We start from the raw sequence: 41094 nt of genomic DNA on the forward strand, positions 1-41094 counted from the left end.
AGCTGCCCATTCCTGAAAAACCGAATCCGGTAGTAATCGGGCGCACCGGGAAAGTCTTTGACGTAAAACTCCGCCTGAAAACCCCGCTCCTCCGAAATCGGGTTGACCTTTTCCTCCCGAAACACAATTGAATCGACAGCAGGCACCCGGTTCATGCGGGATACCGACACATACTGCTGCCCGCCATACTCGATACCAAGCGTGTAGGTTTCGCCAATACGCCCGAGAGTGTCGGTTGGGCTGGTGGGCCTCCAGCTGTAAAACCCGTCGTTGTCAGGATCAGTAAAGAGGTACGTACGCCCTTTACCGTCGCGGATACCTACCCGTGCCCCAGTGGCCGGTGTGGCCGCCCCGTTTTGCAGATACGGAGCCGTTTGCGTGAGCCGAATGCGTTGCTCGCCCAGGGCATCAGTCAGCCAGGCATCCACTGAAAGTTGGGTGGGCCCCTGGTCGAGTTTGGCGTCAATAACGGTTTCGCAGCCCGCGAGGGTCAGCGTGCTCAACAGGGCCAGCAGGTACGCACTTCGGCGTTTTTGAGGCCAACCGATTTGGGTCATCAGGCGGCCGAGTATGTTTTGGGTGTTTGATTGCATCAGTGTGGCGGGTTAGAATTTAAAGTTGTACGTGACCGACGGAATGGCCGTGGCAAACACAGAGTACCGCACGGCCTGCGTGTTGTTGGTTACCTGCAACCGGCGGGTGTCGCCCAACTCAGGCGAGCGCGGCACATCGATGGTTGTAGCGGGTTCCTGCTGGAAAAACACCGAGAATGGGTTTTTGCGGGCATACACGTTGTACACCGAGAACACCCAGTTATCGTCTTTCCGCTTACCCGTCCGCTGCCTTCCTTTGAGCGTAGCCGCCAGATCGAGCCGGTGATAGACCGGAATTCGGTAGTTATTGCGCAGGTTATCAGCATTGTGCGGCACCACATACCCCTGATACTCGAACCGGGTGGTTGGGAACGTAGCCGGTGTACCGCTGCTCAGAGCAAACGTAGCCGAGAAATTCCAGCGCTTGAGCCGCCCCGTACTGCCCGGATCAATCAGGGCCACGGTATTGAGCGTGTGCCGCCGGTCGAAGCGCGACGCAAACCAATTGCCGCCATTGATACCATCGACCAGCCGGTCGGTTTTGCCGAGGGTATAGCTCACCCAACCGTTGATCAGACCCGTGTTTTTCTTCACGTAGAACTCAGCCCCATACGCCCGGCCCCGGCCCGACAGCAAATCACCTTCCAGATATTTGTTGAGCAGCAAATCAGCCCCGTCAATGTAGTCCAGCTGGTTTTGCAGCCATTTGTAATACACTTCTACCGACACCTCATAGGTGTTGTTGCGGCCATCTTTGAGGTTGCGGAAATACCCACCAGCCACCTGATCGGCCACCTGCGGCCGGATATTGTTGGTAGAAGGCGTCCAAACATCGAGCGGGGTCGAAGCGGTTGTGTTCGACACAAGGTGGATGTACTGCGCCAGCCGGTTGTAGCTGAGCTTGAGCGAACTGTTTTCGTTTAGTTCGTATTTGGCCGAGAAACGAGGCTCCCAGTTGCCGTAGTTTTTAATCACATCGCCCCGCTTGTAGGTGCGCGTTTGGCTCAGGATCGGAAACCGACGCTCGCCCGGCGGCACATCAGTCTGAAACGAGTACGCTTCACCCGGCCCGAGGTAGCTAAATAATGAGTACCGGAGGCCGTACTGCAACTGCAACCGGGCCGATACCTGCTGTTCATTGCCAACGTACAGCGCGTTTTCGATGGCATACTTGTTTTCCAGACTAAACGTCCGAATACTGCCCAAACTTGCCCCGGTAGCCGTGCCGGGCTCAAAATCATACACAATACTTTGCCCGCCAAACGTAAGGGTGTTGTTGCGGAGAAAGAGCGTAAAATCCGGCTTGATGCTGTAGTTGATGATCCGCGATTTCCAGCGGAAATAATCGTTTTTGTTCTCCTCCTTCCGCTTTAGGTCGGAGTCGAGCATGTAGTCGTAATTGCTGTAAAAAGCCGTTGTGTTCAGAAACAGTTTCTGGTTGAACACGTGGTTCCAGCGCAGCGAGGTAGTGGCATTACCCCAGTTAAAGCCAAAATCGGAGCCAAATACATCGCGGCCCAGATACCCCGACAGGTAAACCGTATTTTTGTCGTTAATCCGGTAATTGGCTTTGGCCGTCAGGTCGTAAAAGTAAAACGAAGACCCTTTGAGGTCGCCCGTCAGAAAAGGTTGGGCCAATACGTCGGCGTACGATCGCCGACCCGCCACAATAAACGAGCCACGAGCCGTACCATCCGCCTTTTTGAACAGGGGCCGCTCGTACGACAGCCGACTGAAAATCAACCCAATACCCCCGTTTACTTCGGGCTTTTTGGCGTTTCCTTCTTTCAGACGCACATCCAGAATCGACGAAATACGCCCCCCGTACAGCGACGGAATACCGCCCTTGATGAGCTTGACGTCTTTGACGGCATCGGGGTTGAAGACCGAGAAAAAGCCGAACAAGTGCGACGAGTTGTAGACCGGCGCTTCGTCGAGCAGCACCAGATTCTGGTCGATATTCCCGCCCCGCACGTTGAAGCCCGTCGCTCCCTCGCCCACGGTGGTTACGCCCGGCAAGAGCTGAATAGCCCGTACCACGTCGACCTCTCCCAGCAGGGCAGGCACCCGCTGAATGGTCCGCACATCAATTTTATTGACCGACATTTCGATGGCCCGCACGTTATCTTCTTCACGCTCGGCCTTTACCGTTACCTCCTGTAATTCACGGCCTTCTTCGCTCAGTTCAACGTCTTTGCGCAGGTTTTCAGTCGTGAGCGTAATCGGAATCGTCTGTTTCTGGAAACCAACAAAGGAGACAACGAGGTTATACGAACCGGGGGGCAACGAAATGGCGTAATACCCATAATTGTTCGTGACGGCTCCGGTACCGGCTTCTTTCACGAAAACAGATACGCCAATAAGGCCTTCGCCGTTTTTGGCGTCTTTTACGTAGCCACTTACCGTAAATTGGGCCGCCCCCGCCGGTGGTCGGGAAAGGCCGTTTTGACCCGTCGACTGCGCCAGGACGACCGATTGAGTCAGGCAGGCAAGCCCCAGAATCAGTACCCACGCAGTACGAAAAATAGAAATCATAAATTGGATAGGTTGTAGACTCGTCAATGGATGGTTTTTTAAACAACTCGAAAAGTAAGTCAGATGATTTGGTGTTAGACCCAAAAATTGGACGAAGTGGAGAAAAACGACCGCGAACGGTCTTATGAGTAAGACAAAACCAATACTTTTACGGGTCTGTAAAGGGCTCGCACCACCCTACTAGGCAGGTTGCTTTGCTTAAGGGACCGTTACGGAGCCGTTTACCCCTACCTATCCAGCCACCAATTCTGACCGACGATCGACGCTTTATGATCCAGATAAAAAATATTTCAAAGACATTCGGCGACCGCAAGGTCCTCGACGACATCAGTGCCACTTTCAAACCGGGGAACACCAGCCTGATTATCGGGGGGAGCGGCACCGGCAAAAGTGTGCTGCTGAAATGCATGATTGGCCTCGTGACACCCGAACAGGGTGAGGTGCTTTACGATGGCCGCGATTTTTTGAAGGGCGACGAAGAAACCGTTAAGGCGATTCGGCGCGAAATGGGCGTTCTATTTCAGGGGTCGGCTTTGTTCGACTCCAAAAACGTAATCGACAACGTGCGGTTTCCGCTCGAAATGCTCACCGACATGAGCGAGTCGGAAAAAGAAGACCGGGCGCAGTTTTGCCTGCAACGCGTTGGGCTCGAACAAGCCGCTACCCGAATGCCGTCGGAAATTTCGGGCGGGATGAAAAAACGGGTCGGTATTGCGCGGGCCATCGTGATGAACCCCAAATACCTTTTTTGCGACGAGCCCAACTCGGGTCTTGACCCGCTGACGTCGATCAAAATCGATCAGCTCATCAAAGAAATTACCGACGAGTTCAATATCACGACCATCGTGATTACCCACGACATGAACTCGATGATGGAAATTGGTGAACAGATTTCGTTTCTCTACCAGGGCCACAAAATCTGGGAAGGCGACAGTAATACCATTGTCAACACCAACGTAGCGGAGCTGAACGAGTTTATTTACGCCAACAAGTTGCTTCGGGATATGAGCCGCTAAGAAGCTGTTCAGGGCAGGGCGAAGGCCACGTATTTATCGCCCGACCGGGTGTTGAGCTTCCCACCTCCGCAGGCAATCACAACGTACTGACGTCCACCCACCGAGTAGGTGCTGGGGGAGGCATAGCCAGCCGCCGGGAGTCCGGTTTGCCAGAGGGTTTTGCCGGTTCGGGTGTCGATAGCCCGCAACTGCTCGTCTTTACTGGCCGCCACAAACAGCAGACCGCTACCCGTTACGAGCGGGCCGCCGTAATTGTCGGTACCCGTGGGCGGAATCCCTTTGGCTGTCAGCTCTTTGTACTCGCCCAGAGGCACCTGCCAGCGGTGCTCGCCCGTGTTTAGGTCAATGGCCGTGAGCGTGCCCCAGGGCGGAGCACTCACCGGGTAGCCATTACTATCGTACCAGCGATTGTAGCCCGTATGCCGATACGGTAATTTTGGTTGGGGAGCTTTCGCTTGAGTAACCGCCGATGCCCCCCCCGCCGTTGGGTTGAACAGAAAGTCGACAATCGCCTTATGCTCGGCTTCGGGCAAGTGCGAAAACGACGGCATCAGTCCCCGGCCCGTTTTCAGCACCTGATGCACAGCCTCGGCCGACAACCGGGCTTCGAGCCCCACCAGACCTGGGTACGAGCCGTCATGATTCCCCCGCCGGTCGGAGCCGTGGCAACTGGCGCACCGCAGCGTGTAGAGCTGTGCGCCCAGCGACATACCTTTATCAGCGGGTACCTCATTCGGAACCAGCGACGAATACACCGGATTTTGCTTGGCCGGAATGTACATAACCCCGCCCGGATCAACCGCCGCCCCCCCCCATTGTGCCCCCCCGTCGGTGCCGGGGTAAAATACGGTCATCTGGCCCGTAAGCGGCAGGTACGGGCTACCGGTGCGGGCCGTTCGGAGCCGGGCCACAATCTCATTGCGGTTAGCGGCCCAGGGGTTTATATCGACCTCGGTGAACGTCTGTCGGGTAAACGGAGCCGGTTTGAGCGGTACTGGCTGGGTTGGGCTGGGATACTCACCCGGCATGGCATCGGTCGCGTACGGGCGCTCCTCAACCGGAAACAGGGGTTTTCCCATCACCCGGTCGAACACAAATACGTGGCCCTGCTTGGTCGTCTGCGCTACCGCGTCAATACGTTTACCCCCGTGTACAACCGTCAGCAGATTGGGCGGAGAAGGCGGGTCGCGGTCCCATATGTCGTGATGCACCAGCTGAAAATGCCAGATTCGTTTACCCGTCCGGGCGTCGAGCGCCAGCAGGCAATTGGCAAAAAGGTTGTCGCCCCGCCGGTTGCCACCGTAAAAATCGTAAGCCGCCGAGCCCGTCGGCACGTACACAATACCCCGTTGGCGGTCAATCGCCATACCCGCCCAGGCATTGGCCCCACCGAGCCGGTCGCGCGGATTAGCGGGTTGCCAGGTGTCGTATCCAAACTCACCCGGCTTCGGAATGGTGTGAAACGTCCAGACGAGTTTACCCGTGCGTACGTCGTAGGCCCGAATGTCGCCCAGCAAAGCGGTTTCGCCTTCGGCTACGCGAGCCCCCACAATAATCAGATTTTCGAAAATGGTATTGGGCGTATTGGCCTGCACGTAGGTATCGCCCCCCGGCCGTTCGATACCCTCTTTCAGGTCGATTCGCCCCCCCTGCCCAAACCCGTCGATTGGCTTACCCGTGCGGGCATCGAGGGCGTAAAGCCACGGCCCGTACCCGAAAAAAATGCGTTGGTCGGCACCGGAGGCCCAGTATGTAACACCCCGGCTGGTTGTTCCACCTCCTCCGGTCAGGCGGGTGCGCCAACGTTCCCGGCCGGTAGCAGCATCGAGGGCAAAGGCCTGCGTGCCAGCCGATACACCATACAGCACCCCATCGATCACAATGGGGTTACATTGCATTTGGGTACGGTTGTTCACGGTATCGGCCCCACCGGATGCATACGTCCAGGCAACGCGCAGCCCCCCCACGTTGGCGGGAGTAATTTGGCTCAGGGGTGAATAGTGATTTCGGGTACCGTCGCCGTTGTATTCGGTCCAGTTTACATCGGGCTGCTGAGGCCGAAACGCCAGTTGAGTGGCACCGAGCAGCACTACCGCCCCGACTAAATACCTGAGCATACGCATGGTGGAAAGAATGGTGGTTCGGTGGTAGAAGCTCCCCTACCACCGGGTTTACCCATCAGACCGGGAGGGTGCGGGTTGCTGCGCGGGCCGTCGCCGAATCCGTTGCAGGGCCAGCCGCACGGTATCGCGCTCGACAATGGCAATAATGCCCAGATACAGCACAAACAACGTCATGTGGTAAGGCACCGAAATCCAGAGATTCGGTATCTGAACCAGACTTGACCCGTAAATGAGCAGTCCGGCACTGACAATGTAGAAAAATGCCGAGCGTAGGTGATAAGGCACCGGGTAATATTTCTCACCCAGAACATAACACAGCACCATCATGACGAAGCTCGAGGCCAGAAACGCCCACGCACAGCCCATATAGCCCATTTTGGGGATAAGCAGCACGTTGAACAGGGCCGTAACCGCTGTACCCACCACGGTGATGATTGTACCGAAACTTGTTTTGTCGCTCAGCTTAAACCAGAACGAAATGTTGTAGTACACACCCAGCAGCAGATTGGCCAATAGCAGAATAGGGACAACGCCCAACCCTACCCGGTACTCCGCCGATAGGGTCAGCTTACCAATGATGTCCAGATTCAGACTCACCCCTACCCACAACACCACGCATACGATAATGAACCACTTGGTAACGTCGGCCAGCAGTTTGGGTGAGTTTTTGTCTTCGGCCCGGCTGAAAAAGAACGGATCGGCTGCAAACTTGAACGAATTGATAGCCAGGGCCATGAAAATCGACAGCTTAAGGCAGTTACCGTAGATACCGAGGGCATCTTTGGCGGTAAGGCCGGGGTAAAACCCGTCGGGCAGAAACTGCCGGAGCAGCAGCCGGTCGGTGAGTTGGTTGAGCACCCCCGAGAGGCCCGTGAGCATAATCGGGAACGAATACGCCAACAGCGTTTGGGTAGCCGCCCGGTCGAGCGTAAACCGAAACCCGCTGAAGGCGTTGCGGAGCAGCACGAGATATAAGCCGTTGGCAATCAGGTTGGCCAGCAAAATATAGGCTGGGCCAATTTCGGGGCGGTAAATAAACGCAGCCACCGGGCGCAAGGCGGGCAGGTAGTCACCCTCGGCAATGTCTTTGCACAAAACAATAAAGAAAACGTTGAGCGCCACATTGATCAGAATGTTGAGCACCTTGGCCAACACAAACTGTTTGGCCTTGTTCTCGACCCGTAACCGCGCAAACGGCACCGCCATAATGGTGTCAATAGCCAGAATAACTCCGCCCCACATAACGGCGATTCCCTCGCCGGGGTAGCCCATCTGTACGGCAATCTGATCGGCAAACAGGGTCGTCAGCAAAGCAGGTATCAGGCCCGACAAGATCAGTAGACTCGTGCTCCGGTTAAATACCAGCTGACGTTCGTCGGCACGCTCATCGCCTTTGGCACGGGCCGCAAACCGAAAATAAGCCGTTTCGAGACCGAGGGTGTAAATAGCCAGCAAGACCCCTATCCAGGCATAGATGGTCACGTTGGACGACAAATCAGCGGGTTGACGGAAGGCGTACGTTTGAATAGGAGCCAGCGCGAAGTTGATCGACCGCGCCAGAATGGTGCTGATGCCGTACAACGCGGTATCACTGGCTAATTTCTTGAAGGTACTCATGTACGGATACGATTAGGCGGGCAAAGATACAGCCTCCGTTGGGTTGTCGGTGCCGGGGGCGTATCTTTGCGGCTCCGTGTCAATGTATAACGAACCCTGTGTACGGAATAACGTGTAGCGGATACTCCCGCGATAGGTTAGGCGCGACCTGCCGTTATACATTTTCCATTATTCATTCTCCATTATATGAAAAAAATAGCTTCCGCTCTGCTGTCAGTTTACTACAAGGATGGTCTCGAACCCATTGTCCGCCTGTTGCACGAGCAGGGTGTTACGCTCTATTCAACGGGTGGCACGCAGACCTTCATTGAACAACTGGGGATTCCCGTTATCCCGGTTGAAGACCTGACCGGCTACCCGTCTATTTTCGGCGGCCGCGTAAAAACCCTGCACCCGGCGGTGTTTGGGGGTATTTTGTACCGGCGCGACCTGCCCGAAGACGTTGCCCAGGCCGAGCGGCATCAGATTCCGGCCATCGACATGGTGGTGGTCGATCTGTATCCTTTTGAGGAGACGGTAGCCTCTGGCGCATCGGCGGAAGATATTATCGAGAAAATCGACATTGGCGGTATCTCGCTCATCCGGGCCGGGGCCAAAAATTTTGCCGACACCCTCATCGTCTCGTCGCGCAACCAGTACGCTGATGTTTTGTCAATTCTGACGGCCAAAAGCGGAGCCACCGATCTGGACGACCGCCGTCGGTACGCGCAGGAGGCTTTTGCCACCACCTCGCACTACGATACAGCCATCAACAAGTACTTTGTGGGGCAGTCGGCAACCGAACTTTCGGACACGAAAGCGGGCCACGCTACGGTACTTCGGTATGGCGAAAACCCGCATCAGTCGGCTACGTTCTACGGCGATCTGGATGCTATGTTCGACAAGCTGCATGGTAAAGAGCTGTCGTTCAACAACCTGGTCGATGTGGACGCCTGCATTCAGCTGATTGATGAGTTCGCCGACGAGTCGGCCGCGTTTGCCATTATCAAACACACCAACGCCTGCGGGGTAGCTACAGCCCCCACGGCCAAAGAAGCGTACCTCAACGCGCTGGCCTGCGACCCGGTTTCGGCCTTCGGCGGTGTGGTGGTCACTAACCGCCCGGTTGATCTCGAAACGGCCGAGGAGCTGAACAAGCTCTTCATGGAAATTCTGATTGCACCGGAGTTCGCGCCGGAGGCCCTGACGTTGCTGCAATCGAAGAAGAACCGGATTTTGCTGCGCCGGAAACCCGTTGAGCTGCCCACCAAACTGGTGAAGACTATCCTGAACGGCGTGCTGGAACAGGACAAAGACAACCGCACCGAAACCGGAGCCGACTTTACGGTAGTGACCGACAAAGCCCCCACCGACAGCGAAGTGAAGGCGCTCGAATTTGCCCTGAAGGTGTGTAAGCACACTAAATCGAACACGATTGTGCTGGCCAAGGAAGGTCAATTACTGGCCAGTGGCGTAGGCCAAACGTCACGGGTCGATGCGCTGCGGCAGGCCATTGAGAAAGCCCACGCGTTTGGGTTCGACCTGAACGGTTCGGTGATGGCGTCGGATGCGTTTTTCCCTTTCCCCGATTGCGTCGAAATCGCGCATCAGGCGGGAATTACGGCCGTGGTGCAGCCAGGTGGCTCCATCCGCGACAAAGACTCAGTCGACTACTGCAACGCCAACGGATTGGCGATGGTAACTACCGGCGTGCGGCATTTCAAGCATTAATTTTATACATTTCGCTACGGTAATCTATAAAATTGGCTCTCAGTACTGGACATTAGATGTTGGACACTGGACGTTAGACTTCTCTACAGAATGGTAACAGGTCTAACGTCTGGTGTCTGAAGTCAGAATGTCCAGCACTGAAAAATTGGCTAACGGCTAACCGATTAACGACAAGCCTGTACTGGGAACTCGACCTTTCACCTTGCAGGTTTGTCGTTTGTCTTTTCTAACCCTATGCGACTGCTTTACACGATCTGGTGCGCCCTGCTGTTTGCTATCCTGTTCACGCTGTTTTTCCCGTTTATTTTTCTGTGTATTCAATGGGATAGTACTCGGCGGTACGCGCAGGAGGCCGTGCGGCTTATGGGTCAATGCTTTTTCTTCCTGATTGGCATGCCCATTCGGGTCGATTGGCGGTTTCGGCCCGACGCTAAGCAGGCGTATGTTTACTGTGCCAACCATTTTTCGTACTTCGACATTGCCGTGACGGGTGTGGTTGTACCCGGATTCTACGCGTTTATCGGCAAAAAAGGCGTTAAGAAAATCCCTCTGTTCGGGTACATGTTTGCCCGGCTGCATATCATGGTCGACCGGGAAGCCGCCCGTAGCCGTGCCTATTCGCTGGCCAAATCGATTCGGGTACTTAAGGAAGGGCGGAGCATCATTATTTTTCCGGAGGGCGGTATTCTGACCAAAGAGCCCCCCAAAATGGCGTATCCGTTTAAGGATGGTGCGTTTATCATGGCCATTCAGCAGCAGGTACCCATTGTGCCTATGACGCTGGTGAATAACCACTACATTTTGCCCGACGAATCGCCCATTCGGATGCGCTGGTCCCCGGTCAAGGTCGTATTTCACGAACCTATTCCGACCACCGGCCTTACCCCTAACGACCTCGACCAGCTGAAGGAGCAAACCTTCCGCATCATTGATAATGAACTACATAGCCAGTGGGCTAAAACGATACCCTATGAAAGTCGATAAAGAGACCTTACAGAAGATTGCCCACCTCGCCCGTCTGGAGGTTCGGCCTGAAGAAGAAGCCGAGCTGCTCAACAGCCTTAATGGCGTACTGAACTGGATGGAGCAACTCAATGAAGTTGACACTACGGGCGTGGAGCCGCTGATGCACATTTCGCCCGATCTGAACGTACTGCGTGACGATGCGGTGGCCAATCATCTCCCCCGCGCACAAGCCCTCGCCAACGCACCGCAGCACGACGAGACCTTTTTCCAGGTGCCGAAGGTGATGGAATAATGGGTAGTAAATAATGGATAATTCGTAATGGATAATGTGGTTTGGTTGAGCACAAGCCCATGCCTCATTATCCATTACTCACTGAACATTATCCATTATTTATTACAAACTCATCAGCATCGAGATGGGCGGGGAATTTGGCCCGAAACTCGTTCAACTCGTCGAACGAGAGGGTTTGCTGATGCGCCGTTGGGGTTTCGTACTGCCGAAACAGCACCTCGCCCTTTGGGTTGATGATGGCCGAACCACCAGCATAATGGTGCCCGTTGACATCGTCGCCAACCCGATTGACACCAATCACATAACTCAGATTTTCAATAGCGCGGGCTTGTAGCAGCGTATCCCAGGGTTGCTGCCGCACGGCGGGCCAGTTGGCTACGTATAGCAGTAGGTCGTAGGCTTGGGGGGTGTTGCGACTCCAGACCGGAAAACGCAGATCGTAACAAATAAGCGGGCAGATACGCCAGCCCCGCCACGTCCGAATCAGGCGCGACTCGCCCGCTGTGTACAATTTATCCTCGCCCGCCATTCTGAACAGGTGCCGCTTGTCGTAAGTGGCAAACTGCCCGTCGGGCTCCATCCAAAGCAACCGATTCACGTACTGCCCATTGTCGCGCACCACGTAGCTACCCGTCACGGCGGCATTGGTCTGAGCGGCCATTTGCTGCATCCAGCGGTGGGTGGTCAGGCGCGGGGCCTCGGCCACTGCGGGGGCCTCCATCGTAAACCCCGTTGTAAACATTTCGGGCAGTACAATAAGGTCAGTGGGTTGGGGCAGACCAAAGATAGTCTCCTCCAGCGCGGCCCGATTCGCCACCGGGTCGTGCCAGTGCAGGGAGGTTTGGAGGAGGGTTACGTTCATCGTGGGAAACGCATACGGTAGTCGACATCCACCTTTCCTTTGGTAATATCGGTCAGTTTTTTCTTCAGCAACTGCCGTTTCAGGGGCGACAGGTAATCCGTAAAGAGCTTGCCTTCGAGGTGGTCGTACTCGTGCTGAATAATGCGGGCCGCCATACCGTCGTATTCCTCTTCGTGTTCGTTCCAGTCGGTATCGAAGTACCGAATTACAACCACTTCGGGCCGGTACACTTCCGCCCGGATTCCCGGAATACTCAGGCAGCCCTCTTCAAAACCCCATTCTTCGCCGGTTTCATCGACAATTTCGGGATTGATAAAGGTTTTCTTGAACCCTTCGAGGCTGGGGTCTTTGTCTTCCTCTTCTTCGTCCTCGTTAATGGCCGTCCCATCAACCACAAACATCCGAATGCCCTGCCCGATCTGGGGGGCGGCCAAACCAATACCCGACGACGCATACATGGTTTCAAACATGTCGTCGCTTAGTTTTTTTACATCCAGTTCGTCGGGGTTGATGTCCCGGGCCCGCTTGCGGAGGACCGGGTCACCGTACGCTACAATAGGGAGAATCATAATTGAGAGTGATGAGCTATAAGTGATGAGCGATGAGTAACAACAATAGTTCATCACTCATCACTCATCACTTATAGCTCATCGCTGATGTTGTTCCATAAATGATTGCAAAATGATAGCCGCGCTTACTTTATCGATGTTACCCGATTTTTCGCGCCGGTCTTTCTTCGTCGACCCGCTCGCAATCATAGCCTGTAGGGCCATTTTGCTCGTAAATCGCTCGTCGTGTAGATGAACGGGGGTTTCGGGAAAAGCGTTCTGCAAAGCACGCACAAACGACTTTACCCTTGGCGTATTGTCGGTATCGGTTCCATCGAGCCGCTTTGGCATTCCAACTACAAATCCCTCTACGGGCTCCGTCTGCACGTATTTTTTCAGGTAGGCCACCACCGTATGCGACGGAATGGTTTCCAGCGCCGATGCAATGAGTTGCAGGGGGTCGGTCACGGCAATTCCCGTGCGTTTGGCTCCAAAATCAATGGCAACGAGTCGTGGCATAGTACCACAAAGATACGGCGGTTTACGTGGTATGGCACCTACTTGTGACAAATGGCGCCTATTTTCACTCAATCAGTTGCTCAATCTGCCCATAAATCTTCCTACTTTGTGGGCCGTTGATGCCTGTTTGGTTGTTACCAGAAAAACCCAACTCAACCCCACGTATGCCCAGAATGAACTTTTGCCCGCAGTGCGCCAGCCCATTGGTTGAAGGAGAAGCAAGTGGCCGGTCGCGGCTGATTTGCTCAAAACCCTGCGGCTATATTTTCTACAATAACCCACTGCCGGTAGTTGGTGCCATTGTTGAGTACGATAACGATACTGTGGTGCTCACCCAAAATATTGGCTGGCCCGCCCACTGGTTCGGCATTGTGACGGGCTTTCTGGAACAGGGCGAAGAGCCGGCCCACGCCATTCTGCGCGAAATTGAGGAGGAGCTGGGGCTTACCCAAACCGAAATAGTCGAGTTTCTGGGGATATACACGTTCTACCAGCGCAACGAGATTATTTTCACCTACCACGTACGGGCCACGGGCACTATCCGAATGGACGAAACCGAGTTGCAGGCCATTAGACTCGTTCCGATTTCGGAGCTGAAACCCTGGCCGTTTGGCACCGGCCCGGCCGTGAAGGAGTGGCTGGCCAAGCGAGGAATCAACGCCTGACCTATGACCGACCTGCAACGCACCCTCCGCGTAACCCGCTGGGTTCAGGAAACCACCGATACCCGCAGCTACTGGCTCGAACCAACCGACCAACAGCCGATGTCTTTCCGGCCGGGACAGTTCCTAACCCTGCTCGTACCATTTCATGGGCACGAAGCCCGGCGCTCGTACTCAATTAGTTCACTACCCGCCGAGGGGATTCGAATCACTATCAAGCGAGTGGCCAACGGCGATATTTCGCGCCACCTGCTCGACACACTGGCCGTGGGCGACCAACTCAACAGCCTGCCGCCAGCCGGTCGGTTTGTGCTCGATACGCAACCCGACGGTCCCACCCGCGACATTCTGCTGTTTGGGGCGGGCAGCGGCATTACACCGATCCTGCCGATCCTGCGACAAGCCCTCACCAACGAGCCGCAGAGCCAGGTAACGCTGGTGTATAGCAACCCACGTGCATCGGGCATTATTTTTCGGGACGAACTAAACCGGCTACACAGGGCCTACCCCCATCGGTTTCGGCTACTTTATGTACTCAGCCAGCCTGACTCCGACGACGCACTGCCCCAGGACACCGTGCTCCCCGGCCGGTTGAGCAACACCCGGCTCGAAATGCTGCTTCCGACCCTGCTGCACCACGACCGTGCGCGCCCGGGTGTTTATCTGCGGCCCGGCCGATTACATGCGTATGGTTCAGTTTACCCTGCTGGTGTCGGGTATGCAGGCTGAGCAACTTCGGCGCGAAAACTTCGTGGTTGAGCCGCTGCCCAAAACACCGGCCCCAGTACTCGCGCAGGATCGAACGGTGCGTCTTCGGCTCTCAGGCCGTGAGATAGATATTGAGGTGCCGGCCTACGTCTCGATTTTGCAAGCCGCGCTGGATGCGGGCATTCGGCTACCTTACAGCTGCCGGGGTGGGCGGTGTTCGTCGTGCGCAGCCCGTTGCACGGCGGGGCGGGTGCAGATGACCATCAACGATGTGCTGACTGAACGCGACCTTGCCGACGGCTGGGTACTCACCTGCACGGGTTACCCCGACACCGACGGGGTAGTGATTGAACTCTGAGGCTCAGAGGTATTGTCGACACCGCGAATAGGTACGTCGATAATAGCTTTGGTACCTTTACCGGGTTGGGTTTGCCAGTTGATTCGACCGTGTAGCATAGCCACCCGCGACTCAATGTTGCCGATGCCCAGCCCTCGGCCGCTGCGGTCGTAATCGAACCCCTTACCATCGTCGCTGTACTCAAGCTGCAAACTACCTTCCTGTGCTTTCACCACCAGGCCGATGTGTTCGGCTGACGCGTGTTTGAGCGAGTTGTTGAGCAACTCCTGCGTAATCCGGTACAGCATCAGACTCGTATCTTTCGATAAACGGGCGGGAGCCTGCACCACGTTGAGGGTCATTTTCACGGTTTCGGTGGCATTGACCCGGTCAAACAACTCCTCAACGGCCGCCAGGTAGCCGTGTCGCTCCAGGGTTTGGGGATCAAGTTTCCGAAGCAGGTTGCGCACATCGGTGATCGTGTCGTTAATGAGGCCAAACATATTGGCCTTGATCGTGCGAATGGCGCTCGATTCGGGGGTATGCTGCACCAGTTGGCTGGTGTACAGCTTGAGCGTAGCCAGCCGGGTCCCGATTTCGTCGTGCAAATCGCGGGCAATGCTTTTTTTGGTTTGTTCCTGCACATCGTATGCTAACCGTACCCGTTCGGCTTCTTTCTGCCGAATCAGCGCTTCGCGATGGCGCACATACCAGAGAATCAGACCACTCAACGAGCCCAGCGCCAGCAAGATAAAGGGCCAGGTACTCCAGAACGGCGGCCGAATTCGGATGTGTAACTGCCGCACATGATGGCTCCAGTGGTTGTCTTTGTTGGCCGCTTTAACCTGAAACGTATAATCGCCGGGTGGCAGGTTAGCGTATCGCACGTAATTATTATCGCCAACCTGCACCCACCGGTCTTCGTACCCGGTCATCTGGTACTGATAGGTATTGTAACCAGTACTCGTGTTGTCGAGCGCGTTGAATTCGAGCGAAATAGTATTCTGTTCGTGGCTCAGGTCGATCTCGTTCACCTCGCCCACATACCGATTGCCGGGGGCAAAGGGCTCTTCATTGATTTTCAGGTTATAGATATGCACCCTCGGATTGAATCGGCTGCTGTGGTAGGCTTCGGGTTGGCAGTAGTTGAACCCATTGACGCCCCCAAAATACAGCCGCCCGTCCGACGAGCGCATCAGGGCGTTTCCGTTGAACTCATAGCCTTGCAGGCCATCGGTTAGCTTAAAATTGTTGAACACCGCTTTTTCGGGGTCTAGCCGGGAGATGCCCCGGTTGGTGCTTACCCATACTTTTCCAAGCGTATCACACAAGGCTCCGTACACAAACGAGTTAGCCAGCCCCTGCCCTTCGCCATACAGCTGAATTTTACCGGTTTGCCGGTTGTAAGCGCCCAATCCCCGGTTGGTTGAAATCCAGACAATAGGGCGTTTCGGATCGTCCTGAATGTGCAGCACCGTAGCCCCTTCCAGGCCGAGTCGAATCTGCCGCCAGGGCCCCGACTTACCAGCCGGGGGCAACTGGTACACCGCAAACCCGTGCAGGTACATACCAATCCAGAGCTGCCGCCGTGCCGCATCGAACCAAAAACTAAACAGGTTTTTATGGGGCAGAACCGGCTCACGCACCCAGGTTTTGCCCGGCAGGTGGAGGGTGTACAGGCCGTCTTCGGTGGCGGCTGCCAGGGTGCTGCTGTCAATAGACACCAGATTTCGGACGTAGTTGGCAGCGACCAGGCTATTGAACCGCGACGGAAACGGAACCAGCTCGACCGATTTGCGGACCGGGTCAAAACACATGGCCCCGCCGATGGAGCCAATCCAGATTTTGCCGCGCCAATCGCGGTAAATCGACTTAATGAAGTTGTGCATGGGCAACGCACTACGCTCACTGTCGGTCAGGTACCGCTCAACAATCTGTTTCGTAACCGGGTCAAACACGTTGATACCCTTTTCGGTAGCCACCCAAATTCGCCGGGGCGACTCTTCCAGAAACGCCCGGATAGAATAGTTGCTCAACTGGTGGAGCGGGTCAATGGCCGGATCGCCCGATTGCTTGCTTTTGAGCATTCCCTCAAACAGAAACGAGTTGGGCACCACCCGCGCCAGTCCGTCAGGGTCGACGTTGGCCCACACAATGCCCTGATCGTCGACGTACACTTTGCTAATCTCGTAGGTCCGAAGCCGGTGATTACTGTTGGTGAAATGCGTGATGGCTCCGAACCGCTCAGTTCGTTTGTCGAAGTAGAGCAAGCCGTTGGCCTGCGTGCCCATCCAGAGCAGGTTGGTTTGGTCTTCGGCCAGACTGTAAACCGGGCTAATAGGTCGTTTAGGGCCAAGCTGATAAGCTTTGTACGCACAGGTCCGGTGGTCGAACCGAATCAGATTAGTAGCCGTTCCGAGCCAGGCAACGCCGTTTTTATCAACATAAAACGAAAAAATGGCCAAGGGAGTACCGGCCTCATTAGCGGGTCCATCGCTAAAATACGTATGCGCCCGCCGTTCTTTCAGGTTGTACCGGATAACGCCTTTGGCTGCGTGCAACCACACATCGCCCGCCGGCGTCCGAACGGTCGAGCTTTGCAGGTCGTACTCCTGTGCCGGTTTGAGCGTTGGGTCGAGCACCTGTTTCTGGAGCGTCTGCCAATGAAGTGACACCAGCCCCTCGGTATCGCTCAGGTACAGCAGCTCGTCCTGATCGGCAAAAAAAGGCAGTGTGCGGCTATTGACCGGAAGCCCCGTTTTAGGATGTTGGGGTTTCAGGCAGGTAAATCGGTCGTGCAGGCGGTCGTATCGGTTCAGGCCCTCCTCGGTTCCCACCCACAGGTCGCCGTTGGGCGTTTCGACAATGCCCATGATGTTTATTCCGTGAATGGCGCTGGGCGTTGGCCGGTTGAGCGAGGACCGGGTTCGCTGGCTACTACCCGCAACGGGGGCCGGCCGAAAGGTTCTGAACGTGTGGCCGTCGTACCGATTCAGGCCGTCCTGTGTGCCAAACCACATAAACCCGCGACTGTCTTTGTGCATGTAATACACAGACCCCTGGGTAAGCCCCTGCGCAACTCCGATATGATCGACCCGAAAACCTTGCCCACGCGCACTCCCCACCAGACACAGCAATATACTGGCTACCAGCAAGGTGCGCCCAAAAGAGCAGAGCGAGATGGACATATCGGGTGCGTTGAACAACGCTCAAGTTATGTTTTTAGCCCGTAAACCCCAAAAAACAAAGGCCCGTATTAGTATTTAAGGCATTTCTGCAGTGAGGTTTATTGTTTGTGGTTTATTGTTTTTGGTTCCTGGCTATGCTCCCAAACTGGTATTCGCTCTTTCACTCTTTACCACACGCGGCCGCACTCTTTCGCTCATTCACTCTTTCGCTCATTCACTCTTTACCATTCGTCTATTTTCACGAACTTTGGAAAAACGTCCAACCCTCATCAACAATGGCGAGTTTTATTCAATCAACTACCTTATTCTGCATGATGGCAGGAACCACAGCCGCGCTTGCCCAGCCCCTCGCGTACCCAACTACCCGCCAAACCGACCAGACCGACAACTACCACGGTACGGCGGTGAAAGACCCCTACCGTTGGCTCGAAGACGACCGTTCGGCCGAAACCGGTGAGTGGGTAAAGGCCCAGAACAAAGTGACCTTCGGGTACCTGGAGCAGATTCCCTACCGGACCCAATTGCAAAGCCGACTCGAGAAAATTTACAACTATCCCAAGTACTCGGCCCCCTCGCGCAAAGGCGATTGGTTTTACTTCTCGAAAAACGACGGCCTACAAAATCAATCGGTGCTGTACCGCCAGAAAGGGCTCAACGGCACGCCCGAAGTGGTCCTCGACCCCAACAAACTGTCGGCCGATGGTACCACCCGGCTGTCGGCATTTAGCCTCTCTAAAGATGGCAACTATGCGGTAGTGGGCACCTCAAAGGGTGGTTCCGACTGGAACGAGTACCAGATTATGGACCTTCGCACCAAGCAATACCTGCCCGAAAAAATTGAATGGGTGAAAGTATCCGGGGTGGCCTGGCAGGGCAACGGCTTTTTCTACAGCCGGTACCCGAAGCCCGACGGGAGCGCATTGGCCGCCAAAAACGAGAATCACCAGGTTTTCTACCATGCCCTCAATACGCCCCAATCGGCCGACCGGCTTGTGTACGAAGACCCCAAAAATCCGCAACGGTTCCATACGGTTGAAACCTCCGAAGATGAGCGATTTGCCGTGATGTCGGTGAGCGACCGGGGTAAAGGCAAGGATGGGAACGCCCTGTATTACATGGACGCTAAAGCGGGGCACAAAACATTTATGCCCGCCATTACCGAAATCACCGATGCCCGCTACAACTTTATCGACAATGATGACGACGCGTTTTTGATCGAAACCAATGCCGATGCCCCCAATGGTAAGCTGATTCGGTTTGAGCCCAAAACCAAAACGACAACCGTACTGCTGCCCGAAAAACCAGAGCCGTTGGCGAGTGTGGGCGTAGCCGGGGGTAAACTGTTTGCCAACTACTCGAAAGACGTTACCTCACGGGTATATGTGTACGACCGCAAAGGCAAGCTCGAAAACGAGATTCAGTTGCCCGGCGTGGGTACGGTAAGCGGCTTCGGCGGTGAGCGCGACGACAAATTTGTGTTCTTCACGTTTACGTCGTTTACGTTTCCGCCGACCATCTACCGCTACGACCTGGCAGGTAAAAACAGCACGGTTTTCCGCCAGCCGGAGGTTGATTTTACGCCCACCGACTACGAAACCAAGCAGGTTTTTTACACCAGCAAAGACGGCACCCGCGTGCCCATGTTTATCACCTACAAAAAGGGCATCAAACTCGACGGCACCAACCCCACTCTGTTGTACGGATACGGTGGTTTTAACATCAGCCTGCCGCCTTCGTTCAGCCCGCTTCGCATCGGTTTTCTGGAGCAGGGGGGCGTGTACGCGCAGGCGAACCTCCGCGGGGGTGGCGAGTACGGCGAGAAGTGGCATGAACAAGGCATGAAGCTCAAAAAACAGAACGTGTTCGATGATTTCATTGCCGCTGCTGAATACCTGATCGGGCAGAAATACACCTCACCCGAGAAGCTCGCTATCAACGGTGGCTCAAACGGCGGTTTGCTCGTGGGAGCCGTGATGAACCAGCGCCCTGAACTGTTTAAGGTGGCTATTCCGCAGGTGGGTGTGATGGATATGCTCCGGTTCCACAAGTTTACCATCGGCTGGAACTGGATTGCCGACTATGGTAGCAGCGACAATGCCGAGGAATTCAAGACCTTGTACGGCTACTCGCCCCTGCACAACATTAAGCCGGGCGTAAATTACCCCGCTACGATGGTCACCACTGCCGACCACGACGACCGGGTGGTTCCTGCGCACTCGTTTAAGTACGCAGCCGCGCTGCAAGCTGCCTATAAAGGAGCAAACCCGATGCTTATTCGGATTGATACCAACTCCGGGCACGGTGCCAGCAACACCAAAAAAGCGATTGAGTCGACCGCCGACACCTACGCGTTTATTCTCTGGAACATGGGCGTGAAAAGCCTCCGCGAAGTAGCGCAGAAATAACCCGTTCAAACATTGGTGCCGCAAGCGCCTGTTTGGGCAAGCAAAAGCGGGTCGGCCTTTCAGGCCGACCCGCTTTTGTTCTATCCAGAAAAAATGGGGATGCTTCTATTCGGTAGGTAAGTACACGCTAAAGGTGCTCCCTGCCCCTGCTTGACTCGATGTTAGAATGAGCCCTTCGTGGTTTTCGGCCACCTTGCGGGCTATGGCCAACCCCACCCCCGACCCACTGTAGTGATTTTTGGGGTTCAGGCGCTGAAACATCTGAAAAATCTGATCGCTGTACTGGGCATCGAACCCAATTCCGTTGTCGATCACATCAATCCGGCAAAAGCGCCGGTCGGCCCGGTTGGCGAGCTGCACTGGTAACTCGTCCGGGTTTACCCAGTGTGTTTCGACCCGCACAACGGGCTGCACCGGTGGTTCAACGGCCTCAAGCCGCCGGAATTTCAAGGCATTACTCAGCAAATTCTGAAACAGTTGCCGAAGCTGCGTAGGGTCGCCGGGCACCACGGGCAGCTCGCTAACAAACACCTGCGCCTGGCTTTCCTCGACCAGTAAGGCCAGGTCATCGAGGACCTCGGCTGTCAGATCCAACAACGGCACCTCCCGGAATGGCACCCGTTGGGTAGTCAATCGGGAGTAAGCCAGTAACTCCTTAATCAGCAGCGACATTCGGCGCGAAGCCCCCAGCATACGCTCCAGAAAATCGCGACCCGTGGGGTTGAGATCGGGCGAAAACTGATCGTTCAGCATGGTACCGAACGACACGATTTTACGCAGGGGCTCCTGCAAATCGTGGCTGGCTACGTAGGCAAACTGTTGTAAGTATTCGTTACTCCGGTTCAGCTCCCGAACGGTTTTTTCCAGTTCTGTCTGCGATTTTTCGAGGCTTGCCTTGGCCTGCGCCAGCTCTTCGTTTTCGCGCAGGGTTTGCCCCACAATTTTCTGAGCGTGAATATTCACCACAAAGCCCGTCCAGGCCGCTACACTACCAAAATCGCCCGGAATGGGCTTGGCCGTGAACAGGTGCCATTGGTACGCGCCCGTAACGGCCTCTCGAATACGGCACTCGTACTGAAACGACAGCCGCTCGGCGGTTTGCCGGTTCCACTGTTTCCAGAAATCAGCGTAATCGTCGGGGTGGATTACCTTCGCCCATTTGGTTTGGTTGAGCATTGGCAACGAGTACCCCGTTAGCTCTTTCAACCAGGCGTTGGCGTACAGCAACTGCCCCATCTGGTTGGCCGTAAAAATGACGAGTGGCAACGAGTCGGTTACCCGTTTGTAGTGCTGTTCGCTATCCTGAAGCCGGTCGGCGAGGTTCTGCAACTGCTCATTTTTCTTCTTTATCTCGTCGTAGGCCGACAGGGGTCGGTCGGCGTAAAACTGAGCCCGCCAGCGTTCAAAATGCTCGGGCGTGATGGTCCGCGACGCTGGCAGGGGGCAGTACAGGCAGATAAGGCTCCCGGTACCTGAGTTGGTGATTTCCAGCTTTTCAACGAGCCGCCGGGCGTTGAGCATACCCTGGCTAAGCGGATTGGGTACCACCAGTTGACCGTCTTCAATACGAGCTACCAGATACTGCCCTTTCCGGGACACGCTCGCGCACAGAGTCAGCTGGGGCGTTGAACCCGCTTCGAGTGCGTAGCGCCCCACCTCCGACACCGCCGTGGCAAACGACGTTTGGGTCGCCAGTGAAAGACCCGCCAGCTCGGCCAGTTTCATGGTTCGTTTATGGGCCAGAATCAGGTCCATCTCATTATCGAGCGCCACTTTAGCTAATTCCTCCATAGTCTCGCTGAATTCGTCCCACAAATAAAGAAGTATCATCCGTTTGCCGCGCATAATCTTTGTATAAGGCGGCAGCCAGGATGGTTAAATCGTACCGATGGATAAGCGGGTAACGGGTATGGTCCCAACGGGTATGCAGGCCGTCGGAGCACATGATAAGCAACTGCCCGCGCTCAAAAGGTAGCACGTGATTGTTGAGCGTAGTCGGCACATTCATGCCGATGATGCCGTTGTAAGGTAAAAAGTTTTTGGCGGTCATAGCACCGCTCAGCCGGGTCGTGATGTTTCCAACTCCGCACCAGTTCCATTGGTGGGTCTGGCAGTCATACACCACAACCGACCCAACCAACCCACGGGTTTTGCTGACCGACTGGTGCATGTGTCGAACAATGGCAGCCGGCTGATGGTCGGGGCAAACCCGAAACGCCTGGATAGCCGCCTGAACTGCTTTGTTGGCTTCGGGGCCGTGCCCCAGGCCGTCGCCCAGCAGCAGTTTGATATGCCCCGGCGTCTGCTTTACATAGCAGCCATCCCCGCTAACTTCTTCACCCGGTTTAGGCACCAGCAACGACCGAAACTCAAACCCTGATGGCGTATTGAGCGGTGGTTTCAGAAAAATTCGAACCAGCAGAATAGTCCCCCAGCCTTTAATCGAATACAGTTGCGCCAGGTCCGACAGGCGTTTGATAGCCCCCAGCCCGTGGCCCAGGGTACCAGCGGTCGACACGCCGTCCTGAAACATACGGCTCGGGTCGGCAATACCCGGCCCTTTGTCAATGCTGATTAGTTCGAGCCCCGTATAACCGGGCGTTCGGATATGGCGAACGAGCATCTCGCCCCCACCGGCATGTTTGATTAGGTTGGAAGCCATTTCGGCCACGACCAGGTCTATTTCGGCCAGGCGCTGCGCCGAAAAGCCTATGCCAGCGGCAATATGACTAATCCGTTTTTTTAGCGAAGCCACATAACTTCGATCCGACGCCAATAATCGTTCGTGCGGGGAGTTATCCATTTTTCCACTTCACTATTGATACAACCGTCCCCTGCCCCACGGTGCTCTGGATCGAAAATTCATTCATTAATCGTTTGGTACCCGGCAGGCCGAGTCCGAGGCTACGCCCGGTCGAATAGCCATCCTGCATAGCCAGATTAATATCGGGGATACCCGGCCCCCGGTCCGAAAATGTGAGCCGAACCCCCACTTCGCGGCCTTTGCTTACTACTTCGATCAGTACGTCGCCCCCATTACCGTACCGGAGCATATTGCGCACCAACTCGCTGGCCGCTGTAATCAGTTTGGTCTGGTTTACCAGCCCCATACCGATCTTGACGGCCACCTCCTTGACCCGGTTTCGCAGCGGTACCACGTCCTGCTCGCGCATGATCGCCATAGTATCTTTACTCAGCGTCGTCAGCATCGTCGCCAGCTAGTTCATCATCCTGGCCAAACTTATCGTTCAGGAGGGTCATTCCCCGCTCCACATTGAGGGCCGTGTGCACCCCTTTTAGCGAAAGACCCAGTTCGATCAGGGTAATGGCTACGGCAGGCTGCATCCCAACCACTACGGTCTCGGCGTCGAGTACGCGGGTCATACTGGCGATATTGCCCAGAATACGGCCCATAAACGAGTCGACAATCGAAACCGACGAGATATCGATCAGCACCCCACGGGCACCGGTCTTGTGCACCATATCAACCAAATCGGCTTCGAGGCTCAGGGCCAGCCGGTCGTATAAATCAACCTGAATGGTGACGAGCAAAAACGCCCCCATGCGCAGGATTGGAATTCTGTCCATACCGGCTTACCTCAAAAGGCTTTTTTATCAGTCTCCACTCGTTTAACGGTCAACCGTTGCAACCCAAACGCATACCGGAGTGCACTGGCGAGCGAGGCTTTGGTGACGATATTGGTCAAATCGATACCCAGGTGCACAATGGTTTGGGCGATTTCGGGCCGGATACCGCTGATGATACAATCGGCACCCATCAGGCGGGTAGCACTCACCGTTTTGATCAGGTGCTGGGCCACGAGCGAATCGACGGCAGGCACCCCCGATATATCCAGAATGGCAATACTACTACCCGTATCCACAATTTTCTGGAGCAGGTTCTCCATTACCACCTGCGTACGGGCGCTGTCGAGTGTACCAATGATGGGTAGGGCTAATATGCCGTCCCAAACCTGAATAACCGGCGTTGAAATATCACTAATTTCCTCGGTCTGCCGCAAAATCACCTCCTCGCGACTTTTGATGAATGTCTCGAATGTGATAATGGCGAAGTTATCAAGCAGGTGGCTCACTTTCCGGCTCTCCTGAAAGAGCATAACCTCATCGTCGGCTCCGAGGTCGGCCAGCAAATCGAGTATAGTTTCTTTAAGGCTAAAGATAAAGAGGCCGGTTTCGCGGGGCGAAAACCCCTGCCGGGCCCGTTGCGCGGTGATATCCGCCAGAATCTCGAATACCTCATCGAAATCGGAGGAGTCAGGCTGACTAATATTTTCCTCGTGGATCGTTTTAGTTAATGCGTTGACCAATTCTTCTGACTGCGCCCGCAGTTCATCGTTGGTCATTAAATCATCGCGGAGAGTTTCACTGGCTAATTGTTTCTGAAACCAGCCGTCCAACAGTCGGGCTTTGTTGGTTTTGAGGAGTTGGGCTATTTTATGAATCATTTCCTGGTAGATGTAGGAGGATTGCCAAAAGTAGTGATTTTTGACAGCTACGCACCGACTTGTTACCTAATCTGATTTTATTGACCGTTTCGACGCGGGTTTTGTTACTAACTGGTTACTGTTCTGAAGAAATTAATTCAAAACAAGGCATAGAGGTATAAGTGAAATTACTTACTCGATAAGCCTGCCCAATCGTGTGCACCAAGGTATCCCAAAGGGTTACTATAAAGATCAGCCTTCATGCAAAAGCCCCACCTGTGCACAGGTGGGGCTTTTGCATTCTTGAAAAGACATATCCGAATTAGAACTTGAACGACAAACCTACCTGAAGAGGAGCCACTCCAAACCCTGCTTCGGCAAATGCACCCAGATTTGGCTTGAAGAAGTAGCGAGCACCGACGTGGCCTCCCAAACCTACCCCGCCGTATGAACCACGGAAACCTGCAAAGCTTTCATTCCATGACCAACCACTGTAAATCAGCCCTAAGCCTGCGTACACATCGAGCTTATCTTCCGAAATCTTCAGGATCTCATTAAAGTGATAAGAACCACGACCACCAATGCTATAGTAAGCGCCGTAGCCACTATAGCCTCTATACGCGCCAATGGCACCCACCGTAATGTTGTCAGCCACGCCTACCTCGAAGGAAGCCCCCAGGCCTATACCACCGGCATAACCAATACCACCCCATCCTCCTAAACCGATACCGGCGTTCAGAAACTTTGATCCTTTACCCACTTCAAGTTGAGCAAAAGCGGTATTACCAAGAAGGAGAGCTGCGACGAAGAAAAAAGCAAGTGAGATCTTTTTCATGTGAGAAATCAATTTACGTGTTTAATTGTGGCAAAGTAATGTGTATTTCGGCTGGTAGACCAAGAAAAAATTACACCTCTTATCTATCGGTAAATACTTCACAGACTTTACAGACAAAAAGTCAAAAAGTGAGAATTTCACGAACAGAAACAGCATAATTGAAGCAGTTTTCCTATCCGAACCCATCCCTTAGAAGCGAGTCGTTGATCCGATTACCGGCCGTTTGTTGTACAATATTACGGTAGACCCAATGTGCTCTACTAACTACTCAGGCTGGATTGCTTTAAACGGGGTATCAAACGGCTATTTTATTGGCTGAACCGTGTGTGGTTACCAATCCTTATTCGAGGCTATCACCAATACGACTTTACTTTACGAGAGAAACGCGCACCCGTAGACGTTATACCGGCCGCCTGATTCGGCACACCTTGTTTTGGTCAATGTCGGCGGGACGGGGATAGTACGAGATCCGTTTGGCCCTGGGGTCATCGATCAGTTTAATGACAAACACATTGGGGTACTTTCGCACTACTTTGTAAATCAGGTGCGGCAACAAGGCAAAGTAGAAGTAGTCGCCGGTTGCAAGCGTAGAGAGGTAAACTCGTTTAGGTCCAGCCTCTACGCTACTTGCATTTGGAACGGTAGAGTTTTGCATACGCTTAAAATTTAGAAAGGTGGATATTACCGACATGTCGTGGGGCTCTTAAGAACTAATTTACTAAACTCCAGAGAGTCCAGCACCAGCGATGCTGGACTCTACCACTACCTAACCCATAAAATTTAAGTGAGACCCAAATCACCAGATCATAACCTGAAGCATTTTCTGGTAGTGTAGATTCCAGGGCCTATTCTAAGTTCTACGTAAGTAAGATTAGTACAGATTTCCCGTAGGATAGATTTTCCCTAAATAATTAAACTACTTAACAATAAATCCCCCTATCCACCTCAATCTACTACTTAGTCAAAACTAAGGAGGAGCAAATTCCCCCAAAACGCAAAAAGCCCCATTTCGGGGCTTCTGCTTATTAATTGGGGAGTAATCAATGAGCCGTTTCGGTGCTCTTCAATTTATCCTTAACAAATTAAAAATAAACTGATTATCAATTATTTAACACGAAAATTTAAAATTAAGGTACAAATAGTGCCCAAAAATGATCCAGTTTTCTATATCGACAGATATTTTCCGTGGAAAAGTAGAGTATTTTTATTGGCAGTAGTGAGGTCGTAATTTATAACATGATTGACGGCTCTTTTATAGCAGTCATTAAAGTTCCTGCATATATAAAAAGCACTACGTTGTTGGGTGATGAGAGTTAGTATTGGGGGTTAGTAACATCCTCGCAAAAAAGAGAATAGCACAATCACTATGAGAACATTTATGCTTTTAGCACAAGAATGGTTTAATCGTTTTTTCTCATGGCTTTCATTGCATGATCCAACCATGAAAGCTGCCTTTATCGGTGCCTTTGTGGCTCTTGTTGGTTTCTTCATCCAAGATTTCTTGGCAAGAAAGAATGAAAGGGCGAAACAAATAGAGGTAGAGCAAAGCAAGATGAAATACCTTCACTTCTTGATAACAGACTCATACAAAGCGATTGAATCCTTTGATTCTACAGCAACTAATGTCGTCCGATCTTTCCAAGAAAATCCTTTCGTCCTACCAGGCTTTGGGTTGTACCCAGCTCATAGTATTAATGCTATAGCCAACAAGATTAATCAGGAAGAATACTTTTTGGCCTCCGTTAGCCAAATGAAAAACTACAAGCTTGTTGAAATATTCTTGATATACAATACAATGAATGAAGGATACAAAAGAATTACCGAACATTTTGTTAGTGAGGCCCCAAAGTTCATTCAGGCAAAAGACCAATATCTAAATCTAATTGAGGAATTAAGATCAGCATCAAATGCTTACCTACAAAGTACTGTTGGGCGCCAATTAGATGAAAGAGAAAAAATTGCATTAAGTAAAATCCGGGAGCTCTCGGTTAACCTTCAAAATTATCATAATGCTTCTCCTCCACTTCAAGTTTGGCTCTACGAATCTAATCAGATATTCGTTCAGCCAACCTTCAATATAGTAAGAGAACATGGGAATCAGCACCACCAGGAATTATTCAATATTTCAGTAAGAGCGACCATACAACATTCAAAAGTGGTTGATCACATGAGAAATATAGTATCGGCGGTTGACAACAATAGAAAAGAGATGAACAGTCAAATAGCCTACATCAGGGAGCTTACCAAGCCATTAAACAAGTATATATATGACCTCCACATTGAAAAATTAGAGCCAAACCAAAATTAAATGAGCAGACTCTACCATTTTCTCAACCTCCGCAAGAAGCCTGTCAAGTTCGACACCTTCTAACTCTTCTCTCTGCTCCAGTTGATCAGCAACGTATCGAACAGCGGCACTGATCGGCTCAGTACTCAGAATGTCGACAGCTTCGCTGTACAGATGGATACCGGCAGTGATAGCATACTCCGACGGATCATCACAGTCTTTGTACTTCCCTAGAAGTAGTCTCTTAGCTTCCCAAAAATCATTTTCAACACCATACATCTCGCTGACTTCAAACGCACGTCTGACGCGACTCAATATCTCTTCGTCCTCAGCCGGAGCCTCAATATCCTCAGCAGCATGTCCTGCCAAAATAAGAAGGCAGTGCAGCGACAGCTCGGGCTCATCTATGTATGGCCTACACAACTGTGCATTTTCTGCACGGTTAGCGTATAACAGCAACTCAGGCTCTTCCAAGTGCTGAGGGTCTTTACGACTCTCATTTTGGCTCCATTCGATGTAGGCCTTATTAATGGCATTTTCGGTAACAGTGACCTTTATTGGTCTTTTCCCAGCACTGTATTTGCTTTGCTCTAAAACACTCATTACAAGATGGCCGGCTTGGTGAATGGACATCATTCTTAGCAACGACTTAGCCTTACTGTGTTCATTTTGATTGGTCATAATCTGTAGTATATCTGTGGTTTTCGGGTTGCGATAAAGAACTGTTCAACGATGGAGTATTTCATTTTAAGCAAAGATCTGATCGACCGCCAAGAGCGTACTCTTGCGGATTGTACCAAGGCTTTGAAAGCTGTGGAGCAGCTTCTGATCCAGCAAAACAAAGCAATACTGGCAAACCAACTTCTGAATGTAGAAGCGGCCTGCCAGTACCTTAGTGTGAGTGCGTCAACTCTCGCCTACTACCGTGGCAGAGGTCTTCCATACTACCGGAAGGGAAAAGACGGCATCTGGTTCCGCCAGGGTGAAATAGATGAATGGCTTCAAACGGGTAAGGTAAATCGCCATACTAAATGACCCGTCTGCATGATCGGAATGAGATTTGCAGACTCTGAACTGTCATCAATGTAGAATTACAAACGGGAAAACATCCCCCCAGTTGAATGAAGGCACGTTTTCCTATTCTGTTTGTAAAATTACAATGCCTCTATCTATTCTTTGCGGGCTTCCTGACGCATCTGAACGACTTCAATATCGTGTACATATTCCTGCAGCCTACTGAGAAAATTAACCAGCAGATGCGAATCGAAGAGGGTGCTCTGACTTTTATTGGTTGTCATATCCGGCGCTCCTGATGATACCCAGGTATAGACCAAGGAGTTGATTAGCTCAATGGGTCCTGAGGCCCGATCATTGGCAAGAAAGTCGGTTACTTCACGCACCAGCTCTTTCTCAAGCGCATACACATCAGGTTGAATTTCGGGCTGGTTCATGTCGTTTCTCGATTGATAATGTGGCGAATTGACAAAACAGCCGATACCCCCTCCAAAGGAACTTCTTTGCCACACACAAACCGGATCGACGATGAGGTTACCTCAGCAACCTGTCCTGAGCAAAAAGTATTTGTCCCCTCACCCGTCAGCACCACAATGTAACCACGTAGTTTTCTGTACCCCTCGGTCCTGATTTTCTTCACCAGTACAACATCTCGCTCTCCCGAATTGGCTCCCATCATAGCCAGTTCGATACCGGTTAATCCATGTGGCAGTTGGGCACCGAACGAACCTTGTCCGTTGGATGTCACACGACTCAACTCACTCATGGCCGAGGGCATCGTTTAGAAAGCCAGTGCTGTTGTTAAGTATCTGGGTACGTTCACCCAGTTCGCGCAAACGGTCCAACAGCCCCATGAAGTCCCGGATGTTTTTCCGCTCAATGTTCATATCGACCGGTGCGTTCTCAAGCCAGTATTCGAAAATGCGACGCATAAACTGGAACGGGATACCAGTCTCGTGGAGGTCACCAACTATAGGAAGTAAATTGAAGAGATCTTCCTGCGCAAATCGGCTGCGATTTAGCTTCGTCAGAAAGCGGCTTTGCCAATCATCCGTTGATGGGAACGTTTGGGCCTTGTTTTGGGCCGCTTGAGCAGTAGGGCTTGCAAAGTTTGCCCCTTCCCCATAGTTTTGTTGGGTAGACATTTGATTGAAACGTTAAATGTTCGACATGCCCCCTATGCCATTCCGCCAAGAACTAAGCATTGGGGGCTTTTTTATATCCTGTCAACTGGGTCTTACCATTTAGCGGGCAACCGTTTCGGTTCTGTATCGCCTTTTCAGACCTTCATTGACAGGGCAATTATACCACAAATATGTTATATATACAATAGTCAGAACTCAAGGTTTAAAGGTTATTGTGATTTCTGTTTCCAAGGCGGTAGCAATACGTTGTAGTGTATCGATTGTGAAGTTTTGCCCCCCTTTCTCATACCGGTTGATCGTCGTCTGCTGAAGCCCCAAACGTTCACCCAGTTCCTTCTGAGTGAAACCTTGCTTTTTCCTTGCCTCACGTATGATTTGGCCGACCTCCTCGATGATTTCTGACATGGCTCAATTGATATTGTATATATACAAAGTTATCATTCTGAAGATTGTCACCTTCATGAATTACCAGAAAATCTGGTAATTCATGAAGGTCGTTACTTCACCACCTTTAGAGCCAGCTCAACCAAAGACGCTTTCTCTTCTTCGTTGAGGTCACTGGTATCGACAGACACAAATTCGGCTCTGTGTTCGTGTCTTTGAACCAACCTTCCTGTGAGCTGAAGAATGTACCGCAAAGCTTTATCTGCGGGATACATCTCCACCGTCGGCCCATGCTCATTGAACGATAACTTCTTGATCCGTCCCTGCTCGTAAGCCTGGCTAAGTCCGATAAGATCCAATTCTACCACATCTTCGTAGTAAGGCTCTCCAACTACATCACGGTAGCCATTGGGGTTTCGCTTGAGCTCAAGAGCATAGCGGAGCCGTTGCAATTCCCGCTTACGCTGTTCGGCCTGATGGGCCTCGAGTTCTTTCCCTTCCAGACCCGCCACCCGGGCAAACTCCTTTTCCAGCTCTCGCTCCGCGTCCAGTTCGTCGATCAGTTGCTGTAAGCCCTTCCGGACTGTTGGCGTAGTGAGCTTTTTTCGAACGATGAGGTAATCATTTAGCCTTGTACGAGCAATATCAGAAAGGTGTTTGCCCGCTTCTTCGGCTGACATGAAGAGTTCTTTGAGCCGCTCTGAAATGGCCATGGCTATGATCGGATTCTGTCGAAGCCGGTAGCCAATGTATTTGGCCGACTTCTCCGAATATCCTGCCCGAATAGCTGCTGTCGTTGCATTGCTGTTGATTATATACTCTTCGACAAACCGTCTCTCTTTGGTCGTCATAGCTACTTTTGTCTACTTTGAGGTCTACTTTTGTTAAAGGGTTGGGAGGTGAGTGCCCCACCTCCCTCGGTACCAACTCGTTTATTGCCTTGTCGTCAATCGGTCATAGTCCAAGAGAGACGGTACAAACGTCCGTTGCTCTTCATTGTATTCAACTACACCTCTGCTGACCATGAATCTCATGGATGGTACAAGCTTTGTAATGTCGTTGAGGGCGTTCAAGAAACGCTCCTGAGCGTCAAAAAGCGCTTCTCCCTTCTCTGTCGAGATGTAAAGGGAGTTCTCTTCACGGAGCACCTCTTCTGTCTTTGGATCAATGGAAACATCGCCGTTTTCACCAATGATATAGAAGCGGATTACCTCATATTCTGGCTTAGGGTGTGCATTGTAAGCATTGTAGATTCTATAGAAGGTTTCGATGTCACCCTTGATTGCAGCAGCCCGCACACTCGAGCTCTTGATACCAGCTTTCTCCAGTTCGGTCTCTGCGGCCTTCTCAATCCCCTTCTGAATTACTTCTCCATGGCTATGCAAGAAGTCATTGAGGCCTCCACTGGTCACACGATAACTGCCTATGGCGTTAATTTCGTCTATTGCCTTCCTCAGCTTGGCAATCGAAAGTTTCACGACTGACAGTTCACGGTTGAATTTCTGTTGGTCGAAATGGATGAGTCTTTTGTTCATGGGATTAAGCTTGATTTAAAAGTTGATCTACAATTATGTCTGCCTCTTTACGGGCATTTGGCTTCTGTTTCGGCTCAGCCTGGCCTTGTTTCTGCTCGTTTGGCTTGTCTTGCCCAATCAAAAGATCTACTAACTCTTCGATCTGCTCTTTCTCAGTTTTTGCCATGATGGCGTTGGTTTAAGGTGAAACTGAATTGGTTTATTTACAATCCTTTGGCGCGTAGTGGATCTGTTTTGACGATATCCACGAGGGTTTTAATTCCCTCATCAATGCTGCTGATTCTGCGCGTATTCACTTCAATCTGCGTGAGGGAAATGAGCTGCTGACGGATAATGCCCCCCGTTTCGGCCTGCTGAATCCGAATGGCGTTGATCTGCCCGGCCAGCACACTCGCCGTTTCCTCGCTCACACCCTTGATGGCTCCGCTCAGCGACTTATCGCCCCCAGCCTTGCCGTCGGTCGGGCCAAACAAGTCCATACCGTAGGCTTTGGCGGCATCCTGCGCATCCTTCAGACCCTGGGTGTAGAGGTCGCTTAGCTCCTTACTCCGTCCGAAGAACCGCCCGAAATCGTCTACCCAGTTGTTGTCACCCCCGTCCACGCTGGCCATCAGGTCGTTTTCGAGCTCCTTGAGGGCCGGGCCGAGGGTGCGGCTGAAAATCATCTGACTCAGCAGATCTTCGAGAATCTTTTCGACCGAATCGCCGAATGCAATGGCCGCATCTTCCCCGTCGCGGAACGCTCCCACGAGGTTGTCGCGCAGTTCATTGCCCAGACCACCCGCCAGTTCGGAAATGACGCTCTTGATCTGCTCTTTGGCTTCTTTAATCTGCTCTGACCAGGCGATCGTGCTTTCAAGCAGGGCTTTAGTCGAGTCGTCAACGAGGCCGTTGGCAATGAGGGTTTTGGCCAGTTCGACGTTCAACTCCTCCACGCCGTCCTGCGTTTTCTGAATCAGTTGCGGGTACGCGGTAAGCAGGCTCGTAAACTCATCCTTCTTTTTCTTGCCGAACAGGGCCCCGGCAATACCGCCGTACACGGCCCCGAGGCCCGCCCCGATGGCCGTACCAATCACCGGGAGTACCGCCGTACCGATGGCGCCCCCGACAGCGGCCCCCGCTCCGGCGGCTTTGCCAACTTTGTTCCAGTCGATGGCATTGTTCTGGCCCACTTTGGCCTTGCCGCCCGCAAGGTCCTCCATCGCCTTTTCAAAGCCCTTGTTGGCATCGTTGAGCTTATCAATCCCGTCGCGGAGACGGCCGTCGAAGTTGCGCACAAACACCGATTCGGAGAGTTGCGTCTGTAGGCCAAGCTGCTCATTGAGGGCGATGTTGTACTGCTGCTGTTGGGCGTTTATGGCGCGGTAATGATCTTCCTCCGCCCGGCGTCGCTCCCGTGCCGATGAGGCCAACACATCCACCAGCGTAATCAGACCCTGCACCCCCGCCATGATAAGGTCGGTCTCATCGGCACCCTTCTTAAAAGTAGACAGCACGTTGTTCGCCTGGGAAGCCATACCCGACAAGAGCCGGGCCCCCTGCCCGATACCCCCGTTCACCTCGTCGAGGGCGTCGGCCATGTCGCCAATCAGTCCCGCCACCCGGGCGTAGGTGTTCAGGGTATCGTTGTCGAGCTGAACCCCCGTTTCCTTGATCTCCCGGCTCAGCCGTTTGTAGGCTTCCGACTCTTTGCCGACGAGCTCTTCCAGTACGTCCAGTGCAGCCTTAAGACGTTGTTGGCGGATTTGCAGGGCCTTGCGCCCCTCGGCATCAATCACGCTGTTGAGGTCGCGGAAGGCTTTCGTTGATTCAGCAACCGACATCCCCAGCTCCTGCTGCTCCTTTTTCTCCGCTTCGTTGATGCGGTTCAGCGTCCGTTGGTACGCTTCACCTTTTTCGGCTCCCGACTGCTTTTCCAGTTCGGCCCTCAGGTCAGCGTAACGCTTCGTGATGGCCAGCCGTTGCTCCTCCGAACCCACCACCGTTTGCAGGAAGCGGTCGAGCTCGGCCTTTCGTTCAGCGTTGGCCTGTTGCATGGCCTCGGCCACTTCGCGCCGGGCGGCAATGCCAAAGTCAGTATTGTTACCAGCCAGTTCACTTTGCTTCTGGCGCAGCACCTCCAGAAAGTCGGTGAGGCTTTTGGCGTCGGTGCGGGCTTTTTGCAGACTGTCACGGAAGGCGTCGATGGGAGCCTGTTTGCCCGTCACCCCGTCGCGTTCTACGCTCAGCAGGGCGAGGTTCTTAGCCTCGTCGGGGTTGATGGTGCCCTCATCGCGCCGGACTTCCAGTTTGGCGATCTGGGCGTTCAGATAGTCGAGGTAGGTCTGCCCACCCGCCAGCAGGGCCGAAAACTGGGCATCGGCCGTCTGCTTGTCCACGGCCGCCACCCATTGGCTGTAGAGGGTGTAGTTTTTCCGTTTCTCTTCGAGTTCCTCCTCGAACGATTTGCGCACCTGGCTCTGCCGGATGGCCTCGGCCCGGCGCTCCGCGTCGAGTTTGATTTTGGTTTGCTTCTCCAGCACGGCCGTGTTGGTGGAGGGCGTTTTGTCGATAATCTCCTGCGCTTTCTGGGCGATACTGTCCCAGTAGGAGATCGACCCGAACGGCCCCACCTTATCGGCCTCTTTGGCGGCTTTTTTCTCCGCTGCGGTCTGTTCGCCCGTCAGTCGGCGCTTGGCTTTCTCGTAGGCGTCGATCTGCTTTTGGTAGCGGTCAAACTCGGCCCGTGTCGCGCTCGACTCCTTCTGCTGTTTCTTAAGCGAGTCAATCTGATCATCGTACCACTGTACTGTTTTGGCGGCTCCTTTGGCGGCAGTGCCCTCAGCAGCCCCGGCGGCTTTGCCCACGCCTGTCAGGACGTTGATACGCTCTTTGAGTTTAGCCTGTACAGCCTCCTCATTGGAGATCTGCTGTTTTCGCAGCGTTTCACTCGACTTTTGCAGGTCTTTGCGGTACTGCTCGGCGGCCAGCACCCCACCCATACCGCCACCGGCCTGCATGGCTGATTGCATCCGGTCACCAGCGGCAAGATCTGAGGTGCCTGCTTTGGCCTGTTGTTGCCGGGTAATCGAATCGGTCAGCTCTTTTTCAATCTGCTGAAGCTCCAGCTTCTTTTTGAGCGATTCGATATAGCCGTTGATGAGCGCCGTACCCTCGCCCGTCTTCGCATTTTCGAGCGTGAGGGCTTTAAGGTGTTCGGGGCTAATGGCAATGAGCTCCTTGAGCTTTTTGTTGCGGGTTTCGCGGCTCAGGCCCTCGTTGTTGATCTGGGTACGGAGTACTTCGATCTTTGCAATCTCCGCCGATGCGGCTTCGGTGGCCTGTTTCTGGGCGGCTGTGATCGCTTCCTGCGCTTTGGCGGCACCGGTCGTTTCCCGGTTGTAGAGTACCACGGCCGCAATGAGGCCTGCCAGCACGGTAGCCGCGGCTACGTAGGGGTTGGCCAGCATGGTGCGGTTGAGCAGCTTTTGCGCCCCCTCCACCAATACCAGCGCCCGGAAGTGCGCCAGTTCGGCTAATGTCCAGCTTGATTTTGCAACAGAAGCAGCTATTACCGCAGCTGTATAGGCACCGTAAGTAATTACGAGTACTTGTAAGATGTCAAGTACCTTCTCGTAGTTCTCCACCAGTTCGGTTCCGGCGATGATAGCCCCACCGAGGGCCCCTTCCGACTGTTTGCCGATGTCGTTGAGCATCTGCGCCCAGGCATCTTTGAACCGCTCCACCAGACCCAGCAGGGACTTACTTTGCGCGTCCATCAGGCCGGCAAACATCCCGGCTCCGGAGGTCATGTTCTTGAAGGCTTGTTCAACCTGCGGGAAACCTACTTTGCCAGCCTCCACCAGCCCGTTCACTTTATCGACCGATACGCCCAGCACTTTGGCCAGTTCGGCGTAAATGGGAATACCGCGACCGGCAAACTGGCGAATGTCGACCGTGTAGGCCCGGCCCTGTGTGCGCAGCGTCCCGTACAGGTAGATCAGGTCGTTGATCGGTGCCGACACGCCCGATGCCACGTCGCCCAGCATTCGGATTTCACTAATGACGTTGTTGACGTTCGAGCCGTAGGCAAGGAGCTGTTTGGCGCCACCCGCGATGTCTTTGAGCCCAAACGGCGTTGTGGCGGCCGTCTGCACCAGATCCGCTACCAGCTTATCCGCTTTGGCCTTGTTGCCCAGCATGGTGGCGAACGCGATTTCTATCTGCTGGAACTCACCGCGTACCCGTACCAGCTCGGCGGGTAATTGCCGCAGGGCATCGAACGTGAAGTACCCGGCGGCCAGTTGGCTCAGGCGGGCAAACGCACTGTCCATCTTCGCCGTTTCCTTCACCGCCAGCCCCGACAGGCCCATAAGCTGTTGCTCCATACGCTTTATCTGCGCCCCAAACTGGGTGTCGTTGATGATTGCATCAAATGAAAGGGGTCCTGAGGAATTCATATCCTGATTGGTTTAGAGTGTGCAGGTTGATTTAATTGCATATCCAGCTGTTTTTGTGGAGGCCTATAATGGCCCTTTGGTAGAGTATGAAGTCGCTGCGGTTGCATGTGATCCGTTCGCAGAACTCAGATAAGTGTTCCCGGCTCCGGTGGCCCATTCTGAATCCAACGGTGATCACGTAGTTTCGGAAACTTGGATTCTGGTTCACGAAGAGGCTGTAGAGCATCAATATCCGGTCTTCGCTATTCGTCTGGTTCATGTAGGGTGTTTGCTGTTTAGGATTGATTGATAAGTGCTGTCCGCTATTGGCAGGTACTCTGAAATGTGGTTAGCTAGAAAGAAGTCTTGCCGAGTCATGGCATCGTAGATTACTACTACCTCATCTTCACAGTCTTCCAGGGTCACCATGCCATAATGAAACCAGTTGAATACCAGATGAATCGGCTTATCAAGTCGCCCTCTGACGGCCGATAAAGCCAGCACGTCGTTTGCCTTGATCGCAGCAGCTATTACCTGCCGGTGAAGTGGGTTCACTGGTTCAATCTGAATGTATGGGAGCTTATCCATGGCTTTCGGGTTTCTGGGTTAGGATTGCATCGATGAGGTTATTAAGCTGCTCATCGTCCAGTGAGCCGATTCTATTGGCAATGTCTGCCTTGTGTTCTCTCTGCTTTGGGAGGATGTATTCCAGAAATTTCAGGTAAGCCGTCACCCTATCTTTAGGCTCCAGCTTTCGGAAGTCTTTCTTCACGGTCGAAAATTGATCTTCGACCAAAGCAGCAATTCGACATTTCAGATCACTGGTTATCTTATTGGGGGTTCCTGCTTTACGCCCCCCTGTCTTCCTGCCATGTGCCATTGTTTTCTAAAGTAGATGGGTTTAGATGCTGGGGCCTCCACACATATTGGTGATCCGATTGGTAGGAAGGTCGTAGAACAGTTGAATCCCCTCTTCGTCGTTGTGCGTCGAACCATTGCGGTTTTTCGCTACGATGTTGATGAGCAGGTTGGCGTCGACAGGATGTCCGTTGGCATCTTTCGCGGAGTAGTAGGCCGGCCGGAATAGAAATACCACATTATCGGCATCCTGCTCGATAGCGCCGGTGCCCCGCAGATGAGCCAGTTGAGGCCGCTTGCTTGGAGACTTTTCTACTTCTCGGGAGAGCTGGGCAAGAGCAATCACTGGAATGTCGAGGCTATTGGCCATTTCCTTACACTCACGGCTTATCTCGGTTACCGCAGCATATTCGTCGTGATCTTTCCGACTGCCGGTCTTCGCCAGTTGCAAGTAGTCCAGTACGACCAGTTCGATACCGTGTTTCGCCTTCAACTGAGCCGCCTTCGATCGGATCTGGGGCATTGTGCGAAGCTTATCGAATACGTGGATTGGAGAGCCCCCTACAATCTCAACGGCCTTATCAAGCCGCTCAAAATCAATTGGCTCGTTATTGGCGTTGCACCCAGCGGCTACCTGAGCATTGCGGATACCGGTTTCGATGGCCAAGAATCGACGTGCCAGCTGCAACCTCGACATCTCAAGCGAAAACAGAACCGCAGGCTTCTTCTGCACGACCGATACGTTGTACAGAATCTGGCAGATTTCCGCCGTTTTCCCCATACCTGGCCGTCCGGCCATTACTGTCAGTGTAGAAGGCTGTAAGCCCTTGAGGTAGGAGTCGAGCTCATCAAGGCCAGTCAGTAAGCCCGGCGGTGTTCCCGTTTGGAACGACTGACGCGCCAATGCAGAAGCTTGTTTCAGAACGGCCGAAAATGGAGCATCTGCAAGCCCAATTAACCGGCTCTGTAGTTCAGTCAGTCGCTTGATCGACTGTTCTACAATAGTTAGGCCGTCGGCAATGCCTTCGGTTGCCTCCACCAACAGTTCCTGAGCAAGGCGGGCTGTTTGTACCCGGCAGTGTTCCTGCCAGATGATCTGACATTTGTAAGCCAGCCCGGCCGCTGCTCCTTTCGCGGCCGAGGTGTACGTTGTCAATCGCACCATCCACGGAAGCCCGAATGAGTCTTTCGGCCCGTGGGCCTTCGTCAGGGCGATATTGGTGCTCACAATATCCGTATCGTACCCCGACCGGTGGAGGTCCACCATGGCGGCATACACCTTCTTTTCATTGGCTCCTACGAAAGGCGTAGAATCAGGCAGAAGGCTCATAGCCTCCGTAATGGTACCTGGGCGGGTCAGAATTACACCCAGTATCTGGTTTTCGAGTTCGTTGGTCGTGTTCATTGGTCAGACGTTGAATAGGTTAGGTCAAGGCAATACTCAATCATGGCGTCTATGATGTCGAGCCGAACAGATGGCTCATCCGTAGCGGACTTTGCGGCTTCAATAATGCCCTCCTCTTCTGCGGGCAACTGGGCCTGAGGGATGTACACCAGTGTAGGAGTGCGTAGCCTTGGAATCAGAGCGGCTGTGTGTATCATAGGGCATCAGTCGGGGGTTTTGGATTTGAAGGAAGCCAGCTGAACGGACGGTGGAGTGTGGCGAATGTCTGTTGCCACATGTCGGCTGAGCGGTTCCGGCTCATCGGCCAGTATGTCGTTGCCCCACGACTCTCGATTCAGGTAGGTTTCGGGGTTACGCCTGTACCTGGGGTTCGGCGTATGGATCACGTACTGGGTAGTGTGCGATAGAGCGGCTTCTCGCTGGGCGTCGGTCAACCGGTTCCACTTTGGTTCGCAAACTTTCCGGTCCACCTTTTTACCGTAAGCCTCCCACCAGACATCGAACGGTATGTTTAGCTCAGGCCGAGCCACCCTGGGTTTTGGGGAGGGGGCGGTCGGAACTGGGGGAAGGGCTACCGCCGGAGGTTTTTTATTTTGGAGAAGCCACATCCACGCCAACCGGACAGTCACATCATCGCGATGAGCGACGGAGAGTATTTTAGTTAGTGTCTCTTTGTCTGGTGTATGGAGTATGGTTTCCTTATATATATAGAACCTCGGTAAAATTTGCTTAGGTCGTTGGGTAAGTTGTTGGAGAGGTTCTTGGGTAGGTTGATCCTCCACAGCATCAACCTCGGTAAAATTTGCGTAGGTTGACGGAGAGGTTAACGGGTAAGTTGATGGAGAGGTTAAGAAGTAATCCGCCCCTTTGCGGGCTCCTTTTCCGCGTGTGCTGACTGACAATAAACCCCGCTCCGACAGCCGTTTCCGGGCCGACTCCAACGTCTTGATGGCGATACCCGCCAACGCTGCCAGTGTCCCGTCGGTGAACGCCAACGACTCAGGCCACCGGTCTTTCTGTCCTTTCGCGTTGAATGCGTTGATGAGGCAGAAATACAGGTGTGAATCGGTCGGCATAAATGCCTCCTTGCTGTGAAGTTGCCAATACCGGTTTGCAAGGTCAATGTAGCGCATGGTGATCTAAGGCTTTAGTCTGACCGCTGAGGGTGTTGAGGGATGTAGCCACTGGGAGAAGGCCTCAAGGCTCCCCACAACAAGAATCTTCGGGGTATCAGACCCTCTTGAGCCACGGCCGGCCGCCTGCACCTCCACCAATTCTACATCGGGGGAGATCTCGATATGGATGGATTGCGTGCCAGCAATCACGATAAGATGAGGGCAGATCGTCCGTTTGAGCGCGGGGGCATACACCCCCAGTTTCGCCCTGTACTGGCTAACCGTGGGGAGTTGTGTGACGAAATGATTCTTTTCCCGCAGGTACGCAATCAGCCCCTGGGTCAAGTCCTGACCCAGGCGGCTACTGACAGAAAAGCCATTTCTGTCGGTGGGGAAGATGATAGGGAGCTGGGCTATCTTCATAGCCGCCGACCTTGTTTTACAGGTTGCTGACGGCTTTGGCGGGCCCGATGAGATACTCGGGTTTGCTCGTACTGAGCGGTTTGCTCAACAACTGTAGGTGTTCTTTGAGAGCGCACCCACGCCATTAAATCGAGTTTAGAGAAATAAGTGCGTCTTCTAACTTTACTGAAAGGTATTTCCCGACGGGAAACCTTGCCGTACAATGTTTGTACGCCAATCCCTAATAATTCGGCAGCTTGACCGTAATCTAATACCTCGTCGGAGATGGCAACTACCGGAGGCTGCGAATCTGAGCGGCCTGTAAACCGCTGCAACATCTCTTTGATTTCGTTTACATCATTCTGTAGTTTCTCTAAGTCAACAAGCATACGTCAGTTCGTTTAAGACTGACGCAAAACACAAAAAATGTTTACCCCTCATTCAAGCCCTAGGGGGTAAATGAGGGGTAAATGAGGGCTGAAATGAGGCCTGAAGAGCTAAAAATTTACGTTAATCAAGCTTTCCTTTGCTGGTTTCATTTTATGGATATCTTTTGTCAGACCGTCGTAAATAGTACTACCTAACTCGCTATACTGATCGTCTGTCTTGACTCTAAACCATTTCAAAAGCCAGCTTTCAACTTTCTTCTTTGGGGACGGTATTTTACCCGCATCTATTACCTGACGAAACACAAAAACCAAGGATGTTTGATTACACTCTAACTTTATCACGTCATTTGGTTCCTCTCCATTAATAACGACCCTCAGGTTTTCTTTATCAGTAACTGTAGCTGTGAAAGGGTCAAGAGCGTTAATTAGGGGAGTACGTGCGTCCTCGGCAATGAAAAGTGTTAGTTTATCTTCTTGAACTTGTACAGGAGGGACCTCCAGCCATTCTTCTACAAATCTTTCAAATGTGACAGTGCGGTAATTAGGGTCAATAATTGGTTGAAAGATCTTATCAATGCGCTCATCTATTTTACCAATGACTATCTCCTCAATTATATGCTCAACTGATATTTCGCGGTTATTATCATGCAAATATGTCTTGAACCCCTGAAAGTGAGCCAGTGAAAAATAGAGCAAAAATCTTAATTTTCACGGTAAACAAAAGGGAAATGAAAGCAAACCGATTCACCGAATCGCAAATGGTGGCCATCCTCAAACAGCA

42 protein-coding genes (1 of these 42 only partly in view) are annotated in these 41094 nt (G+C 53.0%); 10 read left to right on the top strand and 32 right to left on the bottom strand.

All coding sequences use genetic code 11. The features are described 5' to 3' along the window. Positions 1–593, bottom strand: partial view of a DUF4249 domain-containing protein gene (locus tag F5984_RS15020; protein ID WP_152125037.1) — the 5' portion only. Its footprint begins 358 nt before the window's first position; the window shows 593 of its 951 coding nt (coding positions 1–593); it begins with the start codon at positions 591–593; the stop codon falls past the left edge of the window. A 12-nt stretch (positions 594–605) separates the two neighbouring features. Next, complete coding sequence (locus F5984_RS15025; RefSeq protein WP_152125038.1) at positions 606–3128, bottom strand: TonB-dependent receptor; 2523 nt, start codon at positions 3126–3128, stop codon at positions 606–608. A 269-nt stretch (positions 3129–3397) separates the two neighbouring features. On the opposite strand from F5984_RS15025, the gene F5984_RS15030 reads away from it, so the two are divergent. Next, positions 3398–4144 (top strand): ABC transporter ATP-binding protein, encoded by a 747-nt coding sequence (locus tag F5984_RS15030; protein WP_152125039.1) that lies wholly within the window; start codon positions 3398–3400, stop codon positions 4142–4144. Between the two features lie 8 nt (positions 4145–4152). On the opposite strand, the gene F5984_RS15035 is transcribed toward F5984_RS15030, so the two are convergent. Continuing rightward, positions 4153–6261: an outer membrane protein assembly factor BamB family protein gene (locus tag F5984_RS15035; RefSeq protein WP_152125040.1), complete on the bottom strand. Its 2109-nt coding sequence runs from the start codon at positions 6259–6261 to the stop codon at positions 4153–4155. Positions 6262–6315: 54 nt separating this feature from the next. Further along, on the bottom strand, positions 6316–7884 hold the full coding sequence (locus F5984_RS15040; protein WP_152125041.1) for a polysaccharide biosynthesis C-terminal domain-containing protein: 1569 nt from the start codon (positions 7882–7884) through the stop codon (positions 6316–6318). 186 nt (positions 7885–8070) lie between these two features. Between F5984_RS15040 and purH the strand changes: the two genes are divergently transcribed. The 3 genes from purH (at position 8071) to gatC (ending at position 10852) form a co-directional block, all read left to right on the top strand. Next, a complete protein-coding gene (gene purH / locus F5984_RS15045) occupies positions 8071–9594 on the top strand; it encodes a bifunctional phosphoribosylaminoimidazolecarboxamide formyltransferase/IMP cyclohydrolase (RefSeq protein WP_152125042.1) in 1524 nt (507 codons plus the stop codon). A 234-nt stretch (positions 9595–9828) separates the two neighbouring features. Continuing rightward, positions 9829–10578, top strand: a complete 750-nt coding sequence (locus tag F5984_RS15050) for a lysophospholipid acyltransferase family protein (protein WP_185155522.1) — start codon at positions 9829–9831, stop codon at positions 10576–10578. Further along, complete coding sequence (gene gatC / locus F5984_RS15055) at positions 10565–10852, top strand: Asp-tRNA(Asn)/Glu-tRNA(Gln) amidotransferase subunit GatC (protein WP_152125044.1); 288 nt, start codon at positions 10565–10567, stop codon at positions 10850–10852. The genes F5984_RS15050 and gatC overlap by 14 nt, the downstream gene beginning before the upstream one ends. Positions 10853–10940: 88 nt before the next feature. On the opposite strand, the gene F5984_RS15060 is transcribed toward gatC, so the two are convergent. The 3 genes from F5984_RS15060 to ruvX all read right to left on the bottom strand — a co-directional run bounded on the left by F5984_RS15060 (position 10941) and on the right by ruvX (position 12781). Next, entirely contained in the window at positions 10941–11714 is a 774-nt protein-coding gene (locus F5984_RS15060; protein ID WP_152125045.1) for an amidohydrolase, read from the bottom strand. Continuing rightward, the gene (gene def / locus F5984_RS15065) at positions 11711–12283 is read right to left on the bottom strand and encodes a peptide deformylase (protein WP_152125046.1); all 573 of its coding nucleotides are present in this window, start codon (positions 12281–12283) and stop codon (positions 11711–11713) included. Before def ends, F5984_RS15060 begins: the two co-directional genes overlap by 4 nt. Before the next feature lie 78 nt (positions 12284–12361). Further along, the gene (gene ruvX / locus F5984_RS15070) at positions 12362–12781 is read right to left on the bottom strand and encodes a Holliday junction resolvase RuvX (protein ID WP_152125047.1); all 420 of its coding nucleotides are present in this window, start codon (positions 12779–12781) and stop codon (positions 12362–12364) included. 164 nt (positions 12782–12945) lie between these two features. Between ruvX and F5984_RS15075 the strand changes: the two genes are divergently transcribed. From F5984_RS15075 to F5984_RS26980, 3 genes are read left to right on the top strand one after another with little or no spacing between them, the layout of a single operon-like run. Beyond that, positions 12946–13446 (top strand): NUDIX domain-containing protein, encoded by a 501-nt coding sequence (locus tag F5984_RS15075; RefSeq protein ID WP_152125048.1) that lies wholly within the window; start codon positions 12946–12948, stop codon positions 13444–13446. Between the two features lie 3 nt (positions 13447–13449). Then, positions 13450–14172, top strand: a complete 723-nt coding sequence (locus F5984_RS15080; protein WP_317163114.1) for an FAD-binding oxidoreductase — start codon at positions 13450–13452, stop codon at positions 14170–14172. After that, the gene (locus tag F5984_RS26980) at positions 14132–14509 is read left to right on the top strand and encodes a 2Fe-2S iron-sulfur cluster-binding protein (protein ID WP_317163115.1); all 378 of its coding nucleotides are present in this window, start codon (positions 14132–14134) and stop codon (positions 14507–14509) included. Before F5984_RS15080 ends, F5984_RS26980 begins: the two co-directional genes overlap by 41 nt. Here the strand turns inward: F5984_RS26980 and F5984_RS15085 are convergent. Then, complete coding sequence (locus F5984_RS15085; RefSeq protein WP_152125049.1) at positions 14473–17676, bottom strand: ligand-binding sensor domain-containing protein; 3204 nt, start codon at positions 17674–17676, stop codon at positions 14473–14475. The genes F5984_RS26980 and F5984_RS15085 overlap by 37 nt on opposite strands. Positions 17677–17987: 311 nt before the next feature. Between F5984_RS15085 and F5984_RS15090 the strand changes: the two genes are divergently transcribed. Beyond that, the gene (locus tag F5984_RS15090) at positions 17988–20081 is read left to right on the top strand and encodes a prolyl oligopeptidase family serine peptidase (protein ID WP_152125050.1); all 2094 of its coding nucleotides are present in this window, start codon (positions 17988–17990) and stop codon (positions 20079–20081) included. A gap of 105 nt (positions 20082–20186) precedes the next feature. Here the strand turns inward: F5984_RS15090 and F5984_RS15095 are convergent, their stop codons facing one another. From F5984_RS15095 to F5984_RS15125, 7 genes are all read right to left on the bottom strand, one after another. Further along, positions 20187–21872, bottom strand: coding sequence for an ATP-binding protein (locus tag F5984_RS15095; RefSeq protein WP_246169025.1), 1686 nt, complete (start codon positions 21870–21872; stop codon positions 20187–20189). Continuing rightward, positions 21856–22884 (bottom strand): anti-sigma regulatory factor, encoded by a 1029-nt coding sequence (locus tag F5984_RS15100; protein WP_152125051.1) that lies wholly within the window; start codon positions 22882–22884, stop codon positions 21856–21858. The genes F5984_RS15095 and F5984_RS15100 overlap by 17 nt, the downstream gene beginning before the upstream one ends. After that, positions 22877–23290, bottom strand: a complete 414-nt coding sequence (locus F5984_RS15105; RefSeq protein ID WP_019990679.1) for an anti-sigma regulatory factor — start codon at positions 23288–23290, stop codon at positions 22877–22879. Before F5984_RS15105 ends, F5984_RS15100 begins: the two co-directional genes overlap by 8 nt. Then, positions 23271–23669 carry an STAS domain-containing protein gene (locus tag F5984_RS15110; protein ID WP_152125052.1) on the bottom strand — a complete coding sequence of 133 codons (399 nt, stop codon included), beginning with the start codon at positions 23667–23669 and terminating at the stop codon, positions 23271–23273. The genes F5984_RS15105 and F5984_RS15110 overlap by 20 nt, the downstream gene beginning before the upstream one ends. Positions 23670–23680: 11 nt before the next feature. Next, positions 23681–24547: an STAS domain-containing protein gene (locus F5984_RS15115; RefSeq protein ID WP_152125053.1), complete on the bottom strand. Its 867-nt coding sequence runs from the start codon at positions 24545–24547 to the stop codon at positions 23681–23683. Positions 24548–24848: 301 nt separating this feature from the next. Next, entirely contained in the window at positions 24849–25361 is a 513-nt protein-coding gene (locus F5984_RS15120; RefSeq protein WP_152125054.1) for a hypothetical protein, read from the bottom strand. A 400-nt stretch (positions 25362–25761) separates the two neighbouring features. Further along, on the bottom strand, positions 25762–26016 hold the full coding sequence (locus tag F5984_RS15125; RefSeq protein ID WP_152125055.1) for a hypothetical protein: 255 nt from the start codon (positions 26014–26016) through the stop codon (positions 25762–25764). A 723-nt stretch (positions 26017–26739) separates the two neighbouring features. On the opposite strand from F5984_RS15125, the gene F5984_RS15130 reads away from it, so the two are divergent. After that, complete coding sequence (locus F5984_RS15130) at positions 26740–27669, top strand: hypothetical protein (protein ID WP_152125056.1); 930 nt, start codon at positions 26740–26742, stop codon at positions 27667–27669. Here F5984_RS15130 and F5984_RS15135 read toward each other — a convergent pair. Next, positions 27649–28329 carry a hypothetical protein gene (locus F5984_RS15135; RefSeq protein WP_152125057.1) on the bottom strand — a complete coding sequence of 227 codons (681 nt, stop codon included), beginning with the start codon at positions 28327–28329 and terminating at the stop codon, positions 27649–27651. The genes F5984_RS15130 and F5984_RS15135 overlap by 21 nt on opposite strands. A 51-nt stretch (positions 28330–28380) precedes the next feature. On the opposite strand from F5984_RS15135, the gene F5984_RS15140 reads away from it, so the two are divergent. Further along, entirely contained in the window at positions 28381–28683 is a 303-nt protein-coding gene (locus F5984_RS15140; RefSeq protein WP_152125058.1) for a helix-turn-helix transcriptional regulator, read from the top strand. A gap of 134 nt (positions 28684–28817) precedes the next feature. On the opposite strand, the gene F5984_RS15145 is transcribed toward F5984_RS15140, so the two are convergent. The 16 genes from F5984_RS15145 to F5984_RS15215 all read right to left on the bottom strand — a co-directional run bounded on the left by F5984_RS15145 (position 28818) and on the right by F5984_RS15215 (position 41009). Continuing rightward, the gene (locus F5984_RS15145; RefSeq protein ID WP_152125059.1) at positions 28818–29099 is read right to left on the bottom strand and encodes a hypothetical protein; all 282 of its coding nucleotides are present in this window, start codon (positions 29097–29099) and stop codon (positions 28818–28820) included. After that, a complete protein-coding gene (locus tag F5984_RS15150) occupies positions 29096–29440 on the bottom strand; it encodes a hypothetical protein (RefSeq protein WP_152125060.1) in 345 nt (114 codons plus the stop codon). The genes F5984_RS15145 and F5984_RS15150 overlap by 4 nt, the downstream gene beginning before the upstream one ends. Continuing rightward, positions 29421–29807 (bottom strand): hypothetical protein, encoded by a 387-nt coding sequence (locus F5984_RS15155; RefSeq protein ID WP_152125061.1) that lies wholly within the window; start codon positions 29805–29807, stop codon positions 29421–29423. The genes F5984_RS15150 and F5984_RS15155 overlap by 20 nt, the downstream gene beginning before the upstream one ends. 195 nt (positions 29808–30002) lie before the next feature. Next, on the bottom strand, positions 30003–30212 hold the full coding sequence (locus F5984_RS15160; protein WP_152125062.1) for a helix-turn-helix domain-containing protein: 210 nt from the start codon (positions 30210–30212) through the stop codon (positions 30003–30005). Positions 30213–30304: 92 nt separating this feature from the next. Then, the gene (locus F5984_RS15165) at positions 30305–31042 is read right to left on the bottom strand and encodes a terminase small subunit (RefSeq protein WP_152125063.1); all 738 of its coding nucleotides are present in this window, start codon (positions 31040–31042) and stop codon (positions 30305–30307) included. An 81-nt stretch (positions 31043–31123) separates the two neighbouring features. Beyond that, on the bottom strand, positions 31124–31726 hold the full coding sequence (locus F5984_RS15170) for a hypothetical protein (RefSeq protein WP_152125064.1): 603 nt from the start codon (positions 31724–31726) through the stop codon (positions 31124–31126). A 4-nt stretch (positions 31727–31730) separates the two neighbouring features. Continuing rightward, complete coding sequence (locus F5984_RS26560) at positions 31731–31892, bottom strand: hypothetical protein (RefSeq protein ID WP_185155523.1); 162 nt, start codon at positions 31890–31892, stop codon at positions 31731–31733. A gap of 37 nt (positions 31893–31929) precedes the next feature. Further along, the gene (locus F5984_RS15175; protein ID WP_152125065.1) at positions 31930–36165 is read right to left on the bottom strand and encodes a tape measure protein; all 4236 of its coding nucleotides are present in this window, start codon (positions 36163–36165) and stop codon (positions 31930–31932) included. A gap of 255 nt (positions 36166–36420) precedes the next feature. Then, complete coding sequence (locus F5984_RS15180) at positions 36421–36732, bottom strand: hypothetical protein (RefSeq protein ID WP_152125066.1); 312 nt, start codon at positions 36730–36732, stop codon at positions 36421–36423. After that, positions 36725–37024 (bottom strand): hypothetical protein, encoded by a 300-nt coding sequence (locus F5984_RS15185; protein ID WP_152125067.1) that lies wholly within the window; start codon positions 37022–37024, stop codon positions 36725–36727. Before F5984_RS15185 ends, F5984_RS15180 begins: the two co-directional genes overlap by 8 nt. A gap of 21 nt (positions 37025–37045) precedes the next feature. Beyond that, positions 37046–38407: a replicative DNA helicase gene (locus F5984_RS15190; RefSeq protein ID WP_152125068.1), complete on the bottom strand. Its 1362-nt coding sequence runs from the start codon at positions 38405–38407 to the stop codon at positions 37046–37048. Then, positions 38404–38604: a hypothetical protein gene (locus F5984_RS15195; RefSeq protein ID WP_152125069.1), complete on the bottom strand. Its 201-nt coding sequence runs from the start codon at positions 38602–38604 to the stop codon at positions 38404–38406. Before F5984_RS15195 ends, F5984_RS15190 begins: the two co-directional genes overlap by 4 nt. 6 nt (positions 38605–38610) lie before the next feature. Next, entirely contained in the window at positions 38611–39540 is a 930-nt protein-coding gene (locus tag F5984_RS15200) for a hypothetical protein (RefSeq protein ID WP_152125070.1), read from the bottom strand. 6 nt (positions 39541–39546) lie between these two features. Next, on the bottom strand, positions 39547–39945 hold the full coding sequence (locus F5984_RS15205; protein WP_152125071.1) for a hypothetical protein: 399 nt from the start codon (positions 39943–39945) through the stop codon (positions 39547–39549). Beyond that, on the bottom strand, positions 39942–40313 hold the full coding sequence (locus F5984_RS15210; protein WP_152125072.1) for a helix-turn-helix domain-containing protein: 372 nt from the start codon (positions 40311–40313) through the stop codon (positions 39942–39944). Before F5984_RS15210 ends, F5984_RS15205 begins: the two co-directional genes overlap by 4 nt. Positions 40314–40421: 108 nt before the next feature. Next, entirely contained in the window at positions 40422–41009 is a 588-nt protein-coding gene (locus tag F5984_RS15215) for a hypothetical protein (protein ID WP_152125073.1), read from the bottom strand. Positions 41010–41094: the final 85 nt, after the last annotated feature.

Origin of the sequence: Rudanella paleaurantiibacter (assembly GCF_009184635.1) — a bacterium.
Taxonomy (GTDB): domain Bacteria; phylum Bacteroidota; class Bacteroidia; order Cytophagales; family Spirosomataceae; genus Rudanella; species Rudanella paleaurantiibacter.

What these genes read in the sequence shown, in the direction of transcription:
- F5984_RS15025 (WP_152125038.1), bottom strand. Translation starts at nt 3,128, where the DNA reads ATGATTTCTATTTTTCGTACTGCGTGGGTACTGATTCTGGGGCTTGCC.
- F5984_RS15030 (WP_152125039.1), top strand. Translation starts at nt 3,398, where the DNA reads ATGATCCAGATAAAAAATATTTCAAAGACATTCGGCGACCGCAAGGTC.
- F5984_RS15035 (WP_152125040.1), bottom strand. Translation starts at nt 6,261, where the DNA reads ATGCTCAGGTATTTAGTCGGGGCGGTAGTGCTGCTCGGTGCCACTCAA.
- F5984_RS15040 (WP_152125041.1), bottom strand. Translation starts at nt 7,884, where the DNA reads ATGAGTACCTTCAAGAAATTAGCCAGTGATACCGCGTTGTACGGCATC.
- purH (WP_152125042.1), top strand. Translation starts at nt 8,071, where the DNA reads ATGAAAAAAATAGCTTCCGCTCTGCTGTCAGTTTACTACAAGGATGGT.
- F5984_RS15050 (WP_185155522.1), top strand. Translation starts at nt 9,829, where the DNA reads ATGCGACTGCTTTACACGATCTGGTGCGCCCTGCTGTTTGCTATCCTG.
- gatC (WP_152125044.1), top strand. Translation starts at nt 10,565, where the DNA reads ATGAAAGTCGATAAAGAGACCTTACAGAAGATTGCCCACCTCGCCCGT.
- F5984_RS15060 (WP_152125045.1), bottom strand. Translation starts at nt 11,714, where the DNA reads ATGAACGTAACCCTCCTCCAAACCTCCCTGCACTGGCACGACCCGGTG.
- def (WP_152125046.1), bottom strand. Translation starts at nt 12,283, where the DNA reads ATGATTCTCCCTATTGTAGCGTACGGTGACCCGGTCCTCCGCAAGCGG.
- ruvX (WP_152125047.1), bottom strand. Translation starts at nt 12,781, where the DNA reads ATGCCACGACTCGTTGCCATTGATTTTGGAGCCAAACGCACGGGAATT.
- F5984_RS15075 (WP_152125048.1), top strand. Translation starts at nt 12,946, where the DNA reads ATGCCCAGAATGAACTTTTGCCCGCAGTGCGCCAGCCCATTGGTTGAA.
- F5984_RS15080 (WP_317163114.1), top strand. Translation starts at nt 13,450, where the DNA reads ATGACCGACCTGCAACGCACCCTCCGCGTAACCCGCTGGGTTCAGGAA.
- F5984_RS26980 (WP_317163115.1), top strand. Translation starts at nt 14,132, where the DNA reads ATGGTTCAGTTTACCCTGCTGGTGTCGGGTATGCAGGCTGAGCAACTT.
- F5984_RS15085 (WP_152125049.1), bottom strand. Translation starts at nt 17,676, where the DNA reads ATGTCCATCTCGCTCTGCTCTTTTGGGCGCACCTTGCTGGTAGCCAGT.
- F5984_RS15090 (WP_152125050.1), top strand. Translation starts at nt 17,988, where the DNA reads ATGATGGCAGGAACCACAGCCGCGCTTGCCCAGCCCCTCGCGTACCCA.
- F5984_RS15095 (WP_246169025.1), bottom strand. Translation starts at nt 21,872, where the DNA reads ATGGAGGAATTAGCTAAAGTGGCGCTCGATAATGAGATGGACCTGATT.
- F5984_RS15100 (WP_152125051.1), bottom strand. Translation starts at nt 22,884, where the DNA reads ATGGATAACTCCCCGCACGAACGATTATTGGCGTCGGATCGAAGTTAT.
- F5984_RS15105 (WP_019990679.1), bottom strand. Translation starts at nt 23,290, where the DNA reads ATGCTGACGACGCTGAGTAAAGATACTATGGCGATCATGCGCGAGCAG.
- F5984_RS15110 (WP_152125052.1), bottom strand. Translation starts at nt 23,669, where the DNA reads ATGGACAGAATTCCAATCCTGCGCATGGGGGCGTTTTTGCTCGTCACC.
- F5984_RS15115 (WP_152125053.1), bottom strand. Translation starts at nt 24,547, where the DNA reads ATGATTCATAAAATAGCCCAACTCCTCAAAACCAACAAAGCCCGACTG.
- F5984_RS15120 (WP_152125054.1), bottom strand. Translation starts at nt 25,361, where the DNA reads ATGAAAAAGATCTCACTTGCTTTTTTCTTCGTCGCAGCTCTCCTTCTT.
- F5984_RS15125 (WP_152125055.1), bottom strand. Translation starts at nt 26,016, where the DNA reads ATGCAAAACTCTACCGTTCCAAATGCAAGTAGCGTAGAGGCTGGACCT.
- F5984_RS15130 (WP_152125056.1), top strand. Translation starts at nt 26,740, where the DNA reads ATGCTTTTAGCACAAGAATGGTTTAATCGTTTTTTCTCATGGCTTTCA.
- F5984_RS15135 (WP_152125057.1), bottom strand. Translation starts at nt 28,329, where the DNA reads ATGACCAATCAAAATGAACACAGTAAGGCTAAGTCGTTGCTAAGAATG.
- F5984_RS15140 (WP_152125058.1), top strand. Translation starts at nt 28,381, where the DNA reads ATGGAGTATTTCATTTTAAGCAAAGATCTGATCGACCGCCAAGAGCGT.
- F5984_RS15145 (WP_152125059.1), bottom strand. Translation starts at nt 29,099, where the DNA reads ATGAACCAGCCCGAAATTCAACCTGATGTGTATGCGCTTGAGAAAGAG.
- F5984_RS15150 (WP_152125060.1), bottom strand. Translation starts at nt 29,440, where the DNA reads ATGCCCTCGGCCATGAGTGAGTTGAGTCGTGTGACATCCAACGGACAA.
- F5984_RS15155 (WP_152125061.1), bottom strand. Translation starts at nt 29,807, where the DNA reads ATGTCTACCCAACAAAACTATGGGGAAGGGGCAAACTTTGCAAGCCCT.
- F5984_RS15160 (WP_152125062.1), bottom strand. Translation starts at nt 30,212, where the DNA reads ATGTCAGAAATCATCGAGGAGGTCGGCCAAATCATACGTGAGGCAAGG.
- F5984_RS15165 (WP_152125063.1), bottom strand. Translation starts at nt 31,042, where the DNA reads ATGACGACCAAAGAGAGACGGTTTGTCGAAGAGTATATAATCAACAGC.
- F5984_RS15170 (WP_152125064.1), bottom strand. Translation starts at nt 31,726, where the DNA reads ATGAACAAAAGACTCATCCATTTCGACCAACAGAAATTCAACCGTGAA.
- F5984_RS26560 (WP_185155523.1), bottom strand. Translation starts at nt 31,892, where the DNA reads ATGGCAAAAACTGAGAAAGAGCAGATCGAAGAGTTAGTAGATCTTTTG.
- F5984_RS15175 (WP_152125065.1), bottom strand. Translation starts at nt 36,165, where the DNA reads ATGAATTCCTCAGGACCCCTTTCATTTGATGCAATCATCAACGACACC.
- F5984_RS15180 (WP_152125066.1), bottom strand. Translation starts at nt 36,732, where the DNA reads ATGGATAAGCTCCCATACATTCAGATTGAACCAGTGAACCCACTTCAC.
- F5984_RS15185 (WP_152125067.1), bottom strand. Translation starts at nt 37,024, where the DNA reads ATGGCACATGGCAGGAAGACAGGGGGGCGTAAAGCAGGAACCCCCAAT.
- F5984_RS15190 (WP_152125068.1), bottom strand. Translation starts at nt 38,407, where the DNA reads ATGAACACGACCAACGAACTCGAAAACCAGATACTGGGTGTAATTCTG.
- F5984_RS15195 (WP_152125069.1), bottom strand. Translation starts at nt 38,604, where the DNA reads ATGATACACACAGCCGCTCTGATTCCAAGGCTACGCACTCCTACACTG.
- F5984_RS15200 (WP_152125070.1), bottom strand. Translation starts at nt 39,540, where the DNA reads ATGCGCTACATTGACCTTGCAAACCGGTATTGGCAACTTCACAGCAAG.
- F5984_RS15205 (WP_152125071.1), bottom strand. Translation starts at nt 39,945, where the DNA reads ATGAAGATAGCCCAGCTCCCTATCATCTTCCCCACCGACAGAAATGGC.
- F5984_RS15210 (WP_152125072.1), bottom strand. Translation starts at nt 40,313, where the DNA reads ATGCTTGTTGACTTAGAGAAACTACAGAATGATGTAAACGAAATCAAA.